The organism is Desulfosarcina sp. (genome assembly GCF_055467485.1).
In genome coordinates, this window is the sequence record NZ_JBUOIV010000024.1 from 1 (window position 1) to 57671 (window position 57671).

At 57.8% G+C, this 57671-nt stretch carries 53 protein-coding genes (1 of these 53 running past the window's edge); 37 read left to right on the forward strand and 16 right to left on the reverse strand.

Translation table 11 applies throughout. From position 1 onward, the window contains the following. A partial coding sequence (locus ACZCED_RS12785; RefSeq protein ID WP_464860936.1) for a hypothetical protein occupies positions 1-268 on the forward strand: 268 nt, incomplete at its 5' end. Positions 269-406: 138 nt separating this feature from the next. Here ACZCED_RS12785 and ACZCED_RS12790 read toward each other — a convergent pair. Next, positions 407-1699, reverse strand: coding sequence for an MFS transporter (locus ACZCED_RS12790; protein ID WP_464860937.1), 1293 nt, complete (start codon positions 1697-1699; stop codon positions 407-409). A 216-nt stretch (positions 1700-1915) separates the two neighbouring features. Between ACZCED_RS12790 and ACZCED_RS12795 the strand changes: the two genes are divergently transcribed. The 3 genes from ACZCED_RS12795 (at position 1916) to ACZCED_RS12805 (ending at position 5162) form a co-directional block, all read left to right on the forward strand. Next, positions 1916-2761: a methyltransferase family protein gene (locus ACZCED_RS12795; RefSeq protein ID WP_462971200.1), complete on the forward strand. Its 846-nt coding sequence runs from the start codon at positions 1916-1918 to the stop codon at positions 2759-2761. A gap of 156 nt (positions 2762-2917) precedes the next feature. After that, positions 2918-3838: a DMT family transporter gene (locus ACZCED_RS12800; RefSeq protein ID WP_462971199.1), complete on the forward strand. Its 921-nt coding sequence runs from the start codon at positions 2918-2920 to the stop codon at positions 3836-3838. 487 nt (positions 3839-4325) lie between these two features. Next, entirely contained in the window at positions 4326-5162 is an 837-nt protein-coding gene (locus ACZCED_RS12805) for a M23 family metallopeptidase (protein WP_464860938.1), read from the forward strand. Between the two features lie 90 nt (positions 5163-5252). Here the strand turns inward: ACZCED_RS12805 and tesB are convergent, their stop codons facing one another. After that, entirely contained in the window at positions 5253-6137 is an 885-nt protein-coding gene (gene tesB / locus ACZCED_RS12810) for an acyl-CoA thioesterase II (protein ID WP_464860939.1), read from the reverse strand. A 171-nt stretch (positions 6138-6308) separates the two neighbouring features. Here tesB and ACZCED_RS12815 point away from each other — a divergent pair, with 171 nt between their 5' ends. Next, positions 6309-7121 (forward strand): DUF3786 domain-containing protein, encoded by an 813-nt coding sequence (locus ACZCED_RS12815; RefSeq protein WP_464860940.1) that lies wholly within the window; start codon positions 6309-6311, stop codon positions 7119-7121. Positions 7122-7178: 57 nt separating this feature from the next. Here ACZCED_RS12815 and ACZCED_RS12820 read toward each other — a convergent pair whose 3' ends face one another. The 5 genes from ACZCED_RS12820 to ACZCED_RS12840 all read right to left on the reverse strand — a co-directional run bounded on the left by ACZCED_RS12820 (position 7179) and on the right by ACZCED_RS12840 (position 10837). Further along, a complete protein-coding gene (locus ACZCED_RS12820) occupies positions 7179-7985 on the reverse strand; it encodes an acyl-CoA thioesterase (protein ID WP_464860941.1) in 807 nt (268 codons plus the stop codon). Between the two features lie 25 nt (positions 7986-8010). Then, positions 8011-8646: a LysE family translocator gene (locus tag ACZCED_RS12825; protein WP_462971194.1), complete on the reverse strand. Its 636-nt coding sequence runs from the start codon at positions 8644-8646 to the stop codon at positions 8011-8013. A 33-nt stretch (positions 8647-8679) separates the two neighbouring features. Further along, entirely contained in the window at positions 8680-9306 is a 627-nt protein-coding gene (locus ACZCED_RS12830; protein ID WP_462971193.1) for a LysE family translocator, read from the reverse strand. An 87-nt stretch (positions 9307-9393) separates the two neighbouring features. Next, complete coding sequence (locus ACZCED_RS12835) at positions 9394-10182, reverse strand: crotonase/enoyl-CoA hydratase family protein (protein ID WP_464860942.1); 789 nt, start codon at positions 10180-10182, stop codon at positions 9394-9396. Positions 10183-10213: 31 nt separating this feature from the next. Further along, positions 10214-10837, reverse strand: a complete 624-nt coding sequence (locus ACZCED_RS12840) for a TetR/AcrR family transcriptional regulator (protein ID WP_462971191.1) — start codon at positions 10835-10837, stop codon at positions 10214-10216. 182 nt (positions 10838-11019) lie between these two features. On the opposite strand from ACZCED_RS12840, the gene ACZCED_RS12845 reads away from it, so the two are divergent. The 6 genes from ACZCED_RS12845 (at position 11020) to ACZCED_RS12870 (ending at position 19077) form a co-directional block, all read left to right on the forward strand. Beyond that, complete coding sequence (locus ACZCED_RS12845; RefSeq protein WP_464860943.1) at positions 11020-12738, forward strand: AMP-binding protein; 1719 nt, start codon at positions 11020-11022, stop codon at positions 12736-12738. Between the two features lie 66 nt (positions 12739-12804). Beyond that, positions 12805-13923, forward strand: a complete 1119-nt coding sequence (locus ACZCED_RS12850) for a 2-hydroxyacyl-CoA dehydratase subunit D (RefSeq protein ID WP_462971189.1) — start codon at positions 12805-12807, stop codon at positions 13921-13923. Positions 13924-13960: 37 nt separating this feature from the next. Continuing rightward, on the forward strand, positions 13961-15199 hold the full coding sequence (locus tag ACZCED_RS12855) for a 2-hydroxyacyl-CoA dehydratase subunit D (RefSeq protein ID WP_462971188.1): 1239 nt from the start codon (positions 13961-13963) through the stop codon (positions 15197-15199). A gap of 132 nt (positions 15200-15331) precedes the next feature. After that, positions 15332-16726 (forward strand): bile acid:sodium symporter family protein, encoded by a 1395-nt coding sequence (locus ACZCED_RS12860; protein ID WP_464860944.1) that lies wholly within the window; start codon positions 15332-15334, stop codon positions 16724-16726. Between the two features lie 6 nt (positions 16727-16732). Then, positions 16733-17503, forward strand: coding sequence for an acyl-CoA dehydratase activase (locus ACZCED_RS12865; RefSeq protein ID WP_462971186.1), 771 nt, complete (start codon positions 16733-16735; stop codon positions 17501-17503). 359 nt (positions 17504-17862) lie between these two features. Then, positions 17863-19077, forward strand: a complete 1215-nt coding sequence (locus ACZCED_RS12870; protein WP_464860945.1) for a pyridoxal-phosphate-dependent aminotransferase family protein — start codon at positions 17863-17865, stop codon at positions 19075-19077. 176 nt (positions 19078-19253) lie between these two features. Here the strand turns inward: ACZCED_RS12870 and ACZCED_RS12875 are convergent, their stop codons facing one another. Then, positions 19254-20045 carry a 4Fe-4S binding protein gene (locus ACZCED_RS12875; RefSeq protein ID WP_462971184.1) on the reverse strand — a complete coding sequence of 264 codons (792 nt, stop codon included), beginning with the start codon at positions 20043-20045 and terminating at the stop codon, positions 19254-19256. 44 nt (positions 20046-20089) lie between these two features. Next, complete coding sequence (locus ACZCED_RS12880; RefSeq protein WP_462971183.1) at positions 20090-20779, reverse strand: GntR family transcriptional regulator; 690 nt, start codon at positions 20777-20779, stop codon at positions 20090-20092. 315 nt (positions 20780-21094) lie between these two features. Between ACZCED_RS12880 and ACZCED_RS12885 the strand changes: the two genes are divergently transcribed. Continuing rightward, positions 21095-22549 carry a trimethylamine methyltransferase family protein gene (locus ACZCED_RS12885; RefSeq protein ID WP_464860946.1) on the forward strand — a complete coding sequence of 485 codons (1455 nt, stop codon included), beginning with the start codon at positions 21095-21097 and terminating at the stop codon, positions 22547-22549. A 241-nt stretch (positions 22550-22790) separates the two neighbouring features. Then, positions 22791-24035: a trans-sulfuration enzyme family protein gene (locus ACZCED_RS12890; RefSeq protein WP_462971181.1), complete on the forward strand. Its 1245-nt coding sequence runs from the start codon at positions 22791-22793 to the stop codon at positions 24033-24035. Between the two features lie 49 nt (positions 24036-24084). Here the strand turns inward: ACZCED_RS12890 and ACZCED_RS12895 are convergent, their stop codons facing one another. Then, positions 24085-24552, reverse strand: a complete 468-nt coding sequence (locus ACZCED_RS12895; protein WP_462971180.1) for a MarR family winged helix-turn-helix transcriptional regulator — start codon at positions 24550-24552, stop codon at positions 24085-24087. A gap of 175 nt (positions 24553-24727) precedes the next feature. Here ACZCED_RS12895 and ACZCED_RS12900 point away from each other — a divergent pair, with 175 nt between their 5' ends. The 10 genes from ACZCED_RS12900 (at position 24728) to ACZCED_RS12945 (ending at position 35454) form a co-directional block, all read left to right on the forward strand. Further along, the gene (locus ACZCED_RS12900) at positions 24728-27178 is read left to right on the forward strand and encodes a molybdopterin-containing oxidoreductase family protein (protein ID WP_464860947.1); all 2451 of its coding nucleotides are present in this window, start codon (positions 24728-24730) and stop codon (positions 27176-27178) included. After that, a complete protein-coding gene (locus ACZCED_RS12905) occupies positions 27171-27512 on the forward strand; it encodes a 4Fe-4S dicluster domain-containing protein (protein WP_462971095.1) in 342 nt (113 codons plus the stop codon). The genes ACZCED_RS12900 and ACZCED_RS12905 overlap by 8 nt, the downstream gene beginning before the upstream one ends. A gap of 270 nt (positions 27513-27782) precedes the next feature. Further along, a complete protein-coding gene (locus tag ACZCED_RS12910) occupies positions 27783-28991 on the forward strand; it encodes an ABC transporter substrate-binding protein (RefSeq protein WP_462971094.1) in 1209 nt (402 codons plus the stop codon). Between the two features lie 89 nt (positions 28992-29080). Next, the gene (locus ACZCED_RS12915) at positions 29081-29977 is read left to right on the forward strand and encodes a branched-chain amino acid ABC transporter permease (RefSeq protein WP_462971093.1); all 897 of its coding nucleotides are present in this window, start codon (positions 29081-29083) and stop codon (positions 29975-29977) included. 12 nt (positions 29978-29989) lie between these two features. Next, a complete protein-coding gene (locus tag ACZCED_RS12920; RefSeq protein ID WP_462971092.1) occupies positions 29990-30937 on the forward strand; it encodes a branched-chain amino acid ABC transporter permease in 948 nt (315 codons plus the stop codon). Next, a complete protein-coding gene (locus tag ACZCED_RS12925; RefSeq protein WP_462971091.1) occupies positions 30938-31687 on the forward strand; it encodes an ABC transporter ATP-binding protein in 750 nt (249 codons plus the stop codon). Beyond that, on the forward strand, positions 31675-32370 hold the full coding sequence (locus ACZCED_RS12930) for an ABC transporter ATP-binding protein (protein WP_462971090.1): 696 nt from the start codon (positions 31675-31677) through the stop codon (positions 32368-32370). The genes ACZCED_RS12925 and ACZCED_RS12930 overlap by 13 nt, the downstream gene beginning before the upstream one ends. Before the next feature lie 93 nt (positions 32371-32463). After that, the gene (locus tag ACZCED_RS12935) at positions 32464-33180 is read left to right on the forward strand and encodes a (Fe-S)-binding protein (protein ID WP_462971089.1); all 717 of its coding nucleotides are present in this window, start codon (positions 32464-32466) and stop codon (positions 33178-33180) included. A gap of 79 nt (positions 33181-33259) precedes the next feature. Beyond that, positions 33260-34696: a LutB/LldF family L-lactate oxidation iron-sulfur protein gene (locus ACZCED_RS12940; protein ID WP_462971088.1), complete on the forward strand. Its 1437-nt coding sequence runs from the start codon at positions 33260-33262 to the stop codon at positions 34694-34696. Continuing rightward, entirely contained in the window at positions 34693-35454 is a 762-nt protein-coding gene (locus ACZCED_RS12945; RefSeq protein WP_462971087.1) for a LutC/YkgG family protein, read from the forward strand. The genes ACZCED_RS12940 and ACZCED_RS12945 overlap by 4 nt, the downstream gene beginning before the upstream one ends. A 31-nt stretch (positions 35455-35485) precedes the next feature. Here ACZCED_RS12945 and ACZCED_RS12950 read toward each other — a convergent pair whose 3' ends face one another. Next, positions 35486-36379 carry a MurR/RpiR family transcriptional regulator gene (locus ACZCED_RS12950; protein ID WP_462971086.1) on the reverse strand — a complete coding sequence of 298 codons (894 nt, stop codon included), beginning with the start codon at positions 36377-36379 and terminating at the stop codon, positions 35486-35488. A gap of 403 nt (positions 36380-36782) precedes the next feature. On the opposite strand from ACZCED_RS12950, the gene ACZCED_RS12955 reads away from it, so the two are divergent. The 11 genes from ACZCED_RS12955 to ACZCED_RS13005 all read left to right on the forward strand — a co-directional run bounded on the left by ACZCED_RS12955 (position 36783) and on the right by ACZCED_RS13005 (position 47669). Further along, positions 36783-37580: a methyltetrahydrofolate cobalamin methyltransferase gene (locus ACZCED_RS12955; RefSeq protein ID WP_464860948.1), complete on the forward strand. Its 798-nt coding sequence runs from the start codon at positions 36783-36785 to the stop codon at positions 37578-37580. A 193-nt stretch (positions 37581-37773) separates the two neighbouring features. Continuing rightward, positions 37774-39456, forward strand: a complete 1683-nt coding sequence (gene ettA, locus ACZCED_RS12960) for an energy-dependent translational throttle protein EttA (RefSeq protein ID WP_462969467.1) — start codon at positions 37774-37776, stop codon at positions 39454-39456. 133 nt (positions 39457-39589) lie between these two features. Next, positions 39590-40138, forward strand: a complete 549-nt coding sequence (locus ACZCED_RS12965) for a nucleoside deaminase (RefSeq protein ID WP_462969468.1) — start codon at positions 39590-39592, stop codon at positions 40136-40138. Between the two features lie 46 nt (positions 40139-40184). After that, positions 40185-41519, forward strand: a complete 1335-nt coding sequence (locus tag ACZCED_RS12970; protein WP_464860949.1) for a YihY/virulence factor BrkB family protein — start codon at positions 40185-40187, stop codon at positions 41517-41519. A gap of 32 nt (positions 41520-41551) precedes the next feature. Next, the gene (locus ACZCED_RS12975) at positions 41552-42181 is read left to right on the forward strand and encodes a DUF4126 domain-containing protein (RefSeq protein WP_464860950.1); all 630 of its coding nucleotides are present in this window, start codon (positions 41552-41554) and stop codon (positions 42179-42181) included. A 19-nt stretch (positions 42182-42200) separates the two neighbouring features. Further along, positions 42201-42836, forward strand: coding sequence for a LysE family transporter (locus tag ACZCED_RS12980; RefSeq protein ID WP_462969471.1), 636 nt, complete (start codon positions 42201-42203; stop codon positions 42834-42836). A gap of 343 nt (positions 42837-43179) precedes the next feature. After that, the gene (locus ACZCED_RS12985) at positions 43180-43593 is read left to right on the forward strand and encodes a hypothetical protein (protein ID WP_462969472.1); all 414 of its coding nucleotides are present in this window, start codon (positions 43180-43182) and stop codon (positions 43591-43593) included. A gap of 333 nt (positions 43594-43926) precedes the next feature. Beyond that, on the forward strand, positions 43927-44451 hold the full coding sequence (locus ACZCED_RS12990; protein ID WP_462969473.1) for a prepilin-type N-terminal cleavage/methylation domain-containing protein: 525 nt from the start codon (positions 43927-43929) through the stop codon (positions 44449-44451). 24 nt (positions 44452-44475) lie between these two features. Beyond that, positions 44476-46539, forward strand: a complete 2064-nt coding sequence (locus ACZCED_RS12995; protein WP_464860951.1) for an HD domain-containing phosphohydrolase — start codon at positions 44476-44478, stop codon at positions 46537-46539. A gap of 36 nt (positions 46540-46575) precedes the next feature. Then, the gene (locus ACZCED_RS13000) at positions 46576-47028 is read left to right on the forward strand and encodes a hypothetical protein (protein ID WP_464860952.1); all 453 of its coding nucleotides are present in this window, start codon (positions 46576-46578) and stop codon (positions 47026-47028) included. Between the two features lie 32 nt (positions 47029-47060). Continuing rightward, positions 47061-47669 (forward strand): hypothetical protein, encoded by a 609-nt coding sequence (locus ACZCED_RS13005; protein WP_464860953.1) that lies wholly within the window; start codon positions 47061-47063, stop codon positions 47667-47669. A 20-nt stretch (positions 47670-47689) separates the two neighbouring features. Here the strand turns inward: ACZCED_RS13005 and ACZCED_RS13010 are convergent, their stop codons facing one another. The 4 genes from ACZCED_RS13010 to ACZCED_RS13025 all read right to left on the reverse strand — a co-directional run bounded on the left by ACZCED_RS13010 (position 47690) and on the right by ACZCED_RS13025 (position 54169). Beyond that, the gene (locus ACZCED_RS13010) at positions 47690-48781 is read right to left on the reverse strand and encodes a 3-deoxy-7-phosphoheptulonate synthase (protein WP_462969477.1); all 1092 of its coding nucleotides are present in this window, start codon (positions 48779-48781) and stop codon (positions 47690-47692) included. A 369-nt stretch (positions 48782-49150) separates the two neighbouring features. Continuing rightward, a complete protein-coding gene (locus tag ACZCED_RS13015) occupies positions 49151-50335 on the reverse strand; it encodes a thiolase family protein (protein WP_462969478.1) in 1185 nt (394 codons plus the stop codon). 37 nt (positions 50336-50372) lie between these two features. Continuing rightward, positions 50373-52781, reverse strand: a complete 2409-nt coding sequence (locus ACZCED_RS13020; RefSeq protein ID WP_464860954.1) for a 3-hydroxyacyl-CoA dehydrogenase NAD-binding domain-containing protein — start codon at positions 52779-52781, stop codon at positions 50373-50375. Positions 52782-53452: 671 nt separating this feature from the next. Further along, positions 53453-54169: an N-acyl homoserine lactonase family protein gene (locus ACZCED_RS13025; protein ID WP_464860963.1), complete on the reverse strand. Its 717-nt coding sequence runs from the start codon at positions 54167-54169 to the stop codon at positions 53453-53455. Between the two features lie 323 nt (positions 54170-54492). Between ACZCED_RS13025 and ACZCED_RS13030 the strand changes: the two genes are divergently transcribed. Genes ACZCED_RS13030 through dusB form a run of 3 tightly spaced genes read left to right on the forward strand, consistent with a single transcriptional unit; the run spans position 54493 to position 56727 of the window. Then, complete coding sequence (locus tag ACZCED_RS13030; RefSeq protein ID WP_462969480.1) at positions 54493-54834, forward strand: hypothetical protein; 342 nt, start codon at positions 54493-54495, stop codon at positions 54832-54834. Positions 54835-54856: 22 nt separating this feature from the next. Beyond that, positions 54857-55741 (forward strand): DUF1848 family protein, encoded by an 885-nt coding sequence (locus ACZCED_RS13035; RefSeq protein ID WP_464860955.1) that lies wholly within the window; start codon positions 54857-54859, stop codon positions 55739-55741. Beyond that, positions 55738-56727: a tRNA dihydrouridine synthase DusB gene (gene dusB / locus ACZCED_RS13040; RefSeq protein WP_462969482.1), complete on the forward strand. Its 990-nt coding sequence runs from the start codon at positions 55738-55740 to the stop codon at positions 56725-56727. Before ACZCED_RS13035 ends, dusB begins: the two co-directional genes overlap by 4 nt. Positions 56728-56825: 98 nt before the next feature. On the opposite strand, the gene ACZCED_RS13045 is transcribed toward dusB, so the two are convergent. Further along, positions 56826-57671, reverse strand: partial view of a hypothetical protein gene (locus tag ACZCED_RS13045; protein ID WP_464860956.1) — the 3' portion only. The gene runs 93 nt beyond the window's last position; only the last 846 of its 939 coding nucleotides appear in the window; its start codon lies beyond the right edge, outside the window; the stop codon is at positions 56826-56828.

Genomic DNA, 57671 nt, shown 5'->3' on the forward strand with positions numbered 1-57671 from the left:
GATATTTATTTTAGACTTATTTCATTTCGAGGCCCCTCCGAGCGCTTCCCAAGATATAAACGGTAGTATCGCTGCCGACTCGCTTGATGCGTCCAATGATGATGGCGTGGGCTTGAATATTGGATTTGGATTCAAGCCTGAATTGAATTCACCAAAAAGCGGCGATGCGTCTTCGATGACGCCTGGTCGAGTATTCGATCCGGTTACCATGCTCTTGTTGGGCAGTGGCTTGATCGGTCTTGCAGGATTGGGAAGAAAGAAGATTTAAAACAGCAAACTGGAAATTTTCAGATGATGGGCAGGGTCAGAAATGGCCCTGCCCATCTTTTTTTGGTTTTCTTTGCCAGGACAACAAATAGCATGAATGTATCGTTGTCGTTCGATAACTCATTCTTCAGGCATGCCATTACCCTTGAAACGTCTCTTTCATCATCAGCGTGCAGCCCAAAGCAATTACCGAAGCAATCAACAGTACCAGCAGCATGGTGGTGTAGCCTTCCAGTGCATAGGCACCGGCAGCATTGCGTGGGTATGCATCCAGAACGTTGCCTAAAAAAGGCATGAATACGGCCCCGCCCAAAAACGGGAAAAGGTTGACCGTGCCCACGGAAGTCCCTGCAATTTCCACTGGGAACAGCTCCTTGGTGGCCGTAAAACCGATCACCACGATGGATGACGCACACACGGAGAAGACGAAAAACGCCACGTAGAGCATGGGCAGTGACAGGCTTTCGGGGAAATAGTAAAGCGTCCCCATTTCAAGGACCAGAATCGTCGTGCAAATGACAAAAGGCTTTTTACGGCTCTTCAGGACGCGGTCCGAGAGAAAGCCCAGCAGCGGGCTGCCGATGATCATGCCCCAGGCGATCATGCTCAGCACGGCGCCGGCAGCTTCGCGGGAAAGCCCATACACGTGCATCAGGAAGGGCCCGCCCCATAGCCCGCCGAATCCGAAGAAAATGCCGCAATCGAAAAAGAACCACAGGGCCAGTGGCCAGAAGTGCGGATTGCCAACGACCTGCCGCATCCCCGCCAGCAGGGGTATGGATTGCGCCGCCGCGGCAGGGGCGCTGGATGTCGCAGCCAGGTCGCCAATCGCCGGCCAACCCTTGTCCCTGGGCCGATCCCGAATGATCAGCCACGCCAGGAGTGCAATGACGAAGGTACATCCGCCGATCAGTTCGAAGGAGAGCCGCCAGCCGAAAGCCACCGTCATCATGGCCAGCAGCCAGGTGGCCGCCATGACGCCGGCCCCGCCCACGGCATTGAGGATGCCGGCCATGGAGGCGAATTCATGGGGGTAGTACCACTGGGAGAGGATCTTCATGGTGGGAATGAAGACCATGGATACCCCGAATCCCACCAGGATGCGGCCGACGAAGGCGGTTTCGATGTTGGGTGCCAATCCGAAAAGAATGCTGCCTGCCGACGCGGTAACCAGAAACCAGGTTACCGTCCGCCGCGGTCCCACGGAGTCCGAGAGCAGGCCTGCCGGCAATTGCATGGCTGCATAACAATAGAAATAGATGGAGCCCAACAATCCCATGGTGCCGGCGGAAGTGTTGAAATCCTTGACCAGATTGTCGGCCACAACGGAAAGGGATAGCCGGTGAAAGTAAACGAAAAAATAGGCCAGCGCCAGAATGGAAAAGATCAGCCAGCGAAACCTGAACAGGGGATGTGAGGGGGTGTCGGCCATGGCGGCGCTCCTTTACGGGTCCTGCACGTCTATGCCGGATAGTCGGTTGTCATCGGAATAGGTGGAAATTAGATGTTGGGTAAGCTCACCCATCATGCCACAAGATACCGGTCATGGAAAGATCCGGTTGGATCATTTTGATTTGATTGCCGCGTTTTCGGCCTTATTATCGAGATTCAGCCATGTCGCCTTATTTGCCCCAAAGGATCGCCAGACATGTCACAGGATGATAAAACCGCTTGCAAGCTGTCGGCCGTGGACACCGCCCAGGCGATTCATGGATCCAGGGGGCAGCTGATTTCCCAAAAACCGGGCGCTATTCTCCTGGTGATGGCGGCCTATGTTCTCGGCGGCGGCGGCATGCTGGCGTGGCTGGCCTTTCTGCTTGTGGGCCCGCTGGTTCCGTTGGGCATCGAACTGAGCATTGCCGGTCGCCTGCTGCTGGACACCCTCTTGTGCCTGCTTTTTTTCATCCAGCACAGCATCATGGTCCGCCGTGGATTTCGCCTCTGGCTGACCCGCAGCGTTCGTGTCGATTTTCACGGCGCCCTCTACGCGGCAGCTTCCGGGGCCATCCTCCTGCTTTTGACCGCTCTATGGCAGCCGGTGGGTTTGGCACGATGGACGCCGCCAGGCCCTTTGCGATGGACGATGATCGTGGTGTTCCTGGCGGCTGGCGCCGGTGCCTGGTGGGGCTCCAAATCATTGGGAGATTTCGATGCACTGGGTGTCAAGCCGGCCTTGCGGGCTTTCGGCAGCCAAACGGCGATCACCGCCACCCCGTTTACCGTCCGCGGGCCATACCGCTGGGTGCGTCACCCGCTCTATCTGTTCAGCCTGATCATGATCTGGTCGGGTCCGGTTTTTTCGTTGGATCGACTGCTGCACAACGGGCTGTGGACCATCTGGATCATCATCGGCGCCAACCTGGAAGAGCGGGATCTGGTCGCCTGTTTCGGCCGGGACTATCGATCGTACCAGAAAACGGTCCCCATGCTGCTGCCCACTAGTCTGAGGCCATTGACGACCGGTTCCGGCGGAAGGGCGAAGAAACACCCATAACGGGGATTCCATCCTTTCGAATACCCAACCCCCCAATCCCTGAATTCGCCAATCCTTTTATGTTTTAATGTTGAGACTTTTAGCGATCTGCCATAATAGACGCGCATACGATCGAGCCGCACCCGACCGGAAAAAACGAAATATATAGCCGCGCCGATGCCCAAGACCAATACCCCCCAACAGATCAGGATGGATGCCGCCATCGCCGGCCCGCTGCTCATGCTTGCCGCTGCATTGCTGTTCACCATGCTCAACCTGTTGATCAAACAGATCGGCCCCGAATTTACCATCTGGCACATCGGATTCTATCGGTTTTTTGGCGGGATAGCGGTGCTGCTCGTGGTTTTCGGCAGGCAGGGCAACCCCTACCGGGGTCATAACACCCGGTTGTTGATCATCCGGGGATTTACCGGTTCGGCGGCGTTTCTTTCCATTGTAACGGCCATCCGCCTGTTGCCGGTATCCACCGCCCTGGTGATTTTCTATGCCTTTCCGGCGTTTTCCGCCGTGTTTTCCTACTTGATATACGGCGAACGGTTATCCAAGGCGGAGATCGCCTGCATTGGCGTGGTGGTTATCGGCATCGGCATCCTGTTCGATTTCAGGCTGGAAGGGGGCTTTTTCGGCCAGTGCATGGCCCTTTCCGGCGCCGCATTCGCCGGCCTCACCGTTACCCTGATCAAGACCCTTCGGGAAAAGAACGGCCCGGTCATCATCTATCTCTACTTTTGCACCATGGGTGTGCTGGTGACCCTGCCCCAATTTGTCATGGCCCCGCGGTTGCCATCCACAGGGATGGCCTGGGCCATGGTGATGGGCATCATTTTTGTCTCGGTCGCCGCGCAGCTGTTGATGAATCAGGGTTTTTTCTACTGCAAAGGGTGGGAGGGCGGTGTCTTCATGTCCAGCGAGGTGATCTTCACCGCCATCGTGGGCATTGCCTTTCTGGGGGATCCGGCATCGTGGCGATTCTGGGTTGGCGGCGTGCTGATTTTCGGCAGTGCCGTGGCGTTGAACCGGTTCAAGGCCAGTTCGATGAAGCGGGAGAGACGACTCCATGCAGAAAACCCAGGTTGAAGGGGGCGAAAGGGAACTTCCCTCATGTCCTGGCACGGCCAACGCATGAGCAGATTCTAAGACAATACCATTAACTGAAGCCTCCGGTGGCCTAAAAACAGCCCTTTCGGGGTCGGGATCGCTATCGGGATCGAAATCAATGCCACGGATGGTTTTGTCGATTTCGATAGCGATTTGAAATCGCCTATTAGATATCGGCAACTATTGCCGCCATTCTCAGCGGTCTTTTTCGTCGTCGTGGCCAGCGATTCCTTCTCATCCGCCGGACCATAAGCGTGGGACATAGCCCAGCACCCCAGGCCCATTGCCGACATCTCAAGATGATTGTTTCCCAGACGGCGGGTACGCATCGCGTCTCTCCGATATAGCGGTCCGGTACACATTGTCCGGATTGCCTCAGACCTTTCATCTTAACCGCAACCCGTGTATAATAACGACTGACGCCTCATCAATACGAACGGATTAAAATAAATAGCACAGGCGGTATATGCAGCGGTTCATACTCGGAGCGATCATCACCCTTCTCTGTCTGCCGGTTCCGGCACAGGCGCTGACGCTGGAAGGGAATCTCATTCAAGGCGGCATGGCCATCGGTAAAGTCGCCCCGTCGACCACTGTCCATTTTCGCGGAAAAGCGGTGCGCGTTTCACCGGATGGTCTATTTGTCCTCGGATTTTCACGTGACGCGGAAGCGGAATCGCTAATCGAGCTACACCTGCCCACGGGTGCGGTCGAAAACCATCCGGTCACCATCGAAAAGCGCAGCTACGACATCCAGCGTATCGATGGATTGCCCCCGCGAAAAGTCAGCCCTTCTGCCGAAGACCTGGAACGAATTTACAAAGACATCGCCCTGGTAAAGGAAGCCCGCAAAAAGGACGACCCCAGAACCGATTTTTCGATGCCGTTCATCTGGCCGGTCACCGGACGGATCAGCGGGGTATACGGCAGCCAGCGGATACTGAACGGCAAACCGAAAAGGCCCCATTACGGCGTGGACATCGCCGCACCCACCGGTACACCGGTAAAGGCGCCGGCCGACGGTGTGGTGAGCCTGGCCCACAACGATATGTTTTACTCCGGCGGCACCCTGATTGTCGATCACGGCCACGGCCTGTCCACCGTCTATATGCACCTGCATAAATTACTGGTCGAAGCGGGGCAACGGGTCAAACAGGGCGACGTCATCGCCCAGGTGGGCGCGACCGGCCGTGTTACCGGCCCCCACCTGCACTGGGGCATGAACTGGTTTGACACCCGCCTGGACCCGTCACTGCTGGTGCCGCCCATGCCGGAAGCAGAAACAGCAGCATTAACGCAATAGCTCATTTTTGCATGCTCGCTAAAATCCCGCCCGTATACCGAGGAACGGAAACCTGGCAACCTCGAAGCGACAGGGGGCGATTCGACCCCATTATCGTTTCTGCGGCCGATGGCGTATGAGTCCTTCCTGAGACACGGTGGCCACCAGCCGGCCGGCCTGGGTGAAGATGCGGCCGATGGACAGCCCCCGGGCCCTTGATGCACTGGGGCTTTCCATCGCGTACAGCAGCCAGTCGTCCATGCGAAAATCGCGATGGAACCACATGGCGTGGTCCAGGCTGGCCATCTGCATGGTCGGCTCCCAGAAGGTGTGTCCATGGGGGTATAGGGAGGTGCCTACCAGATTGAAATCCGATGCATAGGCCAGCAGGTAGTGGTGGACCGCCATGTCGTCTGGAATGGGTCCGATGGCCCGGAACCAGACATATTTTTCAGGGCGCCTTTTCTCCGGTTTGAACGGATTGATCGGGTTGACATGGCGGATCTCGATGGGTTTTTCGCAAAGGATCTTCTCCCGGATACCCGGGGGGATATGGTCGGCCAGTTTACGGGCGGTTTCCATCTCCGGCTCCAACCCGTCGGGTCCCTTCACGTCAGGCATGTCGTCCTGGTGGTCGAAGCCCGGCTCGTCGATCTGGAACGAAGCCGCCATGGAGAAGATGGCCCGGCCTTTCTGCACGGCCACCACCCGCCGGGTGGTGAAGCTTTTCCCGTCCCGGATGCAGTCCACGGTATAGGCAATCGGTTTTTTGGCGTCACCGGCCCGCATGAAATAACCGTGAAGGCTGTGGGCCTTCCGCCCGCCGGGGACGGTTTGGGACGCGGCGGACAGCGCCTGACCCAACACCTGGCCGCCGAAGACGCTGCCGAAGCCCAGGTCCTGGCTCTGGCCGCGAAAAATGTTTTCTTCGATTTTTTCCAGCTTGAGCAGTTTCAAGAGTTCTTCGAGAACGTTTCCCTGGACGCAGACGCTCATGATCGGGTCTCCTGTATCGATCTTTTCGGGGGGTAATCGTTACGCACTCCTGTTAATGGCACCCCACTTTTACCTGCAGGGGTGACAAATTATAATGTTCTCGTTATAGTGTGGTCTTGTTCAACCAAACGACAAACCGCCTGTCAAGGCCTGCCATCGGGGAGTTCGCCTATGCCGGCACCGAAAAACGCCATGGAAATTTTTCAGCTTCTGGACAAGTCCAGCTGCAGGGAATGCGGCGAGAAGACCTGCCTGGCTTTTGCCGGCGCGGTGTTTCAAGGCCACCGGAAAATCGATGAATGCCCGAAACTGGATCCTGCTGTCATCGAGCGTTTTTCCGGAGATCCTGCCGACCTGAACACCCTTGAAGAGAACCGGGAAGCTTTCATGGAGATGATGAAGCAAAAGGTCTCTCAGATCGATCTGTCGTCGGCAGCCCAAAGAACCGGGGGGCGATCTGAAAACGGCCGCCTGACCCTTAAAATCATGGGCAAGGATTTCAGCGTCGACGGGCAGGGCAACCTTTATTCGGACATCCACGTCAATCCATGGGTGGCGGCGCCCTTCTTCGACTATGTGATCAACGGGAAAGGCGTTGACCCCACCGGCCAATGGGTTTCATTCCGGGAGCTTGAAAACGGCAAGGACCGATACCCGTTGTTCCGGAAGCGGTGCGAAGAAGCCATGCAGCAGGTGGCGGACAGTTACACCGATCTGTTCGACGATGTGGTCCACCTGTTCAGCGGTCGACAGGTGGACCGGCAATTTCAATCCGACATCTCCGTGGTGCTTCACCCGCTGCCCAAGGTGCCCATCATGATCTGCTATTGGCGCCCGGATGAGGGCTTAGGGTCCAGTCTGAACATTTTCTTCGACAAGTCCGCCGATCGGAACCTGGACATCGGTTCCGTATTTTCATTGGGTGCGGGGCTTACCCAGATGTTTCAAAAGCTGGCCCTCAGGCACGGGTTTTCAGAAGTCTGAAGTCGGATGACGGAAGTCCGAAAACGGGCAAATTGGTTGTTTCTGGATGACCATGATCTATGCAAACACGGTCGCCGTCTGCCGGCTGTAAACCGCCAACCGCCCTTCAGGATCCCAGATGGCGCCTCGTTCGTGAACGTAGCCGTTTTCGGCGCTGTCTACCGTTGAATGATATCCCCACCAGTCATTTTCAGTACAGGTCTGGCGGTCCAGGTGAACGAACCCCATTTCCCAGGTGACGGTACTGGCCGGCGCGGGCGCCGTAAGCATGGCTATCACCGGTGTGGGCCAGGCATCGGCCAGGGCCACCAGCCATTCTTCGGTGAGGCAATCGGTGCGCTCGCGAAACTGGATCCACCCGCCGATTTCCCGGCCGCCCTTGCCTGAAAATGGCAACTCGCCCAGCGCCCAGCGATAGGCGAAGTGGCGCGTGAAGGCCGGCGTCAACCCATCGATGTACGGCAATTCAAGGGCATCCGCCGGACCGGCCATTTCCGGCAGCGGTGCCGGGTCGATTCGGATGGCGGAATCCCGGTCGCCGCCAAAACTGCCCAAGACCACGCATCGCACCGCCTCCAGCTGAACCAGTTTGGCCTCCACATGGGTGACCGCTTTTCCCGACCGCAGCACGCAGGTATGGATCGAAAAATCTTCCGGCCCGACCGGCCCGACGAATGAGGTCAGCAGGCTCCGTATCTTGCGCGCCGGCGGCACATGACATCTCATTGCTTTCAAGGCCAGCGCACCCACCAGTCCGCCATACCCGGCCCGGCCCTGCATCCAGTCCTCCGGCAGTTGAAGGCGGGTTTTTTCCGATTCGCCGCCAACGTTCGCAATGATTGTCGAGAAGGAGGTGTCTGGCATGATAACGTCCTCTTCTTGTTAACGGTTAGCGGGCTTGGGACAAGGCCAGGCGGATGCCGAGGCCGATGAACAGGGCCCCGGTGAGTTTTTTCAATGCGCCGCCGGTCGAGGTGCGGCCGCGGAAGCGCGCCGACAGCCAGGCGGAACCGTATACCAGGAACAGGCACCAGATGCTGCCGGTGGTAAAAAAGACCAGGCCAAGAACCATAAACGGCAGGAAGACCAGCTCCGACCGGGCAGAGACGAACTGGGGCAGGAAAGAGAGAAAGAAAAGCGCCACCTTGGGATTGAGCACATTGGTGAGCACCCCCTGCTGGAAAATTTTCCAGGGGTCGGGGGACGACGGCGGCGCATCGGCCGGCGTTGAACGGTCGTTGCGGTCGATGATGAATCCGAAACCGATCCAGACCAGATAGACGGCACCGGCATACTTGATGATGGAAAAGGCCAGGGAGGAGGTGGCCAGGATCGCAGACAGCCCCAGGGATGCCAGCAGGGTGTGAACCAATACGCCGGTCATGATGCCCATCACCGACATAACCCCGGCTTTCCTCCCCTGGGCCACACTGCGGCCGAGGATATACATGGTGTCCTGGCCGGGGGTGATATTGAGCAGGATGCACGATATCACAAACAGCGGAAAATCGTGAATGCCGAGCATGTGCACTCCTTTGATCCGATTGATCAATTCGTGTCAGTTGCGCCGCTCCAGCGCCAGCCTGATGCCCAGGGCGACAAGGACCACGCCGCTGGTCCGGTTGATCCAGGACAATACCGCCGGGCGCGAGCGCAGCCAGCCGGACAGGATGCCGGCCCCGTATCCCACCGGCCCCTTGACGATGAAGGTCAATGCGGCAAAGGCTACACCCAGGGCGAACAGCGTGACAGTGGGGTGCGCCGAGCCCGCGGGGATGAATTGGGGGAGATAGGCAAAGTAAAAGATGGTTATCTTCGGGTTGGAGATGTTCGAGAAGGCGCCCTGGAAGAAGAGTTTTCTCATGGACGCCGCCGCCATTCTGCGGACGTCGATTTCGCTTCGACCCTGGGCCAGCAGCTTGACGCCGAGGTAGACCAGGTAGGCGGCGCCTACATACTTGATGGTCACGAAAATCAACTCCGACGCACCCAGCAGGGCTCCCAGCCCCAGCGACGCCAACAGGCTGTGGCCCAGCAGGCCGGTGCTGACGCCCGCAGCGGTGGCCACACCGGCTTTCCAACCCTGGGCAATGGACCGGGACATCACCAGCATCATATCCTGCCCGGGGGTGACGATCAGGACCAGGGAAGTGACGATGAACAACCATGAAATCGATTCGAACATCTTAAAACCCTCCCTGCAGGAATGCTAACGCTTGAAACAACCCAGGTAAAAGCCAGTACCAGGATCCCCGGCCATCGTCAATAGCCCCTATTGACCGGTAAAGGACGCCTCCCGCCGTTCGATGAATGCGGTGATGCCCTCCTGGACGTCCCGGCTTTGCATCAGGGGCATCAGATCGGGCAACAGCTGCCTCATAGCGGCGAGTTCGCCTTTCAGCCGGGCCAGGCGTGCCGAGCGCAAAGTGGCCTGAACGCCCAAGGGCGCCTGGCGCGCAATCGTTTCGGCGATCTCCATCGCCCGCTCAAACTGGCCGCCCGGAGGGGTCGTCTCCTGGACCAATCCCATCCGATAGGCGTCGTCGGCGCTGATCTCGTCGGCGGTGAGAAGATAACGCATGGCGTTGCCCCAGCCGATCTCCTGGAACAGGCGGATCGTGGCCCCTCCCACCGGGTAGATGCCACGTTTGATCTCGATCTGGCCGAAGCGGGTATCGCTGGCGGCCACACGAATGTCGGCAGCCAGCAGGAGTTCGATACCGATGGTCAGGCAGAGGCCCTGGACAGCCATGACAACCGGTTTGCTCAAGGATTGGTCCGAATAGATGCCCAACGGATCGACGGCACCCTCGGGCAAGTCCGGAAAGCTGCCTTTGACGAAATGGTCAGTCCACTGGGGAAGATCCAGGCCGGCGGTAAAATGATCGCCGTCGGCGTACAACAGGCCGCATCTCAGGCTTTTTTCGCTCTCCAGTCGACCATATGCCCGTGCCAGCTGTCGATACATTCTTACGTCGAAGGCATTGCGCTTCTCCGGACGCGTGATGCCGATGCACAGCACGTGGCCGCGGATATCGGTGGCAATGGCTGCTTCGCTCATGTGTGCCTGCCTTTTCGATTGCAGGAACCCGCTATTGCGCGTTCTGCTCGATATACACCCGCAGCATCCGTTCCACCAATCTGGCGATCCGCTTCATGTGGGCGATGCGCGCTGGTTCCGTTCTACCCGGATATTTTCTGAAACTGATCATGATGCCGCTCAAGGCGGCAAACAGGGTGTGGGAAAGCAACCGGGTGTCGCCTTGGTAGTCGAACTTTTTCAACACGGTCTCGAGAAGATCCATCACCTGCCTGGAAATCTGGTTGAGCTTTTCGGCCGACGCCTCACCGATATTCCCGTGAAGGGCGAAATGGGTGATCATGCGCCAGTGGGCATCGTGTTCGATGTGGTAGTCCAGATAGTCCTCCATGAACGCTTCCAGTGATGGTGATTGCTCCGCCTGCACGCGCGCTTTGAGGGCGGCGATAAATTTCCCGGTATCCCTGAAGGCGGTCTCCACAAACAGCGCCTCCTGGTTGGGAAAATAGGTGTAGATGGAGGATTTGGCGATGCCGGCCGCCTTGGCGATCTCGTTCATGCTGACCTGGTCGTAGGTCTTGGACCCGAAGACCGTGCGGGCGGCATCGACGATCAGGTTCTCGCGGATTTCACGTTCCTGCTGCTTCAATTTGTTCAGCGTATTTCTGCCGGGCATGGGTTCAGCCTGTTACTGCCGGTCATAAAACCGGTTGATTGTGGAAAAATTACCGCCATTGTATCATCCTCAGCCGGGTAAAGCAACTCTCGGTTGACATGTCGACCACCGTTCGATATTAAGAACGACAGACATGATCGCGACTCCTGCTTTATCCACATTCTGATAGAGGAGACTCACGGATGGCCTCAGACCGGCCCTGGCTAAAGTACTACGGCGACGTTCCGCATACCATCGACTACCCCGAAGTCACTGTGTACGAGGCGCTCATGCGCACCGTGGCCCGCTGCCCGGATGCGCCGGCCTACGATTTTTTCGGCACCACGGCCACCTACCGGCAATTTGCCGGCGCCATCGACCGCTGCGCCGCCGCCCTGGCTGCGATGGGGTTTTCGCAGGACGACCGGATGACCATCGCCATGCCCACCTGCCCCCAGGCCGTGATCTGCTTTTACGCCGTGAACAAGCTGGGCGGGGTGGCCAGCATGATCCACCCGCTTTCAACGGCCACGGAGATCGACTTTTACCTCAACCTGAGTCGCAGCCGGTTCGCGCTGACCCTGGACGCGTTCTACGGCAAGTTCAGGGAAATCCGGGAAAACACCCGGCTGGAGAAGTTGATTCTGGCCAGGATTCCCGACTACCTGGGCTGGGTGAAACGGCTGGGCTTCAATTTGACCAAGGGGAGGAAGATAGCAGCGGTCCCGGCCGATCCCTTGGTGGTCTGGTGGAAGGCGATGATGGCGGCTTCCCATGCACCGGCGGGTAAGCGCAACGCCGGTTTCGAAGACCTGGCGGTGATTCTATACAGCGGCGGGACCACCGGAAAGCCCAAGGGCATCATGCTCTCCAACCGCAACTTCATCTGCGAGGGCATGCAGGTGTCTGCCTGGGGCAACCTGACCGAAGGGGATTCGATCCTGGCCATCCTGCCGGTGTTTCACGGGTTCGGCCTCGGCGTCTGTATCAATGCCGCCTTCATGGGCGGCGCCAAGAGCATCATGGTGCCCCAGTTTACGCCGGAGACGGTGGCCAAACTCATTCGCGCCAAGCGGCCGAACGTTATCGTCGGTGTACCGACGCTCTTCGAAGCGCTCAACCGCAACCCGCTGTTCCAGAAAACCGACCTGAGCTGCATCAAGGCGGCTTTTTCCGGGGCGGACACCCTTCCCCGATGCGTCAAAGATCGCTTTGAGGCCATCGTGCACCAACGGGGAAGCCGCACCCAGCTGCGCGAGGGATATGGACTGACAGAGGCGGTCACGGCCATCATGGCCATGCCGATGACCGAGTATCGCGAAAACAGTGTGGGGATTCCCTTTCCGGACATGTCGGCCAAGATCGTGCGCTCCGGCACCACCGAGACCCTTCTGCCCGGCGAAGAGGGCGAGATCTGCCTTTCCGGTCCGGCGGTGATGATGGGTTACCTGGATCAGCCCGAAGAGACGGCCAAGACCCTTCGGACGCACCCGGACGGTCAGGTCTGGCTGCACACCGGCGATATCGGCACCATGGACGACGACGGCTTCTTCTATTTCCGACTGAGGGAAAAGCGCATGATCAAATCTTCGGGTATGAATGTCTATCCGGCCCAGGTGGAAGAACAGCTGTACAAACACCCGGAGATATTGGACGCCTGCGTGATCGGCGTTCCGGATAAACGGCAGGTGGAACGGGTCAAGGCTTTCGTGGTACTGAAACATCCGCAAAAGGCAGGGCCGGAGCTGGAAAAGGCGCTGATCGATTTTTGCCGCAAGGACCTGATCCTCTGGAGCTGCCCCCGCGAGATCGAATTCAGGACCGAACTGCCCCTGACCCTTGTGGGCAAGGTCGCCTTTGCCCAGTTGGCTGCCGAAGAAATGGAAAAAATGGGCGATGCGGCCGATGTTTGCAGGGAGTGAACAAAGGCGCCACCCTACCGATCAATCGAAGACCATACCCGACTCGACCAGACAGGGAGATTGCTGATGGAAGCCATGGAGCTGTTTAAAGAGATTGGTGCCAACCCGAAAGCCTACGCACGGGCCTGGAAAGCAAAGACCGGCGGCAAGGTGATCGGCACCCTGTGTTCCTATGCACCGGAAGAACTGATCCTTGCCGGGGGCGCATTGGGGTATCGCATAGTCGGCGGCAGCGGGAGTATCTCAAAAGCGGACGCGCACCTGCAGACATACAGCTGCAGCCTGGTCCGCGGAGCCCTGGACGATGCGTTGAATGGGGAGCTTGATTTCCTCGACGGCGCCATTTTCCCCCACACCTGCGATTCAATCCAGCGGTTGTCCGACATCTGGCGGATGAACGCCGGAACCGGTTTCCATCTGGACGTGGTGCTGCCGGTCAAGTTGAATACCAAAAGCGCCCACGACTATATGACGGCGGTGATGAGAAAAGCCCGAACCGACCTGGAAGCGGTGCTGGAGAAAACCATCACCGATAAAGACCTTCAAGCGGCCATCGACACCGGCAACGGGATCCGATCCGCCATGCAGCGGTTATACGAGATCCGCAGCGATCGCCCAGGCACGATTGCCGGCAGTGACGTTCACGCCATCGTGCGGGCATCCATGGTCATGGACCGCAACGATTTTCTGGACAGCCTGACCCAGGTGACAGACGCCCTGGAGCGGCGGCCCGAACCCGAATCGACCGCCGCCAAACGCATCTTTCTCTCCGGCGGGGTCTGCAACCTGCCCGACGTATACGGCGTTATCGAATCGGCCGGCGGTGTCGTGGTGGGCGACGACCTGTGCACCGGCTCCCGGGGGCTGACCGGCCTTATCGATACCGGTGGTGACCCCATGGATGCCATTGCGGACCGCTATGCACGGCGGGCCATCTGCCCGGCCAAGCATGCGGGCATCACCAGCCGGGGCGACGACTTGGTCCACCTGGCAAAAGCATCCCGCGCCCAGGGGGTTATTCTTCTCTTTCTGAAATTTTGCGACCCGCATGCCTTCGACTACCCCTATCTCAAATCCATGCTGGACGCCGAAGGCATTCCCAGCCTGCTGGTGGAACTGGAAGAGCAGACCGCCTCACAGGGGCAGTTCAGAACGCGGTGTGAGGCCTTTATGGAAATGCTATAGCAACCATTCACCCCTTGTCGGGACGCAGGAGACAAGTATGAGCAACCCTGAGAAAACCATCGATCCTGAAAAGGAAAAGCGTAAAATAAAGTCGGTAGGGCGCATGAAGGAAATCATGACCCATTACTACATCGACGCCAAGACCGCCTCGGACAACGGCAAGAAGGTGGCCTGGATCACCAGCGGCGGGCCGGTGGAGCCGCTGATCGCCATGGATGTGATTCCGGTATACCCGGAAAACCACGGGGCCATGATCGGCGCCGCCAAGATGGGCGTGGACCTGTGCGAGAAGGCCGAGGAGATGGGTTATGCCGGCGACCTGTGCTCGTACGCCAGGGCCGATATCGCCTGTGCCACCATTGACGGCGGACCCATCGGCGGGCTGCCCCGGCCCGATATGCTGGTGTGCTGCAACAACATCTGCGGCACGGTGCTCAAGTGGTACGAGGTCCAGGCCCGCTACTTCAAGGTCCCGCTCTTCATCCTGGACACACCCTTCAATCACACCCAATACACGCCGGAAGCTCACGCCTATGTCCGCGCCCAGTTGGATGAGTACATCGCCTTTCTGGTAACCCACTGCGGCAGGGCCTTCGACCACGACCGCCTGGCCGAGGTGGGTCGCCTCTCCATGGCGGGCCAGCGCCTCTGGCAACAGGTGCTGGACACGACCGTCAACCGCCCGGCGCCCATGAGCGCCTTCGACGCCTTCTTCCACCTGGCCCTGATCGTGACCCTGCGCGGCACCCAGACGGTGGTCGACTACTACACCGGACTACTCGATGAGATGAAAACCAGAGTCACCGAAGGCATCGCCGCGGTGCCCAACGAACGCTACCGCTTGTTGTGGGACAACCTGCCGGTGTGGTACCGCACCCGCTGGCTCTCGGACAAGTTCGCCGCCCACGGCGCCTGCCTGGTGGCGGACACCTACACCTCGTCGTGGTGCGGGACCCTTAAGTACCTGGATGATAACGATTTTTTAGGCTCCATGGCCCAAGGGTACTCGCGCGTCTATATCAATATCGGCACCGACCAGATGGCCGACATGGTGGTGGATATGGTGGACAAATACAGCGCCGACGGCCTGGTCATCCACTCCAACCGCAGCTGCAAGCCCTACAGCCTGGGGCAGTACGATATCCAGCGCATCGTCCAGGCCAAGCGCGGTATTCCCTCCCTGGTGATCGAGGCGGACATGACCGATGCGCGCAGCTTTTCCGAAAGCCAGATCGAGACCCGCATCGATGCGTTCATGGAGGTGCTCAAGGCTTGATGCCCGATGCTCGACAGCGGTGCAAAGACAGCTGGCACGACGGCAATCTCGGTGGTTTCAACCACGATACCAAAAAAAGGGGAGGGGCGGGTGAAAAAGGACCGGCCGGGTATACGCAAAAGGAGTTGGGCATTGGCCGTTATCGTTCTGGCAGCGGGCCTTTTTTTCTACCCGCCGCCCATGGTGCGGGCTGACGGTGAAAGCGGAGCGGCGCTCTACCGCATCCTTTCACAGGCGGCTGGCGGAAAAGCGGACACCTCCTTGCTTGAAAAGCTCAATGCCGGCTCCCGGCAGATGAACTGGGCTGAAGCTAAGGAAAAGGAATTTTCCGGCCATCTGCGCATCATCCGAACCCAAACCGGCGGCGACACCCTGGACCGGCAAGTGATCTATCTGCTGCGAGAGCTCACCGGATCCCTTTACATCCTGGGCGTTCCCGACGATCCCGATGCGCTGATGGAAGGTTCCGGCTCGCCCTATGCCGGTCTCGACGGAAAGGTCGAGCACAAACTGATCTTCCGTGCCAGGCTGATGCCAGGGAACATCGAAGGAGCGGACTACCATTTCGCCCGTTTAATCGAACCGCCCGTTCAGCCGGCCCTCGACAGGCTATTTAAATTATCCATCATCCTCATGCTGTTTTTCGTCATGGTCGGCATGGGGCTGACCCTGGCCGTCAACGATTTCACCCTGGTCTTCACAAAACCCCGCGGAATCATACTCGGCGGAATTCTCCAGTTCGGTTTCATGCCGTTCCTGGCCATGGTCATGGGGCACCTGCTCGGCTTTTACCAGCAGTACCCGTTCATTTTTGTCGGAATGATCCTGATCACGGCCATTCCCGGCGGTGTAACCTCCAACCTGATGACCTATTACGCCAAGGGAGACCTGGCCCTTTCCATATCCATGACATCCTTTTCGACCGTCCTGTCCATCGTCTTCACACCGCTGCTGCTGGCCCTCTATTGCGCCAACATGCCGGATGTGAACATTCCCGTGAACACCGTGATCCAGACGATCATGGTCCTGGTCATCATTCCCCTGGCGGTGGGCATGTCGGTCCGCGGCAAATGGCCCCGGTTCGCCAAGCGGGCAACGCCCTTTTTCTCAGCCCTGGGGATCATCGCCCTGCTGGTGCTGATGGCAGCAGGGGTGTTGAGCAATCTTCACGTGTTCAGGGATACGGCGAGATACGGCGTCAAATTCTACACGTCGGTGTTCGCATTGACCTTTCTGGGAATGATGTTCGGCATCCTGTTTTCCAAAATGATAGGTATCAGCAACTACCAGACCCGGGCCATATCCCTGGAGACCGGGCTGCGCAACAGCGCCCTGGCCATGACCATTGCGCTGTTGATTCAGGACAGTGTAGGGGATTTTTTCAGTTCGATGTTTGTCACCTCCGGGTTGTTCGGCCTGATCATGTATGTGGCCGGCGTTATCGCCATATTCTTTTACAAGGCGCTCCTGCCAGTGGAAAAGGCGCGACCGGATAAGGGTTCAAGCATCGAACGGGAAAGGATATAGACGATTATGCTCAGCGTCGGAATCGATGTCGGCTCCATCAGCGCCAAGGCGGCCGCGGTCAGAGACGGCGGTCTGCTCGGATCAAAGGTGATCCTGACCGGGTACAACGCCAAAAATGCCGGAAGGCTTGTCTTTGTCGACCTGCTGGCAGAGCTCGGGCTCGACATAGATGCGGTGGATCGGATCGTGGCCACCGGTTACGGTCGCAACAGCGTCGACTTTGCCGACAAGGCCGTGACCGAAATTACCTGCCATGCGGCCGGCGCCCATTTTCAGGACCCGGCCGTGCGCTGCGTCATCGACATCGGCGGCCAGGACAGCAAGGCTATCGCCATGGACATTACCGGCCGGGTGACTGACTTTGCCATGAACGACAAATGTGCCGCCGGTACGGGCCGCTTTCTCGAGGTGATGGCCCGGGCGTTGGAGGTGGACCTGGATGCCTTCGGGGGGATGTCGCTGAAAGCGGACCGGCCGGCCGCCATCAGCAGCCTGTGCACCGTCTTTGCCGAGTCCGAAGTGATCTCACTCATCGCCAGGGGTGAACGCCGGGAGAATATCATTGCCGGCATCCACGAATCCATCGGTTCCCGGGTGATCGCCATGGCCAGCCGGGTGGGCATCACCGAACCGGTAATGATGACCGGCGGTGTGGCCAAGAACATCGGCGTGGTCCGTGCCCTGGAAAAGAAATCCGGCAAACCCATCCGCGTGTCTGCCAATGCGCAGGTCAACGGTGCCATCGGTGCCGCCCTGATCGCTGCAGCTGTTGCCTGAGTATAAGCAATCCAGTTTATAAATCTGCAGATGGAGGCCTCTATCGGGCTTTATCGGATGACCAACCCGTCGGCGGCACAACAAGAAGGGCTGGCGTACCCGGAATTTTCCCACCTGAAGGTAGACTGTGCTGCCCTCTAAAAAATGCGTCGAATATATGCTGAAAGAGGGGGTGAACTGATTGTCCAAGCCTGATCAGGCGCCGGCATTTTTTAAGGGTTGCCAATCGGTTCGAAAAGTAGGACATGATGCAACGTGGTAGCGGGCCTTTGCGATCGCTACGGCGCCGATCATGGGAACACAAGGCTGAGGCTAACTGAAAAAACAACGATATCGGGAGTATAAGGAGTTCGTGGCCAATGGAAAAAACATGCAAAGGCTGGGAGATACTTAATGCGGCTGATTTTCGGGACATCAACCCCGGGGATCGCGTTCTGATGGGACCCGGACCCAGTGATGTGCCCGCACGAACCCTGCAAGCCATCGCCGCACCCTGCATCGGGCATCTCGACCCCTATTTTCTGGCGATTATGAACGAAACGCAGAATTTACTGCGCGCGCTGTTTCAGACCGACAACGAATTGACCATCCCCGTCTCCGGGACGGGTAGCGCGGGCATGGAGACCTGTTTCGTCAATCTGGTCGAACCGGGCGACGAGGTGGCGGTGTGCGTCAATGGTGTCTTCGGCACGCGCATGGCGGACATTGTCAACCGCATTGGCGGCAAATTGATCCGGATCGACGCCGAGTGGGGAACGGCCGTCGATCCCGATGCCGTGCAGGCGGCAATCAAAGGCAGAACGCCCAAGGTGATTGCCGTCGTGCATGCCGAAACCTCGACCGGCGTGTGCCAGCCGCTCGACGACCTGGCCCGCATCAGCCACGATGCCGGCGCGCTGTTTCTGGTGGATGCCGTGACATCGCTGGGCGGCATGCCGGTGCCCATCGACCCGTTGAAGGTCGATGCCGTTTACAGCGGCACGCAAAAATGCATTTCCGGTCCTCCGGGCCTTTCGCCGGTGACCTTCGGCCCGGCTGCGGTCAAGGCCATGGAACGGCGAAAGACCCCCGTGGTCAGCTGGTACCTGGATCTGAGCATGGTGCGGGACTACTGGGGTTCCGAAAGAAAATATCACCACACCGCCCCCATCAACATGATTTATGGATTGCGCGAAGCGCTGCGCCTGATCGCCGAAGAAGGGTTGGACCAGCGACACGCGCGGCACCGCCTCAATCATCGGGCGCTGGTCGCGGGTATCGAGGCCATGGGGCTCGCCATGCTCGTTCCGGAGGCGATCCGGCTGCCCATGCTCAATGCGGTGAGGATTCCGCAAGGGGTCGACGACCTCACCGTCCGCAAGGCGCTGCTAAACCACTACGGCATCGAGATCGGCGGCGGGTTGGGTCAGTTTGCCGGCAAGGTGTGGCGCATCGGCCTGATGGGTCAATCCTGCCGCCGCAAGAACGTATTCCTCCTGCTGGCAGCTCTTGAAACAGTGCTCAGCGCCCAGGGGTGCCGATTGCAACCGGGGGCGCTCAGGGCGGCCGCGGCCATCTACGACGAGGCGTGTTGACCGGCATCCGAATAACGTGGGTCCGGTAGGTCCGGTCTGCAACTCGGATTGAGGTTGCAGCCTTCGATCACCCGCAACCCATTTAGCATTTCTGACGAAAAAGAACCCGCGTCTCCAGGGTCGGGCTATCCGCCATGCCGCGGCAAGAGGGCGGACAGGCGGCCTGCGCGCCAGGTTCAGCGATTCGACCGGTTTATCCGTAAGGCGCGATTGACCGGGTCGGTGAAGGAGCAGGGCACGATGGCGGCACACTTGCCGCAGACATCGGCCAGCCCGTGGCGTTCGTGCAGGCGGGCATTTTCCATAAGCCGGTCGTAGCAGGCGTGGCGGCCAAACGGATCGGCTTCGAGGGCTTGGACCGGACAGCGCGTTTCGCATTTACGGCAGGAACCGTCGAACTTGAACAGGCAGCGTTCCCGGCCGGTTCTCGGCGTGGGCGCGATGACAGCGTCGGTGACCAGGCTTCCCAGTCGCCCGCAGCACCCCTTTTCCGTAATGAGCATGTGGTGGTGCCCGAAACTGCCGATGCCGGCGATATAGGCCACATGCTTGTGGGACCAGTCGCTCATCAGCTGCGCTTCGTCAAAATTGTGCGTGGCCGGCAACCGGGTGCCGCGAAAGCCCTCTTGCTCCAGAAGCCGGTTGACCCGTCGATTGATGGTGGCGATCAGGCGGTTGGTCTCGATATAGGCGACAGCCCAGGACTCGGAACTGAGCACACCCCGGTGGTTGGATCGGGGGATCGCCGGATCGAAGGACAGAAAATAGGCGATCACCGTACGTGCGCCGGGCAAAAGGTCGCCGGGCAATCCATGGGACGGGCGCACGGCTGTTTTCAGTTCGCCGAACAGCGGATCCCCGGCGTCGGCAAACCCCACCAGCGGTGTTTTCCAGGCGGATGCCGTATCCGCCTGCCGGCAGGCTCGTTCAACCGCCGTTTCAATGGTTTCGACGATCCGTCCTTGCATGATCATTCTCCTCGCGTCGGTTGCCAGGCCATCCACATGGATGATTATCCGTTGTCCTGATCTCCCCCCGACCCCACATGCCAGTTCGCCGCCTCTTCCCGCATGATTCGATCCATGATGGCCCGTCGGCTCTCCTCCACTTCATCCATAATCGCTTTTCTGGCGCCGGAAACGTCATGGGCCTGCAGGCGATCGATCAGCCGGGCATGGATTTCTTCGAGGCTTTTTCCCGCGTGGCGGATCACCATGAAGCGGGCCAACCGGTCGTGCAGGTTCCGCAGGGCCAGGGCCAACTCCTGGTTGCCGGATGCCTGGGCCAGCAGGTAGTGGAAGCGGGTGTTTTCATCGGTGTAACGGGTGTAGGCCCTGTCGTCGTCACCGGTGTAGCCGGCGTGAACCTTCTTGAGTGCGGCCAACTGGGCGTCGGTGATGGTCCCGGCGGCCCGCTCCACGGCGGCGGTTTCCAGAATCTCGCGCAGTTCCAGCATATCCCGCAGCGCTTTCAATGTAATCTGGGTGATAAAATATCCGGAGCGGGGCTTGATGGTGATCAACCCCTCCTGGTTGAGCATCTGCAATGCGTCGCGCACCGGGGTCACGCTGGTGCCGAAGCGGGCCTTGAGGTCGTCGACGGCCATCCGTTCGCCGGGTTTGCGGTGCCCTAAAATGATTTCGGTTCTCAATGTGGCATAAATCTGGTTTTTGGATGTGCGCGCTTTGGTTTTTTGAGGCATCGGGGGCTCCATGTTCAAGCGATTGCGTGTGACTTTCGATACAGTCCTTTATGATGAACTCATATGTCGCATTCCCGATGGATTCGTAAAAAGCCCGGGATCAAGGCTTGCGAGTCCTGAGGAATGTGGCGTACTGAGCGTACGCCGCAGTGACGAAGGATGAAGCGTAACGCAGATATCGGGCTTTATACGAATCCGTCCTTTTTAATATCAGTAACCGGCAAAGGTGCAACAATAAAATTGACTTTTAGATTTCCATTCAATAGTAATTGATGCAGTATAAACAATAATTGATATATCAAAAAGAGGTGAAGCATGATACCAACCCATGAAAACCGCATGACCAGTGCCCGTTATTCCCGCATGGGCCGCCAGGAATGTGACCGCATCCACATCGGCACCCTCGAGGTCCTGGAACGCACCGGCGTGGATGTCCACGACGAAAAAGCCCGGGAGATCCTGGTGGCCGGCGGTGCTGCGGTGGACGGGATCCGCATTCGCATTCCCGAAGCCATGGTGGCCCGTGCGCTGGCCTCGGCGCCGCGCCGCCTGACCCTGTATGACCGCCATAAAAAACCCGCCATCCGGGCCTGGGGATACAACACTTACTACGGCGGCGGTTCAGACTGCCTGACCGTGCTGGACCACCATACGGGCAAACGCCGGGCGCCGGTGATAACGGATGTCGTGGCCGCAGCCAAGGTGATGGACGCCCTTCCCGAAATCGACTTCGTCATGTCCCTGTTTCTGCCCAAGGACGTGGACCAGCGAATCTACGACCGCTATCAGATGGAGGTGATGCTCAACCACACCACCAAACCCATCGTGTTTGTATCGCCGGATTTTGAGGGCTGCGTGGCTGCTGTTGAGATGTGCGAGGCCGTAGCCGGCGGGCCCGACGCCTTCCGGCGTTATCCTTTTGCCACCTGTTACATCAACGTGACATCCGGGCTCGTGGCCAACCAGGAGGCGCTGCAGAAGTGCATCTACCTGGCCGAAAAAGGACTGCCCCAGTTGTGGATCCCCTTGAATGCCGGCGGGGTCAACGCACCGGCCACCATCGCCGGATGCATGGCCTCCATGAACGCGGGCATCCTCTTGGGGGTGGTGCTCTCGCAGCTGGTACGCGAAGGTGCGCCCATCGCCGTACCGGGCTGGAATGGCGGCCCCTACAACCTGAAAACCATGGTGGGCAATTACGTGCTGGCCGACGAACAGGGCGTGCCCACCAGCATGGGAAAATATTACGACCTGCCCGTTTTCGGCCTGGGCGGATCGACCGATGCCAAGGTGCTGGACCACCAGGCCGGCATGGAATGCACCATCAGCCTGACCACCGCCCTGCTTCACGGGGCCAACATCGTTCACGACGTGGGGTTCATGGACTCGGGTCTTCAGGGCTCGCTTCAGCTGCAGGTGATGGCCAACGAGACCATTGGCTTCTTGCGCGCCGCCACCCGGGGTGTCGTCGTGGATGACGAGACCCTGGCCCTGGATGCCATCGACGAGGTGGGACCCACGGGCAGTTTTCTGCAGCATCCCCATACCATGCGCCACTACAGGGAGCCGTTTTACTCCAGGCTGTTCGACAAGGGGCCTTACTCCCTGTGGGAGAAAAACGGCCGGTTGACCCTTGAAGACAAGGCCGCCAGGGAGGTGGACCGCATTTTGGAGACGCACACCATCCAGCCGCTGGACGAATCGATCCAAGAGAAGATCAAATCCATCGTGAAGCGGGAACAGGCGTGGATCGACGGAAAAAAGGGATAAATTATTTGAAATAATTTCTCAAAATTTATTTCTTATTGGTATTAAGACCGATGTTTCAAAAGGAAGTCAGGAGTCAGGAGTCAGAATCCAGAATAAGGAAGTCGCCTTCGGCTCCGTTCAATTTAAAATACGCTGGAGCGTAGCGACAACAACCACATTCTGAATTCTGACTCCTGGATTTTTGTTATTCCCATCTCAAAAATTTTGACAGGGTTTAGATGTTCTGCAAGGAGGATAGCCCATGTCCGACGACACGCATTTTTTTCTCAGGCAACCCTGGATCTATGACAAGAAAGCAACCCGGCCGATCCGCGACGATGCCGCCAACGGTTTCGAAACCCGCTGCCTGCATGCCGGATTCAACCCCATGCAGAACCAGAACGACTTCAGGTCCTTCGTGCCGCCGCTGGTGCAATCCATCACCTTTCCCTACGAGCGGTTCGACAAAATTCCCTGTCCGGTGTACGGCCGCACCCGCACCCCTACCAACACGGTGCTGGAGGAGCGTATCGCCTCCCTGGAAGGGGGCGATGCCTGCCTGACGGCGGCTTCCGGATCCCAGGCCCTGTTCAACCTGATCTTCACGATCGCCCGGCCCGGCGACAACGTGGTCACCTCTCTGAACGTCTTCGGTGAAGGGTACAAGCAGGCGGCGACGATATTTCCTGAACGCTGCAACGTTCAGTTCAGGTTTGTCGAGGACCCGGCCGATGCGGCCAGCTGGAACCGTCAGATCGACCAGCGGACCAAGCTGGTGTGGGTGGAGACCCCCAGCAACCCCTGCCTGTTCGTTACCGACATTCAGGCCGTGGCCGACGTGGCCCATGCCAAAGGTGTGCCGTTGATGGTCGACAACACCACGGCCACCGCCGCGCTTCAGCGGCCCATGGATATGGGGGCGGATATGGTGATGCTCTCCATCTCCAAATTCATGGCCGGCAACGCCACCATTCTCGGCGGTGCCCTGGTGGGGCCCGAGCCGTTGGTGGAAGACATCCGCTGGAACACCACCGAGTTCGTGGGGGCCATCATGCAGCCCATGGAGGCCTGGATGACCCTCCAGTACATCGAGACGCTCTCCATGCGCATGCAACGCCACAGCGCCAATGCGCTTGCCGTGGCCCGCTACCTGCACGCCCACCCCAAGGTGGAGCGGGTCAACTACCCGGGCCTGGATGACCACCCCCAGCACGCCCTGGCCTGTCGGCAGATGTCCGGCCACGGCGGCCTGCTCTCCTTCGTGGCGCCCGGCGGCATGCAAGGGGCCGCCACGGTGATGAACAGCTTCAACCTGGTGGTGCACGCCGTGACCTTCGGCACCAGCCGCTCCATCTGCATGCACCCGCCCACCATCACACACGAGCACATGACTCCCGACGAGCGCAGAGCCGCCGGCATCGACGACGGGCTGATCCGCTTTTCCGTGGGTTTGGAAAACCCGGAGGACATCATCGCCGACTTGGAACAGGCCCTGGCCAAGGTGTAAAATTTTTCCTGTGCTGCTTTTGGGAAGTTCCTGAAAAAGGACACTCTTTTTAGATGGTGCTGGTCGACTTGATCAGTTTTTTGAGCTTATCCAAGAGGTCATGTTTTTCCTCCTGGCTAAATCCATTTAGAATCATTTCAATGGATGCGTTTTTTTCGCATTCGATCATCTTCAGGGCGTCTGTGCCTTTGCGGGTAATGGCTAACAGGGTGACTCGTTCATCTTGGGGATCTCGTGTCCGCAGGATGAACCCATCCTTTTCGAGTCTCTTGGAAAGACCTGTCATGTTGGCCCCGGGCACCAGCATGATTCTGCTGACAGCACTGGTTTTATTCCGGCCGTTTTCAGACGCATCGAGGACCCGCAGAATATTGTATTGGGGGAAGGAGAGGCCGTGTTTTTTGAAAATGGACGAATGCGCTCGCTTGAAATTTTCTGCAGCCCTGACGATTGCCATCATCACCTTTTCATCAAAGGTCAGGTCACTGACATAGTTTGTCTTGGTCTTTTCGTTCATGATTATCAGCAGGGTATATGAATGGTCACAACTAATTGCGCGACGATAGTAAAATGACGGTCAATGGTCAATAGATAAATAATCAATAAATAGATAGTATGCTTATTGACTAAATTATCCAGCCTTAGTATACATCGACCATCCCCCCTCCCCACACAGCCTGGAGGTAATTCCAGTGAGCGATCAAGGGACTCACATCGTCAAAACCACTACCTGGTCGCCCGGCCCCGGATGCCACGGCGGCTGCGGTGTGCTGGCCCACATCAAGGACGGGAAACTGGTAAAGATCGAGGGCGACCCCGACCACCCCATGAACCAGGGACGCCTGTGCGCCCGGGCCCTGGCCATGACTCAATATGTCCACCACTCGGACCGGTTGCGGTATCCGGTCAAACGTGCCGGCAAGCGCGGTGAAGGCAAGTGGCAGCGCATCACCTGGGCCGAGGCCTTTGACCTGATTGAAGAGAGGATGAATACCATCCGGGAGGAGCACGGGCCGGAGAGCATGGTGTTCAATGTGGGCACCGGCAGGGATATTTATGCCTGGGTCTGCATGCTGGCCTATGCCTACGGCAGTCCCAACGTCATGTTCGGGCTTAGCGGCCAGGCCTGTTACGGGCCCCGCCTGTCCGCCGTTTGCACCGTCCAGGGTGATTTTGCCGTTTTCGACGCCGCCCAGTGGTTCCCGGACCGGTACAAGGATCCGCGCTACACGCCCCCGGCGTGCATGATCATCTGGGGCTACAACATCCACGCCACCTGCCCGGACAACCAGTTCGGCCACTGGATCGTCGATCTGATGAAAAACGGCACCCAGATCATCTGCATCGATCCCCGACTGTCCTGGTTCGCCTCCCGGTCAAAGCACCACCTGAGATTGAGACCCGGAACCGATTCCGCCCTGGTCATGGGATTTCTCAACGTCATCATCAACCAGGATCTTCACGACAAACCGTTCCTTGAGCGGTGGACCAACGCGGCCCACCTGATCCGGGAGGACACCGGCAAGCTGCTCAGGGAAGACGACCTGGCCGGCACGGGTTCCCATGGCAATTTTGCGGCATGGGATACGATAAACGCCAGGCCGGTCATCTGGGAGTCGGCCGATGCCGCCTACCGGGACAGCCAGGCCAGCCCGGCCCTGTCCGGCCAATGGGACGTCGTGCTGGCCAGCGGAGATACCGTCCGGTGCCACACGGCCTGGGATGCATTCCGCCGGGAGGTGGATACCTATCCCCCGGACCGGGTCGAAGCCATCACCGGGGTGCCGGCCAAGGATATCCGGGCGGCGGCAGAGCTTTACGCCAAAAGCAAACCGGCTTCCATCCACTGGGGCGTTGCCGTTGACATGACCCCCGCACTCACCCCCTTGGTGACCGGGATTACGGCCCTGTGGGCCCTGACCGGAAACCTGGACGTCCCCGGCGGCAACGTATTCGCCAAGTTTGCCTTCGATGTGGTCTCCTACGCTTTGCCGGGCACCACCGGACCCATCGGCCTCAAGACCAAGGCGCAGGACAAACCCCGCATCGGTGCCGACCGGTTCATGCCCCTGAACAAGTTCTACTGGCGCTGCCAGACCGATGTGACCCTGGATCAGATTTTTACTGAAAAGCCCTACCCCATCAAAGGGATGTGGATCCAGACTGCCGGCATCATGCAGGGGCTGGGCATGGACCCCAAACGCTGGAAAAAAGCCCTGGAGAAACTGGATTTCGTGGTGGCCGTCGACCTGTTTCACACGCCGACCACCCAGTATGCGGATGTGGTGCTTCCGGCGGGGACCTTTCTTGAAAAAGACAGCTTCAGGAGTTGGTGGGTGCCGCTGCAGACCATCAACAAGGCCATGACCGTGGACGAATGCCTGCCGGATATGGAAATCAATTTTGAACTGGCCAAACGGTTTGATCCCGAGTACAAATATGAGACGCTCTACGATCTGTACGATGACATTCTCAAGCCCTCGGGGATGACCTTCAAGCAGCTCCAGGCAAAGGGATGGGCCTATCCGCCCGAGGGCAGCGCGAGCTGCCCCTACCGGCGTCATGAAAAGGGGCTGCTCCGGCCCGACAAGAAACCGGGCTTCCGGACCCAGACCGGCCTTTTCGAACTCTATTCCACCCTCCGGGAGGAGTGGGACCTGGAGCCGATTCCCCACCACGAAGAGCCACCCTTCACACCGGTCAGCCGGCCTGACCTGGCCAAAGACTATCCCCTGATCTTATCCACGGGAAGGCGGTCGCCGGCATTCTTCCATTCGGAGCATCGCAATATCCCCTGGTTGCGGGAGATCGATCCTGATCCGCTGGTGGAGATCCATCCGGAAACCGCAGCCAGTCACGGCATCGGCAACGGCGAGTGGCTGTGGATCGAAAACTGGATGGGCCGTGCCCGGTACAAGGCCAAACTGACGCCCGTGGTTCCGGAATGGATGATCATGGCCACCCACGGCTGGTGGTTTCCGGAAAAGGAGGCGGCGGAACCCAGCCTGTACGGGGTGTGGGAATCCAACATCAACCAGCTGATCCCCATGAACCACCACGGGAAGGACGGTCAGGGCGCCCCCATCAAACACTCCATGTGCAGGATCTACAAATGCAGTCCCGGGGAGGTGAACCATGGCTAAAAAGCATGCATTCGGCCTCCTGATCGACTATGAATACTGCACCGGCTGCCATACCTGCCAGGTCGCCTGTGCCCAGGAACACGGCTGGCCGGCGGGAATGGGGGGCATCCGGGTCAACGAGATCGTCCAGAAACTGCCCAAGGGAAAGTACTACCTCACCTACCTTCCCTTTCCCACGGAGCTGTGCATCCTGTGCCAACCCCGCACCAAACAGGGACTTGAACCTGCCTGCGTGAAGCATTGCATGGCCGGATGCATGCAATACGGCCCCGTGGAAGAACTGGCCAAAGAGATGACCAAAAAAGCGCGGACGGTGCTGTGGGTGCCGAGATGATCAACCACTACTATAATTGATTTGTGCCGGTCAGGGAAATAATCCTTGAAATCAAAAACCGATTCCGAACCTAGCAAGATCGTCGATATAGAAGTTACCCAGGCTCACGGGACCCGGGCCGTGGTGCCGGTCGTGATCGTAGAGGGATTGAGCCTGTAATTTCTCAATTGACTTAAAACAGAGTCGTGGTAGCATAAATACTTTGTTTCTTGCCATCCAGTTCATGGTCCCAGCTTGTCTTTATCACATCTTTCAACGGGGAGGTTCAGCATGAAAACGTTTGCCTGGTTTTGCGTCGCTCTGACAATGGCCCTGGTCCTGATCACCGCACCCGCCCAGGCGGCCAAGGAGATCAAGGTCGGCATCGTCGACTGCTACAGCGGTCCGCCGGCAACTTACACCAACGATGTCCGGGATGCCTTCAAGCTGGAGGTCGACAAGATCAATGCCGCCGGCGGCGTTCTGGACCACAAGCTCGTCTTCACCACCCGGGACAGCAAGTTCAAGGTCGATATCGGCCTGTCGGCCGCCAAGGAACTGATCTATCGGGAGAATGTGGATATTCTGATGGGGACGATCAACAGCGCCCTGGCCCTGGCTATTTCCGATCTGGCCGCAAAAGAGAAGATCCCCTTTTTCGCGACTTTTTCCAAGAGCGCCAAAATCACGGGCGAGAAGGGGCACCGCTATGTCTTCTCGGTTACCGAGAATACCGCACTGGCCGGCAAGGCCGGCGCCGTTGGGCTGGCCAAGCGGCCCTATAAGAAGTACTGGATCGCCGGCGACGATTACGAGTACGGCCATGCCGTGGCCGACGGCGTGTGGGACAACCTCAAGCAGCTGCGCCCAGATGTGGAACTGCTGGGCCAATCCTGGTGGAAAGTCGGCGAGCCCGATTTTACCCCTTATATCACGGCGATCCTGTCGGCCAAGCCTGACGCGGTGATCATTGCCACGGGCGGGCGCGACTGTGTGCCCTTTCTCAAGGCGGCCAAGGCCACCGGCTTCAACGAGCGCATGCCCTTTTTCATGCACACGGCCACCGAGCTGTCCACCCTGAAACCTCTGGGCCTGGACGGACCGGAAGGGGTCATCGGCACATCCAACTACTTTTTCTACTACCCCGAAACTGAGGCCAACCGGCAGTTTGTCGCCGAGTTCAAACAGGCTTACAACCGTGAACCGGCGGTGGGCGCCATGTACGGGATGATAGCCGCCAAACTGATCTCCCAAGCCTACCTCAAAGCCGGCAAGGCCAAGACCGAGGCGTTCATCGACGCAGTCGAAGGACTGACCGTGGACAGCCCCGTCGGTCCGGTGACCATGCGCGCCTGCGACCACCAGGCCACGCTACCCATGTTCATGGGTGTGACCAAGAAGGTGGCCGGTTACGACTTTTTAATGGCGACGGATATCGTCACGATTCCCGGCGAGGAGGTGATGCCGAGTTGTGAGGAGATTGCCGAATCACGAAAATAGCCTGTTGATTGTGTTATCCAACCTATTACATTCAGCTCCCCCACACATGTTCATGTGCGGGAGCTGAGGATCCCGGGATAGCGATCGGTATGGAATTTTCCGCTACTGTCACCTTTTCGGCGCTGATGCAGCAGGTCCTTGTCGGCCTCAGCCGAACCACGATCCTCTTTATCGTGGCCTCCGGCCTGAGCCTGGTGCTCGGCGTGCTGAGGATCCCTAACGTGGCCCACGGATCCCTGTATATGACCGGTGCCTTCGTGACTTACACCGTGGCCACCTTGTTCGGCCAGAGTACCCTGGGTTTCTGGCTGGCCCTGGTCGTGGCCCCGCTGGTGGTCGCACTGTTGAGTTTCTTGGTGGAGCGGGCGGTGTTCTGTCACTTGTATGAACGCGAACACATGATGCTCCTTTTGTTCACCTTCGCTTTTTCGCTGGTGATCGGAGATCTGGTCAAGCTGGTCTGGGGCTCTGATTACCGCAGCCTGGTCGCTCCGGTGTTTTTGCAGGGATCATTTTCGATCTCCGGTTTTCCTTTCCCGCGCTACAATTTGTTTCTGCTGATCATCGGTCCTGTGGTGGCAGCTGGCCTGTGGTTTTTGACCAACAGGACCAAAATCGGAAAAATCGCACGCGCCGCCGCCGTCGACAGAGAGATGGTCGGTGCCATCGGTATCAATGTCAGTTGGGTGTTTGCCGCGGTTTTTGTTATCGGCTGCTACCTGGCGGGGCTGGGCGGCGCGTTGGTGGCGCCTACCCAGAATATCACCCAGGGAATGGATCACGCCATCATCATCGAGGCCTTTCTGATTGTCATCATCGGTGGGCTGGGCAATATCTGGGGGGCGCTGTTGGGGGCATTGATTTTCGGCCTTACCGATTCGATCGGGATTCTGTTGTGGCCGCAGTTTGCCATCGTCTTTCCGTATGTGGCGGTGGTCACCGTGCTGCTTTTTCGCCCGCAAGGGCTGCTCAAATCAACGTGGTAGGTAGAGGGTCCCTTGTTCAAAGCCCTGTTCGATGCGAAGACATTGATTTTATGCTCAGTCCTGCTGGCATTACTGCTGCTGATGCCCCAGTTCCTGCCGCGGTTTTACGTCTACCTGTTCGCAATGATGTTCGCGATCGCGCTTTTGGCGACCAGCCTCAACCTGGTGCTGGGCTTCGGCGGCATGTACCAGTTCCATCATGCGGTGTTCTATGGGTTTGGCGCCTATGCCTTTGCCCTTTTTGTCACCAAATCCGGCCTGCCCCTATGGATCGGCTATGCCATCGCCCCTTTGTGCTCCGCGGCACTCGGACTGCTGTTGGGATTGATCACCGTGCGCTTGAACCGGCTCTATTTCGGCATGCTGCAGATCTCACTCGGTTCCCTGGTGTGGGCCATCACCTATCGCTGGTATTCATTCACCGGCGGCGATGACGGTATCCACGGAATTCCCTTGCCGGACCTGGTCGGGTCGTCCACCGGAGCATACTATTTTAACCTGATCGTTGCCGCAACCTGCCTGCTATTGATGTATATGATCGTCAATTCGCCCTTCGGACGCATTTTTCAGGGAATCCGCGACAACCCCGAACGCTGCCAGGCTGTCGGGGTCAATGTTCAGAAACAGCAACTGACAGGCCTGACGATCGCCGCTTTTTTCGCGGGGGTGGCCGGTACGTTATTCGTGACCGTCGAAGGGTCTGTGTTTCCGGACCTGATGTTCTGGACACTTTCCCTGGAGATCCTGATCATGTGTCTGCTGGGTGGCTGGTTTATCTTTCTGGGCCCTGCGCTGGGTGCCGCCATCATCATCAGCCTGAGAACGTTTGCAGGCATTTACACGGAATACTGGACCCTGATTCTGGGGATTGTTTTGATGCTGCTCATTTTCTTCCTGCCCGAAGGCGTCCTGGGCCTGTTTCTCAAAAAAGCCGATCCTGCCGCAAAAAGGGAGGGGTAAATGCTGCATGTCGAATCCATAGTGAAATCCTTTGATGGATTCATGGCGGTCAACGGCGCCACGCTCAAGGTCGACAAGGGGGATGTGGTTGCTGTGATCGGGCCCAACGGCGCTGGCAAGACCACCTTGTTCAACCTGATCAGCGGCCAGTTGCCACCCACCGCCGGTAACATCTGGTTCAAGGATGAGAATATTGCCGGCCTGGCGCCCCACCGGGTTTGCCGCAAAGGTATCAGTCGGTCTTACCAGGTGGTCAATATCTTCCACCGCCTGACCGTGTTTGAGAATGTCCAGGTTGCCGTTCTCTCCCGCCGCAAAAAAACCTTCAATCTTTTCAAACCGGCCAAACTCATGGCGGTCGAAGAGACCCGGCAAATACTCGACAGCGTCGGCCTGCTCGACAAGGCTGAAATGACCAGCGGGGCCCTCTCCCACGGAGACCAGAAAGTGCTTGAAATTGCCATCGCCCTTGGCAACCGCCCCGAACTGCTGATTCTCGACGAACCCACCGCCGGTATGTCACCCGAAGAAACGGCGGTGACGCTGCGATTGATGAAACGGTTGTCCGGGGAGCTGGGCCTGACAATCCTTTTTTGCGAACACGACATGGGTATGGTGTTCTCCATTGCCAACCAGATCATGGTCATGCAGCACGGGGGAACGATCATCCAGGGTTCGCCTGAAGACGTGCGCAGCAATCAGCAGGTGCGCGAAGCCTATCTTGGAGGGGCAGACGAATGCTCCGTGTAGAAAACATACACACCTACTACCGGCTTAGCCACATTCTTTTCGGCGTTTCCCTCGAGGTCGGTCAAGGGGAAATCGTCTGCCTGCTTGGACGCAACGGCGCCGGCAAAAGCACGACCATGAAAAGTATCATGGGGTTGACACCCCCGAAAAAAGGGGTGATCGAATTCAAGGGCGTGGCTTGTACCGGCCAGAAACCGTATCTGATGGCCCGCATGGGCATCGGCTTTGTCCCCGACGACCGCCGGGTTTTCGCCGATCTCACCGTCGGTGAAAACCTTGAGATTTCCGAGCGGAACATTCAGGACGGTGGATGGAACAAAGACCGGGTTTATGATTTTTTTCCCGCGCTAAAGAGAATTGACGGCCGCCGGGCCGGATTTCTCAGCGGCGGTGAGCAGCAGATGCTGACCATTGCCAGGGCGCTGATGACCAACCCGGATTTTATCCTGCTCGACGAACCCACGGAAGGGCTGGCCCCCCTGATCGTGAACATGCTGGAAGAACAGATCGCCCGCCTCAAGGAAAGCGGGCTGACCGTTCTCCTGGCAGAGCAGAACCTCGAGGTGGCCCTGCGCCTCAGCGACCGTGGCTATGTGATCGACAACGGGGCCATCCAGTATCATGGTACCCGCGACGATCTGAGCAGCAACGACGCGGTGCGCAACAAGTACCTGTGCGTCTGATGATTGTGGCAAGGCCGGGCGAGAAAAGCATATACCGGTCATCCGTCGAGGAGCGGTAAGGCAGTCCACCCTCTTTTTCTGAAAATCGATGCCATGCGCGTAACCCTATTTGTGCAATGCCTGGTGGACAGCCTCTACCCCGAGGTGGGCGAGGCCATGGTGGCGCTGTTCGACCGGATCGGCCTGTCGGTGCGTGTGCCCGTCGACCAGACCTGCTGCGGCCAGCCGGCCTTCAATGCCGGTTATCGCCAGGCGGCCAGGGTGGCGGCCAGGCGATTCATTGAAATCTTCGAGGATGCCGAAGTGGTCGTTTGTCCTTCCGGATCATGCGTCAGCACGGTCAGGCACCATTATCCCGAACTTTTTGCGAGCGATGAAAAATGGTACGACCGGGCCGTGGGTGTCGGTCAACGAACATTCGAGCTGAGTCAATACCTGGTGGATGTCCTCGGCATCGATGACCTGGGTGCCCGATACGACGGCAAGGTGACCTACCATGAATCCTGCCACCTGTTAAGGGGGCTGGGTGTCTCCGAACAGCCGCGACGCCTGATACGAAACATCCGGCAGGCAGAACTGATCGAGATGAAAGATGCAGACAAATGCTGCGGTTTCGGCGGCACGTTTGCCGCTAAGTACCCGGACATATCCGTTGCCATGGTCGACGAGAAAATCAGTCATATTCTCGCCTCCGGTGCCGATACGGTCACCGGCTGCGACATCAGCTGCCTGATGAACATCCAGGGCAGGCTGAGCCGGATCGGGTCACCGGTGAAGACGATCCATCTGGCGCAGCTGCTGGCCGGATGACGATCGTTCCAATCCCGCAGGCTGCCATGAACGCCCGCCCGGCGGTGGTGTATCTTTCCTGGTCGATCAAAGGGGCCGATTGAAGCGATCTTCATACCAAGACAGGGCTCGAACAGCGATCAACGACCCGGTGCTGCAGCGGGCCCTGGCCAACCTTCAGCAGCGCCTCGGCCGGGGAGCGGCCGAGGGTTACCGCCGATTCCCGGAAGGCCCGGATCTGCGGCTCAAGGGCCATGCGATCAGGATGAAAGCCATCGACAACCTCGATATTCTGCTGGACGCACTGGCCGACAGGATCGAAAAAAACGGGGGCCATGTTCATTTTGCCCCTGACGGTGAAACTGCAGTAACGCAGTGCATCGACATCGCCCGCAGGCACGGCGTCTCCCTGGCGGTCAAGGGCAAGTCGATGCTCACCGAAGAGATCGGGCTCAACCCGGCGCTGGAGGCCGCCGGTATCGAAACGGTGGAAACCGACCTGGGAGAATACATCGTTCAGCTTGCCGGTGAGTCACCGTCACATATTATCGCCCCGGCCATTCACAAGACGCGGGAGGCCGTCGGCCGCCTGTTTGCCGATAAGCTCGGCATCCCGTATACGGACGATCCACCCACCTTGACCCTGGCAGCCAGGCATGCGCTGCGTGAAAAATTCCTCAGCGCAAACATGGGAATTTCGGGATGCAACCTGGCCTGCGCCGAAACCGGGCACATCACCACCGTTTCCAACGAAGGCAACATCCGCATGGCCACCACCCTGCCCAAGGTGCATGTGGCATTCATGGGCATGGAGCGAATCGTCGCCGACATCAGTGACCACGCTATTCTCTTCAGGCTCCTCTCCATGGGCGCGGCAGCCCAGAGCATGGCGGGTTACGTGAGCTATATCGGTGGACCCGCAGAAAAGGGGTGCACCGACGGTCCTGAGGCGTTCCATTTGATCATCGTCGACAACGGCCGCAGCCGAATCCTGGCGGATCCGGATTTCAGGGAAATGCTCTGCTGCATCCGTTGCGGTGCCTGTCTCAACATGTGCCCGGTATACGGGAAGATCGGCGGGCATGCTTATGGATCTGCGTATTCGGGACCGGTTGGGGCGGTGGTTAACCCGCTTCTCACCGGGATCAACCAGGCTGCTGATCTTTGCCTGGGCGAGTCGTTGTGCGGGGCCTGCATGCCGGCCTGCCCGGTCAATATCGATATTCCCCGCATGCTGCTTCTGCTGCGTGCCAAACTGGCCGAAGGGGACGCCTCCTGGGAGGTAACGGTCAACAGCCGTGCGGAACAGGCAGCCTTCACCCTGTGGTCCTATCTGATACGCAGCCGGTTTCTTTACGAGATGTTTCTCAAAGGCGCGTCCATCGGTCAGCAATTTCTGCCCGGTGGCCGGCATATGATCAGCCGTCTTCCCTTTGCCGGCATGGGCTGGACCCGCGATCGCGATCTGAAGCGGGTGGCCCCCCAGAGTTTCATTCAACGCTATCGTATCCAAAGCGCAGGCAGGAAAGAAAAATGAGATCGTCCGCGCGGGTTGAATTTATCCAACGTGTCAGAAATGCGCTCAAGCGCAGCGAGTCCGGTGAACGCTTACCGGATAAAATCATCCGAAACGAGCCGGATACCGATGATTGCCGGCTTCTTGAAAAAATTGCCGGTCGGGACATCCAATCCCGTCTGGCCCTGCTCGACAGGCTGATCGAAGCCGGCAAATTGGCGAACGTAAACGTCATGGTTGAAAAAGACGCGGCGTCGGCCGCCGCTTCGATCTCGAAGATCGCTGCCGAAAAATGCGCTGAATGGGGTGAGCAGAAGGTGGTGGTTGCCTGGGACCACCCGGTAGTAAACAGCCTCGCGCTTTCCAGTTTTATGGGGCCATTGGGCATACCGACCTATTTCGCTGATCCGGTACTCGGGACGGCCGACCGGCAGGAGACGTTTCGTAAACACGCTGAAAGGGCCCTTATCGGCATTACTGCGGCCGATTATTGTATCGCGGAAACGGCGACCCTGACCATGAAAACCCGCCCCGGGCAGCCTCGCAGTGTCTCCCTGCTGCCGTCCATCCATATCGCGGTAATTCGGATGGAACAGATCCTTTCGAACCTGACGGAGTTTTACACGCTGCTGAAGTGGAATCCCGCAGAGCAGGCTGAAGGCCTTACCCGCTGCATGACGGTTATCACCGGCCCCAGCAAAACGGCGGATATCGAAGCCACCCTCGTCCATGGGGCCCACGGGCCCCGGGAACTGATCATTGTTGTTCTGACCGGCTGATCTCCATCACCCATTCATTTCAACCCTCAGCCTACTCCGGCGACCTGCCGCCAATATCCTTCATGTTGAACAGCACATCGTTTTCCCAATAGGACTGTTCCAGTCTGGCCTGATGGGCTTTCAGGTCATCGCCCTGGCGGCTGGCCAGTTCGTGGACCAGATAGTTGATCAGGCAGGACATGGGGGTCGGGCTGCCCAAATAGGGGATGTGTTTGGAGGCGGCAATCAGGTGGCAGTCGGCAAATTGGAGCACCGGGCAGGTGGCGCTGTCGGCGATTACCACCAGGGTCTGCCCCAGGCGTTTGACCAGTTTGCCCAGGCGGATCAATTCGTTGGGGTAGCGGGAGGTGGCGATGATCACGGTGACACTGTCCACCGGGGCGATGGTCAGCCAGTCGATGGTGGTGCGGTCGCTGCCTTTCATGATTCGGATGTTGCCGCGCACCTTGGTCATGGACCAGCCCAGATAATAAGCCATGGTGTAGGAGAGCCGCGAGCCGATCACGTGAATCGGCACCCGTCGGTCCAATACGTCTACCACCGCTGCCATGGTGTCGACGTCGAGGGAATGGTAAAGCTGCTGGAGATTGTCGATCTCCTCGGCAACCGTCCGGCGGAACCGGACAGCGCCGGGTGCCTTCATGTCGGCGATATCCAACCGGTCCAGCAGGGTCAGTTCCGTGTCCACGAAATCCCTCAGCGCCTGCTGAAAATCGCTGTAACGGTCGTAGCCGATGCCGGAAACGAACCGGACCACGGTGGCCTCGCTCACCTCACAGGCCTCGGCCAGTTCCTTGGTGGTCATGAATACCGCTTTGCGCGGCTGGGATGTGATGTATTCTCCCAGAATACGCCCTTTAGGGGTAAGTCCCTCGATGCTCTCGGTAATTTTTTCGATCAGGGGGTGCAGTTTAGGTATGATCACAGAAGGCTCCACTCATAAAAGATTGAAAAACATTCAAAATAAATAAAAATTTCATTAACAACCATTAACAATTGGATCATCCTGCTCGCATATGACCCGTTTGGATACCAAACCACATCCAGGCGCGAAAGTGCAATATTAAATTTGCCAATATTCAGGATGGCATTTATTTGTTTGTTATTACGATATTTTTTTATTTGTTACAAGCCTGCCGGGGTTGGGTTCCGGATCGGCAACCCCAAAAAATTCTGAACGCCATTTTTTTGATTGACATCGATTGTTTCATATGAAAGATAAACATTCATCTGAATCCCCCAACTGACATTCAAATTTGGCATCGTGATTGTTTCGGTGACATAGGACCGAAGGCAAATCGCAGCGATCGGAACGACAGGAGCAACCCATGATCATCATCGGAGAACTGATCAACGCCAGCCGCAAGGCGATCAAGGCGGCCATCGAGGCGCAGGATGCGGCAGCCATTGCCCAGGTGGCCCGCGACCAGGCCGAGGCCGGCGCGGATTACATCGACGTCAATGCGGGCATCTTCGTGGGCCAGGAGCCCGCCTACCTCAAATGGCTGGTCGAGACCGTGCAGCAGGCCACCGACCGGCCCTGCGCCATCGACAGCCCGGACCCGTCGGCCATCGAGGCGGCCCTTTCCGCCCACCGGGGAACGCCCCTGATCAACTCCATCTCTCTGGAGAAGGAGCGCTATGACAAGCTCATGCCGGTGGTTGCCGGCACGGACATGAAGGTCATCGCCCTTTGCATGAGCGATGCGGGCATGCCCCAGACGGTGGACGACCGCATGAAGATCGCCGACACGCTGGTCAACGGGCTGGTCAAGAACGGCATCGCTGTGGAGAACATCTTCGTGGACCCGTTGGTGCAGCCGGTGTCGGTGGACAACACCTTCGGGACGGGCTTTATCAACGCCATCGAACGGATCGTGGCGGCATTTCCAGGGATCCACACGGCCTGCGGGCTGTCCAACATCTCTTACGGGCTGCCGGCCAGAAAGTTCATGAACCAGACCTTCATGACCATGGCGATCGCCAAGGGACTGGACGGAGCGATCATCAACCCGCTGGACCAGCGGATGATGGCCACGATCATCGCCGCCGAAGCCCTGGCCGGCCGGGACAACTTCTGCATGAACTACCTCAAGGCCTTTAGGGCCGGCATGTTCGAGGGGTGATTCATTTAAGGAACCGGGCCTGTTTCTTGGCGGGCCCGGTTCTTTGACCGCCCTGTTTGACACCCGCAACAACGCCTTCCTTTTTTCGCTACCGGAATTCCGTGTTCAAATCTACAAAAAATATGCTAAGATATCGTGTTGATTAACCATCTATAGCCGATACAATCATTTCATATAGAGGAAAGAACGAGCGATGAGTATTGATCCCAATAAAGTCATTTATTCAATGATGCGCGTGAGCAAGCTCTACAATAAAAAGCCGGTTATCAAGGATATCTCCCTTAGTTATTTCTATGGCGCCAAAATAGGCGTACTGGGCCTGAATGGCTCCGGGAAAAGCACCCTGCTGAAAATCATGGCCGGCGTGGACAAGGAGTTCAACGGTGAAACCATTCTGTCGAAGGGTTACACCATCGGCTATCTGGAGCAGGAACCGCTGGTAGACGAAACCAAGACTGTTCGCGAGATCGTCCAACAGGGTGTTCAGGAAACCGTCGACTTGATGGAAGCGTTCAACCGGATCAATGAACGCTTTGCCGAACCCATGTCCGATGACGAAATGGACAAACTGATCCAACGCCAGGGTGAGGTTCAGGAAAAGCTCGACACCCTGGACGCATGGGATCTGGATTCCCGGCTGGAGATGGCCATGGATGCCCTGCGATGCCCGCCCGGAGACACCCCGGTGAACGTCATCTCCGGTGGTGAGCGGCGCCGGGTGGCGCTGTGCCGCCTGCTGCTCAAAAAACCCGACATCCTGCTGCTGGACGAACCCACCAACCACCTGGACGCCGAATCCGTCGCCTGGCTGGAACAGCATCTCCAGCAGTACGCCGGCACCATTATCGCCGTCACCCACGACCGCTATTTTCTCGACAACGTGGCCGGATGGATCCTTGAACTGGACCGCGGCCATGGGATTCCCTGGAAAGGCAACTACAGCTCCTGGCTGGAGCAAAAGCAGAATCGCCTGGCCAACGAAGAGAAGTCGGAAAGCGAACGCCAGAAGACACTCAAACGTGAACTGGAGTGGATCCGCATGGCACCCAAGGGCCGGCGGGCCAAATCCAAGGCACGTATCACCTCCTATGAAAAATTGCTGGAGCAGGCCAACGAAGGTTTTGCCAAAGACCTGGAAATCTATATTCCGCCCGGTCCCCGCCTTGGCAACATGGCCATCCAGGCCAAAGGTGTGTCCAAAGCCTACGGGGACAAACTGCTGATGGACAACATGGACTTTACCCTGCCACCAGGCGGCATCGTTGGAGTAATCGGCCCCAACGGTGCGGGCAAGACCACCCTTTTCCGCATGATCACCGGTCAGGACCAACCGGACAGTGGTTCGATCGTAGTCGGCGAAACGGTCCGCCTGGCATACGTGGACCAGAGCCGCGATGTGCTGGACCCCCAAAAAAATATCTGGGAGATGATCTCTGGCGGCCAGGATACCATTGAACTGGGCGATCACATGGTCAACTCCCGGGCGTACGTGGCCCGCTTTAACTTTTCCGGTTCCGATCAACAGAAAAAAGTGGGGATGCTGTCAGGTGGTGAACGCAACCGGGTTCACCTGGCGCGCATGCTGAAATCCGGTGCCAACGTGCTGCTGCTGGACGAGCCCACCAATGACCTGGATGTCAACACCATGCGGGCGCTGGAAGAGGCCCTGGAAAATTTCGGTGGCTGTGCCGTTGTCATCAGCCACGATCGCTGGTTTCTCGACCGCATCGCCACCCACATTCTGGCCTTCGAGGGTGACAGCAAGGTGGTCTGGTTCGAAGGCAACTATTCCGACTACGAGCAAGACCGGAAAAAAAGGTTGGGTGCAGCCGCGGATCAACCCCACCGCATCAAGTACCGGCAGTTGACCCGGTGATCAGTGATTGCAAACTTGTGGGCGTGGGGAATTGAACGCTTGAACGGTCCTCAAATTCCTTGATCCCTGGATCCCCGATTCCAGAATTCGAAACATGCTATTTCCAACGGTTGAAATACGTTTGCCTGCATGGATGGACACCGTCATTTTCGCCAGGGACCGTGCCTATCCCGAGTTGACGGACCGCATGGCCCTCGTGATCGACCTGGCGCACAAAAACGTGGACGCGGGAACCGGCGGACCCTTCGGGGCGGGAATTTTCGAGATGCAGTCGGGCCGACTGGTCGCGCCGGGCGTCAACATGGTGATCCCGGGCAACTGCTCCGTCGCCCACGCGGAGATCACCGCCATCATGCTGGCTCAGAAGCTCATCGGCACCTACGATTTAGGCGGAGAAGGGTTGCCCGCCCTGGAATTGGTATCCAGCACCGAACCTTGTGTCATGTGCCTGGGCGCCGTGATCTGGTCAGGTGTAAGGCGGCTGGTTTGCGGCGCCCGTGACGGCGACGCCCGTGATATCGGGTTCGACGAAGGTCCCAAACCGGAGAATTGGGTCGCTGCACTTCAACACCGCGGCATACGAGTTATCCGGGATATTAACCGCCAGGCGTCCGTTGCCGTGCTCAATGATTATGTGAAGGCTGGCGGTCCTATCTATAATGCCCGTCAGGATGCCGGATAACCGGGCGGGTTCCGGCATCCAACAACCAAAAAGCGGATTGGCGCGCATGCATAAAATCTACGGACAGTTGAGCCGAGTCGTCGGATTCTTCACTACCACCCTCTGGCGGGCAAGACGCAGTGAACAGCCGGCAGGCCGGTGGCTGCTGATTCGGCTGATGCGAACCATGATTCTGGCATTTCAGGGCTTTACCCGGCATCATGGCCCGTTGCGTGCGTCGGCACTGACGTTTTTCACACTGCTGTCGCTGGTGCCGGTGGCCGCCATGGCGTTTGGCATCGCCAAGGGCTTCGGTTTTGAAAAGCGGCTGCAGCAGGAACTGCTGGACAAGTTTTCCGCCCAGCAGGAGGTGGTCGCGCAGGTCATCGAATTCGCCCAGAACATGCTGAACAACACCAAAGGCGGAATGATCGCCGGCATCGGCGTCGTGGTCCTTTTCTGGGCAGTCATCAAGGTGCTCGGCAATATCGAAAGTTCCTTCAATCACATTTGGGGAGTCCGATCCCGCACCTTTATTCGCAAACTGAGCGACTACCTGACCATCATGCTGGTCTGCCCGGTGCTGGTGATCATGTCCGGCAGCGTCACGGTATTCATCACCTCCCAGGTGTCGGCCATCTCCGGCCGCTTCGAGCTGCTGCAGATGGTGGGGCCAGCCATTTATGTGGGTCTTAAAGTGCTGCCGTACACCCTGATCTGGATACTGTTCACCCTGACGTACATGATCATGCCCAACACCCGGGTGCGTTTTGACGGCGCCCTGCTGGCCGGTGTGATCGCCGGCTCCGCCTACCAGGTCGTTCAGGCTGCCTACATCCATTTCCAGATCATCGTGGCCAAGTACAACGCCATTTACGGCAGCTTTGCCGCACTTCCCCTTTTCCTGATGTGGCTGCAGATCAGCTGGTTGATTGTGCTTGTCGGCGCTGAAATTTCTCACGCCTATCAACATTCGGACCGTGTGGATGAAACGGCCGGGGTTACAGAGATGAGCTTCTCCCGGACCAGGCTGCTGGCCCTGACGGTCTGCCGCCATGTGGTAAACGGGTTTCATCAGGGCCTGCCGGCTCAGACGGCAGCGCAGATTGCCGATGACCTGGCGCTGCCGCCGGCACTGGTGGACAACCTGTCCGATCTTCTGGTAAGGGGAAACATCCTGGTACGAATCGACAGCGATTCAGACGATGGACAGGCCCTTCAGCCGGCCCGCGATATCGGCAGCCTGACGGTCAGCCGCGTTGTTGCTGCACTCGAGGATGTGGGTAAGAACGACGCCCCGCTGCCCCATCTGCAGGAAACGGAGACGCTGTCCGAAACCCTGATGGCATTGCGGTTGGAACTGGATCGCTCGGCATCCAACCGGCTGCTCAAGGATCTCTGAAATACAACCGGACCCAGCGGAGGTCATCGATCATGGAAAACGTCAACGAGATTACCCGGATCATCGCCCTGACCATGGGCGCCGCCTGGGCCGCCGGCATCAACCTCTATGCTGCCATTGCCACCTTGGGCATCTTAAGCGTGACCGGCAACATGACCCTGCCGACTGACCTGCAGGTGCTGGCCAACCCGTTGGTTATCGGTGCCGCCTGCCTGATGTTCGCCGTGGAGTTTGTCGCTGACAAGATGCCCGGCGTGGACAGCGGTTGGGACACGGTTCACACCTTTATCCGCATTCCGGCAGGTGCGCTGCTGGCCGCCGGGGCCGTGGGCGAGTTGAACCCCGCGGTGAGTCTGGCCGCCGCCCTTCTCGGTGGAACCCTGGCCGCCGGCACCCACGGCATGAAGGCCGGCTCGCGTCTGCTCATCAACACTTCCCCGGAACCCCTGACCAACTGGGCGGCCTCCATCGTGGAAGACATCATGGTCATCGGCGGCATCTGGGCGGCGGTAAATCACCCCTGGGTGTTCCTCGTATTTCTGGCCATGTTCATCCTGCTGATGATCTGGCTGTTGCCCAAGGTGTGGCGGGGCATAAAATTGCTGGCAGCAAAGATCAGGCAGCTGTTCACCCCGCGGCAGACCTTACCGCCGCTAACCTGACCCAACTGCTGGATAAGAAATGACCTTGTTCATCACCCTTTTCGTGACATCCTTCATCGTGGCCCTCTCGGGGGCCATCATGCCCGGTCCGCTGCTGACTGTCACCATCAGCGAGAGTTCCCGACGGGGGGTGATGACCGGTCCTCTGCTCATCGCCGGTCACGCCATTTTGGAACTGGCCTTGGTGCTGGCCCTGCTCATGGGCCTGGCCCCGCTGCTGAAGATGGAACCGGTTTTTATCGTCATCGCTCTGGCCGGTTCAGCGGTATTGCTGTGGATGGGCGTTGGCATGCTCAAATCGTTGCCGCGCATGACCCTGGTCAACGACGGCAGCCAGGCCAGAGAAAAAAACCTGATCCTGTCCGGCATCCTCATGAGCCTGGTCAACCCTTACTGGAGCATCTGGTGGGCGACCATCGGCCTGGGCTACATTCTTCACAGCATGAACGCCGGCAGCATGGGCGTGGTGGCCTTTTTTACCGGCCACATCCTGGGAGACCTGTTCTGGTACGCGGCCGTTTCCACCGCCGTCTGGAAAGGCCGGCAACTGCTATCCGACAAAAGCTACCGCATCCTGATCGGCACCTGTGCCGTCTGTCTCATCGTCTTCTCCTGCCTGTTCGCCTGGTCCGGTATGCAAAAACTCATTGCTTAGCGGATTCTCCGACGCACTCACTCTCCGGGCCTATTTTTATCTAATGTTCATGTGCCGCTCAGCCGAATACGCTACCAGGCGGATGGAGTCGGCCCGGGCATGCTCAATTTGCCTAATTGTACATTTTGAAAATTGCCATTATGGTTTTCATTTTATAAATTAATTTAAATTAAAAGTTTTAGACAGTTGACATATTTGTACTTAGTATTGTACAATTTTACTTATTTGGTCGCCTCAACATGCAGCTTGCCAACCGCATCGGTCAACCCTTTTTTTCTTCCTTGATGGCACGCAGGCGCTTTTTTGAGGGGGCTTTTTACTGTTTTGATTGACAGGAGTCAGCATGGAAAATTCATTTGCCTACAAATGGGTGGTCATCCTCTTCTTTGGCGTGGTGGGAATCATCTTCACGGCATCGGTGATCTATCTGGCAGCCGGCAATGTGGCGCCGGACACCTACTGGGGGCGAAAGATGACCCTGCCTAAATCGGAGGATGCCGGCCCCACGCTTTCTGTGAATAAGCATGTGCTCGAAAAGAACCGGGGGAAAAAGATCGGCAACCGCATTTTCTTCTACAAAGGACGCCAAGACGACCGTATCGTCTTCGACGTGATCATTCCGGAATTGGACAAGCAGTATCCCTATCCCTTCAAAGTGGATCTTTCGGATGCAAAAAACGGGTTTGAGGTGGCCGGTATCTGGTTTCAGTTGATTGCCCTTCGCCCCACTTTTGTCAGCGTCAAGGTCATGCAATAGCTAAACCGACCGGCAATGACGTGGAAGGCCGAATATACGGCCAATCCCAAGAACGAACGGCCCCGCTTACCCATTACGACCGTGTCCTCTCCAGCATGCGACCCTCTCGTCTCTCCCTCCGCAAATCATCGGTGCGCTTTGGACTTAATAATTGATCCATACCGCGAATTGGCTTCATTTCTTTGTGCCGCCAGAAACCGGCTACCTGGAAAAAAATCTCATCAGTTAAACTTTTGGGGCCTTGTGGCCGATACTATTACACGGTCTGGAAACGATGTCTGTGCCCTATTAATGCAGCCGGCGGCTCAGAATGCCGCAGGGATGGCGATACGCGTGTATAGAACAACAACCATTTGGTCATCTGGTGCCTGTACCAGCAATAAAGATTGCCGATCCTTCCAAAAGGCAAACCGCCTGGGTTTCACCCTGGTCGAGGTGATGGTATCCGTGTGCATCATCGGGGTATTGTCCGCCATCGCCACGCCCTTTTACGCGAGCTACCGTGAAAGGGCCCGCGTAACCGTCGCCATATCCGATATGAAAAACATCGAAACCGCGATATTCAATTTCATCGCCAACACGGGTGCCCTTCCAGACACGCTGGCCCAGATCGGCAAGGGCAATCTCCGTGATCCGTGGGGCAATCCCTATGCCTACCTGAGAATCGACGGCAGCGAAGTTAAAGGAAAGGGGATGATGCGCAAAGACCACTTCATGGTGCCGGTCAACACGGATTTCGATCTTTACAGCATGGGCAAGGATGGTGCCAGCGCAGCGCCGTTTACCGCCAAGGCCAGTCAGGACGATATCGTAAGGGTCTATAACGGTGGACACTATGGAAAAGTTTCCGAAATCTGACCTACCGGGACAGGCAGGCAACCGATGAAATGGGAAGTGAGTGTCTTCAACAGCAGACTGGCCAGGCGTATCTTTGCCACATTCATTGCCTGTGCCCTGATTCCGGTCGTCATCCTGGCCGCCCTCTCCCTCTACCAGGTGACCGGCCAGCTGAAAGCACAGGCCGCCCAACGGCTTCAGCGGGCCGCCAAGAGCCACGGGCTGTCCATTTACGAGCATCTCATGTTCTGCGCAGACGAATTGAAACTGATTGAACGTCGCTCCGGAGCAGATTGGGTCCGGCAACAGAAAAAGTTCAGCGCCATCGGCCGGCGATTTCCCGACGGCCGCTACGAGGCCCTATTGGGCGACCCGATTCCCATCACGAGTGTGAGCCCCGAGGAGCAGGCCCACCTAAGCAGCGGCGAACCCCTGCTGGTTGTCACCCGACACGGCACCACCGAGATTATCCTCATCCGCTACGAGGATACCGGCAGCGATTCACCGGGGTTACTGATGGGGACGATACGCGGTGAATACCTGTGGGGCATCGATAACGGCAACAACTTGCCGCCGCTGACCGAATTCGCGGTGGTCCAGGCAACCGGCCTGGCTCTGCACCACTCGTTGAATTGGCCGCCGGAGCCCGAAGCGCTTAACCATCCTGGGCAGGAACAACAAGTCCGGACCCACCTTGCCGGCTCCGGCTGGTTTGTTGCCGACTGGTCCCTTTTTCTCAAGCCGAAATTCGGCAGCCACAGCTGGACCCTGATCGTGCTGCAGCCGGAAGAGTATGTGCTGACCCCCATTGCCCGCTTCAAGTTCATTTTCGTGCTGGTGGTGGTCCTGGCCCTTCTGATGGTAGTGGCGCTGAGTCTTTTCAACCTGCGCCGCTCCCTGGAACCTATCGATGCCCTTAAAAACGGGGCCCGGCGGATTGCTGACAAAAATTTCGACCACCGCGTGCGTGTCACCAGCCGCGATGAGTTCCAGGAACTGGCGGAAACCTTTAACAGCATGTCAGGCCAGTTGGGAAGGCAGTTCCGGTTTCTGGCCGCTCGGGCGGAAGTTGATCATGCCACCTTGTCAGGAAAGGATTTTGCCACCATTACCGGGCTGTCCATTGTGCGCCTGTTGAAAGATTTCAAACTCTGCCGGGTCGGCATTGCCCGCGTCAATGCGGATGCTCCCGATGATGCACTGATATTAGCCGGTCATCAGGTTACGCCGGACTTTATTACCAGTCAGCCGTTTCAGGTGCAGGAAAAACATTTAAGTCGATTCCACAGGAATTGTCCGTGGGTGTTACTGGATAACCCTGCGGATATTTCCCACTACCTGCCGGTCGACTTTTTTTCGCCGGGCGGAACGGCAATTTTCTTTCCCGTGTATATCGCGGACAAGCTGTTTGCCCTGCTGTTCGTTTCGTGTCGCCCCGGAGATCCTCCGGCCGAAGAGACCTTTTCGCTGGTGCGCCAGATCGCCGACCACCTGGCCGTGGCCTGGTCCAACGTCAACCTGATCCGCAACCTGCGGCAATTGACCATCGGCTCCATGCAGGCCCTGGCCCGCACCGTGGATGCCAAGTCGCCGTGGACCGCCGGCCACTCGGCCCGTGTCATGCGCATCGCGATGGGCATCGGCCGCCACATGGGATTGCCCCCGAAAAGCATCGACTGGCTGGAGCAGGCGTCCCTGCTCCACGACATCGGCAAAATCGGCATCTCCTCGAAACTTCTGGACAAGCCCGGCCGGCTGACGGATGAAGAGTTCGAAATCATTAAATCACACCCGGTCATCGGCGACACCATTCTCAACCCCATCCCGGCATTCAGACCGATCATTCCCATGGTCCGCCAGCACCACGAACGCTGGGACGGCAAGGGGTACCCGGACGGCCTGTCCGGCGAAGCCATCACCCTGGAGGCCCGCATCATGGCCGTAGCCGACGTCTATGATGCCATGGCATCGGACCGGCCTTATCGCAAAGGCATGGACCTGGAGCGCGTCATCGCCATCATTAGAAGCGAAGCCGGACGGCAGTTTGATCCCACGGTGGTGGAGGCTTTTATGGAAATGGTGAAAGAAAAGTCCGCCCTGGCGGCATGAAGCCGCTCATTGGGTCATTGAACGCAGAAAAAGAAGATGATGAAACCGAAACTTCCAATTAAAAAGACCCAGGCCGATGCCATTCGCAACCTGATGCTGCTGATTGTCATCATCGCCGCGATATACTGGCTTTTCGCACCCGGCCCCTCGGGCTCGTTTCGCCCGCTGTCCCCGGCTGACTTGCAGGGGGTATGGACCACCGCGCACCCCCAATACCAAGACCGTTACCTGCAATTTTCCGACGGCAAGGTTGCCTTCGGATGGGGGGAAGCCGGCGCCGGCGCCTATACCATCGACAAGATGGACAGCGAGCCGGCAAAGGATAGCACCCGGGTTCATATCCGCTATGTCGACATGGACGCGACAGTCTATGGACTCAATTTTCACTACGCGGATCAAGGCGGCGGCATGATCTGGATGAAAAACCAAAAGCGCGTGCACTGGATCCGAAGCAGCCCCCAACCGCTCTACGACACCGTTTTAAAATAGCCACTCGCAGCAAGCCAAAGGATGATATCGTCATGACAGACAAACCCAACAATCGAAGCTGGAAAAATTTCCTGGTCCGCCGGGACGTGCAGCTGCCCATCATTGCAGCCAACTTGGCGTTTCTGGCCCTCGTCACCGCCATACTCGTCGCTGTCCTTCTCTCCCCGTTGTATTATGACATGCTCAACGCCGAGAATCTGTGGGCCCAGAACGTTTCCGGCAACCTGTTTCTGATCCTGCTGAGACGTATCGCGTTGGCCATGCTGTTGATCCTGATCATGGCCGCCGCCCACCAGATCATCCTGTCCCACCGCTTCTGCGGGCCGCTGGTCAATTTTGGCCACACCTTCGACAAAATGATTCAGGGAGATTTTTCCCGCAAGGTCCACCTGCGAAAAAATGACTTTCTCAAGGCCGAAGCTGCCCAAGTAAACACGATCATCGATCGCCTCAACACGGACGGCCAGGAACTCAAGGAGAACGTGCATCAAATCACCCTGATCGTCGCCCAGTTGAAACAGCGCGCCCTGCCAAAGGATTCCGCAGAGCTGGTCGATCGTCTGGGCGGCCCCCTCGACTCCTGCCGGAAGACTCTGACAGCGTGGAATCACGCTCGCAGGACGAACGCTTCAACAGGCTGATGAAAAGCGTCAAGAATGGATCATCCAACCTTGTACCTTCCTGATCCGTTGTTTTCGACTGACTCCCTGATGCTGCCCAACTGCTCGTGAGCCGAAAGGATCAACCGCTCGGTGGTCTCCCAGTCGATGCAAGCGTCGGTAATGGAGACCCCGTACTCCATGGTCTCCAGGCAACCGGTGTTTTTCTGATTTCCCGCTTTCAGATTGCTCTCCAACATCATGCCGATGATGCTGTCGTTTCCGTCCATGCGCTGGTTGACCACATCCTGCCACACCGATCCCTGAAGGGTGTAATTTTTCCTGGAATTGTCGTGCGAGCAGTCCACCATGATGGCCTTGGTCAGGCCTTTGGCCGCCAGCATGGCCCTGGCCTCCTCGATGCTGACGGTATCGTAGTTGGGCCTGGATCCGCCGCGCAGCACAATGTGCGCGTAGGGATTGCCGGTGGTTTTGACGATACAGGTATGGCCGTCCGGATCGATACCCAGGAAATGTTGCGGAGACGCGGCTGCGATCATGGCGTTGATGGCGGTGGACAGGTCACCGTCCGTGCAGTTCTTGAACCCCACGGGCATGGAAAGGCCGCTGGCCATTTCACGATGGGTCTGGGATTCGGTGGTCCGTGCACCGATGGCGGCCCAGCATACCAGCCCGGCAATATACTGCGGGACGATAGGGTCCAGCATTTCCGTTGCGGTCGGCATACCCATTTCGGTCACCTGGACCAGCAGGCTGCGGGCTTTCTGAAGGCCGGTGTTGATGTCGTAACTGCCGTTGAGCCAGGGATCGTTGATCAATCCTTTCCAACCCACATTGGTGCGGGGCTTTTCAAAGTAGACCCGCATAACCAGCAGCATCGTTTCCGCAACCCTGTCGCTCAGCGCTTTGAGCCTGCGGGCATATTCCAGGGCCGTCGCCTCGTCATGGATGGAACAGGGGCCGGCGATCACCAGCAGCCTGGAGTCCTTTCCGTCCAGGATGTCCGAGATGGCCCGACGTCCTTCCACCACCGTGCGATGAGCGTTTTCATTTATTGGAATCTGGTCTTTCAACTGGGACGGCGAAATGAGCGGATCAAATTTTTCCACGCGAATGTCGTAAGTCTTTTCCATGCTGGTTTTCCTTTCCGGTTTAAAGGTGGGGGCTTTCATTCGGGTATCCACAATAAAAAAAGCCGCAGGCGGTTGCGCCTGCGGCTCTTGCATTTACCTATTTGTCACGGTTTCAGCAGACCACAGGCGCACCTCGGCTGAAATAAAAATAAAAACCGAAATAAGTGACGCTGACGACTGCCGGTTGATACATGATGAGAATGACCCTTTCTTTAGATCATATTTGCCTTTAACACACTGTTTTCAGAGATGCAAACCCCAATACGAAAAAAGGCCTCCCCGAAGGGAGGCCTTTTTATACTCAACAAAGCGTCAGGTGATTGAGATCTGCCCGCCGCAAGAACCGGAGAGTGCGGTCACTATTGCGGATCAATCGCAAAGCTCAAACAGTGCGGCTGCACCCATGCCGCCGCCGATGCACATGGACTCCACGCCATACTTCACACCCTTGCGCCGCATGTTGGCCAGCAGCGTGGCGCACAGCTTGGCACCAGTACAACCGAGGGGATGACCCAGAGCGATCGCACCGCCATTGATGTTGATACGGTCCATCTGATCCTCGATGCCGATGGTTCGGATGCTGTATAGCGCCTGTGAGGCGAAGGCCTCGTTGATTTCCCACAGTCCGATGTCGCTGGTTTTCAGATTGGCCATATCGAGCAGTTTGGGAATGGCCACCGCCGGTCCGACACCCATCTCGTCCGGCTTGCAGCCGACGGTGGTGTACATCTTTAGCTTGGCGATGGGTTTAAGGCCATATTTTTTCACCGCGTCACCACTGGCAATCATGGTTGCGGCCGACCCATCCGTGGTCTGCGACGAGTTGCCCGCAGTGACCGATCCGTTGACCGCAAATACGGCGCGCAGCTTGGCCAGGCCTTCTTTGGTGGTGGTATCGCGGACACCGTCATCGAAATCCTGAATGAAGGTTTCCTTCTTGTAGGTGCCGTTTTCCTGAAGCACGTATTTGGCTGCCGGGGTGGGTTCGATCTCGGTAAACAACCCCTCCTTCTGGGCCTTGGCCGCCTTCATCTGGGATTCGTATGCAAAGGCATCCTGGTCCTCACGGCTCACCTGGTAGCGGTTGGCCACATTTTCCGCGGTGATGCCCATGGACGCGTAAAGGTCCGCATGAGCTCTGGCGTGTTCGGGATGAGGGCGGGGCAGGTTGCCGCCCATGGGCACGAACGTCATGGACTCCACCCCGCCACCCATGGTGACCTCGGACCAGCCGGCCATGACGCGCAGCGAGGACAAGGCAATGGCTTCCAGTCCCGACGAGCAGAAGCGGTTGACGGTGGCGCCGGATACGGTAATGGGGAAACCGGCGATCTGGGTGGCCAGCCGGCCGATGTTCAGGCCCTGCTCGGCTTCGGGAAAGGAGCAGCCGATCATGACATCGTCGATGTCCTTGGGCTCGAGCTTGCCGGTTTTTTCAACCGCCGCCTTCATGATGAAGGCGAGCAGGTCTTCCGGCCGGGTATCTTTAAAGGCCCCTTTTCCTCTCCGGCAACCGGGGGTCCTGACGGACGACACGATATATGCATCTCTCATGGAATATTCCTCCTTTGCTTACAGGCGATCGATTGGATTAGTTTCGCAGCGGCTTGCCGGTGGTCAGCATGTGCTCGACACGGGCAACGGTCTTTTCCTGCTTCCAGAAATCGACGAATGCCTCTCTCTCCAGATTGAGGATGACCTCCTCGTCAACGGTGCTGTTGGTGCGAACGTCGCCGCCGCTGATCACAAAAGCGATCCGTTTGGCCAGGAACGCATCGTACTCGCTGACGAATTTGGCTGACTGCATATTGAACAGCTCGGCGTCGATCATGCCCTGCGCCGCTGCACCGAGCACCTGGATGGGCCGTTTGACCGGCGGTGCGTAGGCTTCGTCCACCATCTTGAGGATTTCCTTCTTGGCTTCACCGATGAGGTAGTCCCGGTTGAACACAATCCGGTCCTGGGGACCAAGGAAACCGTTGGCCCGCGCTTCGGCGGCGGACATGGAGACCTTGGCCATGGCGATGGCCATAAACGTGGGGATGAAGAATTTTGCAAGGTCCACGTCAGTGACCGGTCCGGGGATGGTGCTGGTCATTTTCTTCCACAGGTTCAGGCATCCGCCGCCACCGGGCAGCAGGCCCACGCCAATCTCGACAAGACCCATGTATAGCTCGCTGTGGGCAACGATCTTGTCAGCGGCGCCAAGGCACACTTCGCAACCGCCGCCCAGGGTCATGCCGTATGGCGCGGCCACCACCGGAAAGCTGGCATAGCGGACCTTCTGCATGCCGGTCTGGGCCTTTTTAAGAAAAGCGTCAATTTCGGCGTACTTGCCTTCCTTGGCCAATCCGGCCATGAAGGCCAGATCACCGCCGGCGGAAAACGCCCCGGGCATGCCGCCCGCCTGATTGCCGATCACCAGACCGGCACCGTTGGCGTCCACATAATCCAGGCCTTCGGCCATGAAATCAACGATCTCGCCGTTGATGGCGTTCATCTTGGTGTGGAATTCCAGGCAGTAGACATCGTCGCCGATGTCCACCAGGGAGGCTGATTTGCAGGATTTGACGGTCTTGTTGTCGGCCTTGAGGCCGGCCAGCGAGATGATGTTTGCACTGGTTTTCACCGGCTGGTAGCTGCCGGTGGCAAAATCGTAATAAAACGGCTTGCCGTTTTCGAGCCGGTAGAAGCTGTCCTTGCCGGCCGCCAGCATGGATTTGACCGATTCGGGTACAGTGAGGCCGTCGGCTTCCATCTTGGCCACGGAGGCCTTCACGCCAATGGCATCCCAGGTTTCAAAGGGTCCCATCTCGAAGTTGAACCCCCAACGCATGGCGTTGTCGATCTCGACGATCGTGTCGGAGATTTCCGGAATCCGGTTGGCCGCATAGATCAGGTTGGAGGCGACGGCCTTCCAGGCAAACCGAGCACCCTTATCGTCTCCATAAACAACCGCTTTCATCTTTTCCGGCAGGGATTTGGCAGATTTGGCGGCAGCCAGGCAGGGCAGTTCCACCTTGCCGTATTCGGCATGCGCCAAGGTGTTCGGATCGATCACCGTGCGGATTTTTTTCCATTCGGGCGTCAAGTCGGTCTTGTAAAAGCCCACTTTGGTCTTTTTTCCCAACATTTTGCCATCGATCATCTTGCCCACGAAATCGGGCATTACGAAATCGTCCCGCGCCTCATCGCCGGGTACCAGGTCGTAGGTGTTCTTGGCCACGTGGAAAAGGGTGTCCAGTCCCACCAGATCGGCGGTCTTGAACATGGCGGTTTTCGGGCGGCCCATGGCCGGTCCGAAAAGGGCATCGACCTCGGGGATGGTCATGCCGTCTTCGAGCATCAGCTGCATGGTTTTTACCATGCCTTGGACGCCGATGCGGTTTCCAACGAAATTGGGGGTGTCTTTAGCCCAGACAATACCCTTTCCCATGACCCGCTCGCCATAGTCGGCCATAAACGCGAGCACTTCGGGAAGGGTCTTTTCGCCGGGAATAATCTCCAGCAGCTTCATATAGCGGACCGGGTTGAAAAAGTGAGTGCCCAAAAAGTGTTGTTTGAATTCGTCGCTCAACCCCTCGCTCATGCTTTTCAGCGGGATGCCGGAGGTATTGGAGGAGATAATGGCACCCGCCTTTCTCACCGGTTCGATCCGTTTGAGCAGGTCCTGTTTGACCTTCAGGTTCTCGACCACCACTTCCACGATCCAGTCGCAATCAGCCAGCTTGTCGAAATCGTCCTCCAGATTGCCGATGCTGATCAGATCTGCATCCTTGGGCTGCATGAGCAGTGCCGGCCGCGACATGAGGACGGTATCGAGCCCTGCCTTGGCAATTCTATTTCTGGCCACCGGATTGGTCTTTTCCGCTTCCTTCAAGTCAAACGGAACAATGTCAAGCAGCAGCGTTTTCACACCGGCACTGGCCAGAAGCGCGGCAATGCCGCCGCCCATTACGCCGCTACCGATGACCGCTGCCTTCCTGATTTTCCTGGTCATAATATCCTCCTGCAGATTTAAGTTGCCCTTGGGTCATTTTACCGCGTGTCAACCACGCGTCGCCCGCGCAAGCGAGAACAAAGCGCGGCACCAATTGGATTGGGGTGGTCGCCGGCACCGCCTGAGACCGGTATTGCCATAAAATGGCCGGTGCCGGAAACGACCTGGGATTCGCCTACCCCTGCCCGGTTCAAACAAGATCCCGGACACAATGCTGGATTCTGGATACAGTTATGGACTTTTTGTTTAACCAAGGCCTCGATGAATCCGGACAGGGATGAGCGAAAATGAAACCTATTTATGAATGAGCGTTCATTCATTTATCAAAGGAGGAAACACCCTGTCAAGCACAAAACGATACCGATGCCGGCGCGCTTCAATAAACCTTGATTTATAATATTAAAACAAACGTATAAATACGTTACAGCCGTCGACGTCCCCTTGTCTGGAACGGGGATCGGACCGGCGGCCGACCGAATGAATTAAAATTCAGAATGCCCGGCATGGCCAGCATGCATCGCTTCTTTTCCCTCGGCGGCAGGCCGTCTGGGAAGAGGGATGGGCAAAATCATTTCCCATAGAGAACGGGGTTATGATTTCTGATTTCAGGCGGACCGGATTCGCCGAAAGTGCGTTCCTAAAGATTTGAACGATGATGAATGAATATTCAGTTATGGAATCGGTTTGCCGTCGGCAAAGGCCGGCTCATGCAGCGGCAACAGGATATCGGCCATATTCTTGACCTCGATCAGGATGTCATAGGCGTCGTAGGCGTTCACATGCGTGCCGGGAGGAATCACGTCCATTTCCATGGCCAGAATCTGTTTCGGGGGGAAGAAGTTGTCGTTAATCACGCAGAACCCGGTGATGGCCGCAGTGCCGCCGGCCGTCTCGACCAGCACGGTCAGTCCACCTTCGGTGTGGGCCGGCGTGTGCATGACCCGGATGCCGTCGGCGACCGCCCCGTCAGACTCCACGAGTCGAATCTGACCGTTATGCTCCACCTCCTCGATGTAGTCTTCCACATACCTGAAATCGAGGGGGTGGGGATCATGGATGCGCGCCATTTCTTTCGGGTGGACCAAGATCTCTGCATGGGTGCATTTGTAGTCGTTTTCGCAGTGGTCGTTATGAAGATGGGTGTGAATCACCATATCGATGCACGCCGGCGTCAGGCCATGCAGGGCCAATCCCTCTTCGAAGGTATAGATCCGCCCGCCGATGGCCCTCATTCGCTCTTCAGATTGCACGGGATGCATCTCGCCGGTATCCACGAGAATCGTTTTGTCCCCGCCCTCCAGATACCAGCAGTAGATGGGAATGGTATATGGTTTTCCGTAGTCCTGCTGATAGGTCATCATTCCCTTGTCGAACTGTTTGGTTCCCATGACAATGGGATGGATGCGGAACTGGCTCACCGGCGGGCCTCCTTGGTAACGGACACAATTCACAATAGCGGTGAAAGACAATTTTAGGGCATATGCTTTTTCAGGTCAACGCTTTTAGCCCCGTTTGCTTTTTTAGCGTGTTGACAGCACCCCCCTTGCACCTATACATGGTGCCCAATGCGCCGGATGGATCCGGCAGCCCAGACGCACCGTTGGTCATCCAAACGTTGACATTTGGCATTTTGATCAACACGTTGTAGATCGCTGCCAATACGAACGGATTTAACACCAAGAAGTTACGGCTACCCCTAAAGGACCGTCATATGGCTACAGAGAACGATATCGTGCTGATCCATTTTGAAGATCAACCCTTGAGCTTCGCCAGGATTGAAGAGATTCTTCCCGATAACAAACCGGACTGGTATCATGTGAAGCTGCTGATGCTTCAGATCCCCCTGCAGGTGGTCACCTGGATTCTGCGTGACCGGTATATCACAGGCGACGAGTTCACCATGAACGGGAAACGGATGCGTCTGGAGCGCGTCGTATGCCCGGAAACAGACGTGGAAGCGGACAATCCGCTTGAAGACGTTCCCGAAAATCGCCCCGCCCCTTCCGACAACAAGGCCACGGTGATCTCCCTGGCCGACAAACTCAAGCGTTAAATCGGCGCAACCTTGTTTCGTCATGAACGGTGAACCGAAGCAAATTCTGTCCGTTTCCAGACGAACGGACATTCCCGCCTTTTACATGGACTGGTTTATGGATCAGGTGGCCCGTGGATTCATCGACGTGGTCAATCCCTTCAACCGGCAGGTCAGGCGGGTAGCCGTGTCACCGGACCGGGTTCATACCATGGTGTTCTGGTCAAAAAACTTCGGTCCATTTCTGGCCGGCCGTTACGGAGAGCGGATCCAGGAAATGGGCTACCACCTGTTTTTCAACTTCACCGTCAATTCACGGTCGCCGATACTGGAGCCGGTAGTTCCGGACCTGGATCAACGGCTTGGCCAGCTCCGGCAGCTTTGCCACCGGTTCGGAAGCGCGTCGGTCCAGTGGCGCTTCGATCCCATCTGCCACTTTACCATCCAAACCGGTGCCATCGAGACCAATCTCCATGATTTCGAGGCCATCGCAACAGCGGCGGCTGAATGCGGCATCGGTACCTGCATCACCAGCTTCATGGACCGCTATCGAAAAATAGAACGGCGCACCCGGGACAGGATCGTATTTGTCGACCCGTCCCCGGCTGAGCGGGTTGCAATTCTGCTGAACATGGAACAGGTCCTGTCTCCCCTGGGCATTGGGCTGACCCTGTGCTGCGAAAATGAGGCGCTTGACCGGCTTCCTGCGGATTCCACCATCCGTTCAGGGGCGTGTATCTCAGGCGGACACATCATGGCGGTTCATGGCGGCACGGTTTCCCAGCGTCAGGACGCCGGCCAACGCAAGTCATCGGGATGCGGGTGTACCGTTTCCATGGATGTCGGTTCCTACAGCCTTCACCCTTGCCACCACAACTGCGTGTTCTGCTATGCCAACCCCGCTTGCGACCGGAGGGGCCATCGATGAAAATCGGGTCCGTTATAACAGATAACTTCACCGTGCTGGCACCGCTGGCCGGCATCACCAACCTTCCCCTGCGGCTGCTGGCCAAAAGGGCCGGCTGCGGGCTGGTCTGCTCGGAAATGATCAGCGCCAACGGATTGGTCTACGGCTCCGAAAAAACGGTGCAACTGCTGACAAGTATGCCGGAGGAAAAGCCCCTGTCGGTGCAGCTTTTCGGTTCGAATCCGCCGATCCTGGCCGAAGCCGCCCGCATCGTCCAGGATTCCGGCGCCGATGTACTGGACATCAATTTCGGTTGCTCGGTTAAAAAGATCCTGAAAAGCAACTCGGGATCGGCCTTGATGAAAGACCCGCCGCTGGCGCGACGACTGCTCGATTCGGTTCGCAAGGCGGTTACCATTCCCCTGACCATCAAGATCCGATCCGGCTGGGAGCCTTCCGGGAAACAGGCCATGGAGATCGCCCGGCTGGCTGAAGACTGCGGGGTGGATGCGATCTCCGTTCACCCGCGCACGGCCACCCAGGGCTTCCGGGGAGAGGCAGACTGGTCCATCATCGCCGCGGTCAAACAGGCCCTGACCATTCCGGTAATCGGCAACGGAGATGTGACCACGCCGGCCGACGCAATGCGCATGCTGGCTGAAACCGGCTGTGACGGGGTGATGGTGGGGCGTGCAGCCGTCGGTAATCCCATGATCTTCGGTGAAATATTGGCGACCGCCCAAGGACGGCCGGCACCGGTGTCGAATGATGGTCAGCGCATCGACATGATGATCGGTTACCTGCAGGATTCGGTCCGCTATCTGGGGGAAGAAACGGCTTGTCGAATGATGCGCAGCCGGTTGTGCTGGTTTGTGAAAGGCATGCGAAACGCCGGACGGTTCCGCAACGCCATCCGGTTTATCGCTTCAGAAAAGGAGGCAATGGACCTGATCCGGCAATACGCAGAATCAATCGAATCAGAGCCTATCATGCCTGATTGCAGGTAGCCCCCAGTGTCCATTCAGAGATGGTGGGTTTGGATTCGGGCCACTTGCGCGAGAACGCCGTCCAAAGCCGAAATATGCCATTGCTGGATGGATGCTGACTATCGCCCTGGGATCACGATGCTGCCCGCCGGCGGTAATTCGCCGGATTCGGGTTCGCCGAAAGATTGCCGGGACGATACCCGGCTGACGGTGATTTCGCCGATTTTCGGTCCGGGCACGGTATAACGCTGCCCATCCAGGCCGGTCAGAACGGCGCTGCCATCCAGCACGCTGAAGCCATCGCCCACTTCAATCCCCACCTCGCTGCCGGCCGCAATGACGCATGACCGGCCTTCGACGGAAACCACGGCCGACACCCACTGGCTGTCTTTGATGGCATCGCCCATGCGCTCTCCCAGTGCTTCGCCCATCTCCTCGGCCAATTCAGCCAAATCGTCCACCTCCACCTCCTGGCCGTTGCGGAAAATGGCGGCTTGGTCCTCGTCAATATCGACTTCATCGGTCATGATTCCCAGAGCCAACCGAGCCCCTGTCGCCGCATCATAAACCGCTGCAGCGGTCTGGACCTGGAGGCTGTAGGCCACCTCCTTGAAAAACCAGAACCCCGTATCCCGGGTGCGCAGTCGAATGTCCATCAGTAAAGGGCTCACCACGGCGTTGATGCCCGCCTGGCGGGCGAGTCCCGACAGGGTGAACACATCGATGTCCCGGTTGGCGATCCGCGGCGGGTTCCACAAAAAAGGAGGAACCTCGGTTTTACCCGGCACCATCAGCAGGGCATCGGACGCATTCGATTCCAGGCTGGACAGGAAGGCGTCCATAAACGGTGACGCCACCTGAGAGCTGTTGAACATGGTGGAATTGGAAAGTACCAGAACACCTACCACTTTCCGGTAGTTGCCGCTGCCGGAGAAGTCGCGAATGGTTTTTTGTTCCGCGGGTCG

Coding starts and splice junctions, on each gene's coding strand:
- ACZCED_RS12790 (WP_464860937.1), bottom strand. CDS start 1,699: ATGGCCGACACCCCCTCACATCCCCTGTTCAGGTTTCGCTGGCTGATC.
- ACZCED_RS12795 (WP_462971200.1), top strand. CDS start 1,916: ATGTCACAGGATGATAAAACCGCTTGCAAGCTGTCGGCCGTGGACACC.
- ACZCED_RS12800 (WP_462971199.1), top strand. CDS start 2,918: ATGCCCAAGACCAATACCCCCCAACAGATCAGGATGGATGCCGCCATC.
- ACZCED_RS12805 (WP_464860938.1), top strand. CDS start 4,326: ATGCAGCGGTTCATACTCGGAGCGATCATCACCCTTCTCTGTCTGCCG.
- tesB (WP_464860939.1), bottom strand. CDS start 6,137: ATGAGCGTCTGCGTCCAGGGAAACGTTCTCGAAGAACTCTTGAAACTG.
- ACZCED_RS12815 (WP_464860940.1), top strand. CDS start 6,309: ATGCCGGCACCGAAAAACGCCATGGAAATTTTTCAGCTTCTGGACAAG.
- ACZCED_RS12820 (WP_464860941.1), bottom strand. CDS start 7,985: ATGCCAGACACCTCCTTCTCGACAATCATTGCGAACGTTGGCGGCGAA.
- ACZCED_RS12825 (WP_462971194.1), bottom strand. CDS start 8,646: ATGCTCGGCATTCACGATTTTCCGCTGTTTGTGATATCGTGCATCCTG.
- ACZCED_RS12830 (WP_462971193.1), bottom strand. CDS start 9,306: ATGTTCGAATCGATTTCATGGTTGTTCATCGTCACTTCCCTGGTCCTG.
- ACZCED_RS12835 (WP_464860942.1), bottom strand. CDS start 10,182: ATGAGCGAAGCAGCCATTGCCACCGATATCCGCGGCCACGTGCTGTGC.
- ACZCED_RS12840 (WP_462971191.1), bottom strand. CDS start 10,837: ATGCCCGGCAGAAATACGCTGAACAAATTGAAGCAGCAGGAACGTGAA.
- ACZCED_RS12845 (WP_464860943.1), top strand. CDS start 11,020: ATGGCCTCAGACCGGCCCTGGCTAAAGTACTACGGCGACGTTCCGCAT.
- ACZCED_RS12850 (WP_462971189.1), top strand. CDS start 12,805: ATGGAAGCCATGGAGCTGTTTAAAGAGATTGGTGCCAACCCGAAAGCC.
- ACZCED_RS12855 (WP_462971188.1), top strand. CDS start 13,961: ATGAGCAACCCTGAGAAAACCATCGATCCTGAAAAGGAAAAGCGTAAA.
- ACZCED_RS12865 (WP_462971186.1), top strand. CDS start 16,733: ATGCTCAGCGTCGGAATCGATGTCGGCTCCATCAGCGCCAAGGCGGCC.
- ACZCED_RS12870 (WP_464860945.1), top strand. CDS start 17,863: ATGGAAAAAACATGCAAAGGCTGGGAGATACTTAATGCGGCTGATTTT.
- ACZCED_RS12875 (WP_462971184.1), bottom strand. CDS start 20,045: ATGCAAGGACGGATCGTCGAAACCATTGAAACGGCGGTTGAACGAGCC.
- ACZCED_RS12880 (WP_462971183.1), bottom strand. CDS start 20,779: ATGCCTCAAAAAACCAAAGCGCGCACATCCAAAAACCAGATTTATGCC.
- ACZCED_RS12885 (WP_464860946.1), top strand. CDS start 21,095: ATGATACCAACCCATGAAAACCGCATGACCAGTGCCCGTTATTCCCGC.
- ACZCED_RS12890 (WP_462971181.1), top strand. CDS start 22,791: ATGTCCGACGACACGCATTTTTTTCTCAGGCAACCCTGGATCTATGAC.
- ACZCED_RS12895 (WP_462971180.1), bottom strand. CDS start 24,552: ATGAACGAAAAGACCAAGACAAACTATGTCAGTGACCTGACCTTTGAT.
- ACZCED_RS12905 (WP_462971095.1), top strand. CDS start 27,171: ATGGCTAAAAAGCATGCATTCGGCCTCCTGATCGACTATGAATACTGC.
- ACZCED_RS12910 (WP_462971094.1), top strand. CDS start 27,783: ATGAAAACGTTTGCCTGGTTTTGCGTCGCTCTGACAATGGCCCTGGTC.
- ACZCED_RS12915 (WP_462971093.1), top strand. CDS start 29,081: ATGGAATTTTCCGCTACTGTCACCTTTTCGGCGCTGATGCAGCAGGTC.
- ACZCED_RS12925 (WP_462971091.1), top strand. CDS start 30,938: ATGCTGCATGTCGAATCCATAGTGAAATCCTTTGATGGATTCATGGCG.
- ACZCED_RS12930 (WP_462971090.1), top strand. CDS start 31,675: ATGCTCCGTGTAGAAAACATACACACCTACTACCGGCTTAGCCACATT.
- ACZCED_RS12935 (WP_462971089.1), top strand. CDS start 32,464: ATGCGCGTAACCCTATTTGTGCAATGCCTGGTGGACAGCCTCTACCCC.
- ACZCED_RS12945 (WP_462971087.1), top strand. CDS start 34,693: ATGAGATCGTCCGCGCGGGTTGAATTTATCCAACGTGTCAGAAATGCG.
- ACZCED_RS12955 (WP_464860948.1), top strand. CDS start 36,783: ATGATCATCATCGGAGAACTGATCAACGCCAGCCGCAAGGCGATCAAG.
- ettA (WP_462969467.1), top strand. CDS start 37,774: ATGAGTATTGATCCCAATAAAGTCATTTATTCAATGATGCGCGTGAGC.
- ACZCED_RS12965 (WP_462969468.1), top strand. CDS start 39,590: ATGGACACCGTCATTTTCGCCAGGGACCGTGCCTATCCCGAGTTGACG.
- ACZCED_RS12970 (WP_464860949.1), top strand. CDS start 40,185: ATGCATAAAATCTACGGACAGTTGAGCCGAGTCGTCGGATTCTTCACT.
- ACZCED_RS12975 (WP_464860950.1), top strand. CDS start 41,552: ATGGAAAACGTCAACGAGATTACCCGGATCATCGCCCTGACCATGGGC.
- ACZCED_RS12980 (WP_462969471.1), top strand. CDS start 42,201: ATGACCTTGTTCATCACCCTTTTCGTGACATCCTTCATCGTGGCCCTC.
- ACZCED_RS12985 (WP_462969472.1), top strand. CDS start 43,180: ATGGAAAATTCATTTGCCTACAAATGGGTGGTCATCCTCTTCTTTGGC.
- ACZCED_RS12995 (WP_464860951.1), top strand. CDS start 44,476: ATGAAATGGGAAGTGAGTGTCTTCAACAGCAGACTGGCCAGGCGTATC.
- ACZCED_RS13000 (WP_464860952.1), top strand. CDS start 46,576: ATGATGAAACCGAAACTTCCAATTAAAAAGACCCAGGCCGATGCCATT.
- ACZCED_RS13005 (WP_464860953.1), top strand. CDS start 47,061: ATGACAGACAAACCCAACAATCGAAGCTGGAAAAATTTCCTGGTCCGC.
- ACZCED_RS13010 (WP_462969477.1), bottom strand. CDS start 48,781: ATGGAAAAGACTTACGACATTCGCGTGGAAAAATTTGATCCGCTCATT.
- ACZCED_RS13015 (WP_462969478.1), bottom strand. CDS start 50,335: ATGAGAGATGCATATATCGTGTCGTCCGTCAGGACCCCCGGTTGCCGG.
- ACZCED_RS13020 (WP_464860954.1), bottom strand. CDS start 52,781: ATGACCAGGAAAATCAGGAAGGCAGCGGTCATCGGTAGCGGCGTAATG.
- ACZCED_RS13025 (WP_464860963.1), bottom strand. CDS start 54,169: ATGGGAACCAAACAGTTCGACAAGGGAATGATGACCTATCAGCAGGAC.
- ACZCED_RS13030 (WP_462969480.1), top strand. CDS start 54,493: ATGGCTACAGAGAACGATATCGTGCTGATCCATTTTGAAGATCAACCC.
- ACZCED_RS13035 (WP_464860955.1), top strand. CDS start 54,857: ATGAACGGTGAACCGAAGCAAATTCTGTCCGTTTCCAGACGAACGGAC.
- dusB (WP_462969482.1), top strand. CDS start 55,738: ATGAAAATCGGGTCCGTTATAACAGATAACTTCACCGTGCTGGCACCG.